Genomic DNA, 57,671 nt, shown 5'->3' with positions numbered 1-57,671 from the left:
CATTCGTCATAGGTCCCAAATGGAGGGTAGGCGCCGACAACCAGAAAATCGTCGGACGCCGAAAGGCATTGGTGCCCGGTACCGGCCGGAAGAACCGCGACGTCGCCGGCCTTCAGTGACAGGGTTCGTCCCTTTTTGCCTCCAAACTGGACTTTGGCCGTACCGGCCGCAACCCCGAGCACCTCATGTATTCGTGAATGGTAGTGAACGTAGTCGTAGATGGCATTCCGCCAGCTATCCCCCCATCCATTGGCCTCAAAAAGCTCCTCCAAGACGGCTGCGGGATCAAATTCTTCGGGCAGCCTCACTGCGCTGCGATAGACGACAAGCGGCCAAAACGGATGATTGGGGACCAGGCCATCATCCTTGAACCAAAACTCATTCGCTTTTCGCCGCCTTACGAGATCGGTTACTCCTTGCTTGCCCGGTCTTGCGACACCGGTAACCTGCTCGACAGCTTTCTTGGTACTCTGCAGAATGCTCATGATGTAGCCTGCATTGCTGGTTGTCAGAGGACGACTCTTCATGCCGATTCAACCGGCTGCATGCCGGGTCGGTTCCGCTACCTTTTGGCCCACGGCAATCCAGCCGGATTTGTTCGATGATCGCAGGAGATAGTCGGCATGAGTAACGTGGTAACGCTGCATGGTGACAAGCGCTGGAAAGCGGTTCTTGTCTACGGCCACCAGAACGGCCCGATTACGATCGAACATTATCTTGAAGAGATTTCCGAGCTTCATAACATCATTGAACACGGCCCGGACTGGAACACCCTGATTGCGTGCACGGTGACAATCAACCGTCCCGACGGTGGTGAGGAGCAGAACAGCGAGGAAAAGGAGGCACGCCGTGAACATCGGTGAGATCCGCGGGAAGCTATATTGAGTGCTGCCCACGCAAGCAGCACTCAAGCATCTGAAATCCGGTATCGATTCCTACGGATGTAACCGTCAGACCCGAGGTCCCGAGCAAGTGCACAATGTGCTTGCAAATCCCTGGCGAGGGCAGGGCCAGCAATCGAGCGTTCTCGCCTCATCATGAAACCCAAGGCCTTATCGGCTCTCTGTGGGGGTCATTTTTCGGTGCTGATTCATGACAAACCATTCATGACAAACCATTCATGACAAACCATTCGTAGGCAATCTCATGAGCTTCGATGACCTCGACCTGAATTTGCTGCGCGTGTTCGACGTCATGATGCGCGAAAGAAGCGTTACGCGCACGGCATGCGAATTGGGAAGAACGCAATCTGCGATCAGCCACTCCTTGTCCAGGCTGCGGCACCTTTTCGGCGATAAGCTGTTCACGCGCGATGGAGGCGTTATGAGGCCAACCCCGCGCGCGGTCGAACTTCTGCCAGACATTTCGGCCGGATTGGCAACGATTCGAGCCTCGATTGATCGCCATCAAACTTTCGATCCCGCAACCACTCGGCGGAACTTTCGTGTCGGACTCACCGACTACCATGCGATGATAATCATACCACGTCTTCTGCGGGAGTTTTCCAGGCAGGCGCCCGGTGCCACGTTGAATATTATTCCAGCGAACGGGCTCGATATCCCGTCCTCGGTTCATCTTCGACAGATCGACTGTGCATTGACTGGAGCAGTGATCAAGGATGACCCAAGCCTCCTGAAGATCGAACTGGGCCAGGATCGTCTCTTCTGCGCAGTTTGGAGCGGCAGCCAAATCGCAAGTTCGGCGATGTCATTGGAGACATACCTGTCAGCGTCTCACTTGCAGGTTTCCGCCGATGGTGTTTCCAGCGGACTTGCGGATGCCGCGCTCAAGGATCTTGGTTTGCGGCGGAACGTGGTCGCGACGATATCGAATTATCTGGCACTTCCGTGGGTCTTGCGAGGCACCGAACTTGTTGCTCATTGTGGTGACGGAATCCTCCAAATCCTTGATAAAGCGAGTGAAGTGACTCTCCTTTCGCCGCCCCTGCCGATCCCAAATGTGAGCGCGTGGTTGCTCCTTCATCCGCAGATGGCCACGGACCCAGGGACGATCTGGCTCAAAGAAGTTCTCTCAAACATCTACTCTGAGTCACAGATTAAAAAGAGAGAAATTGTTTCTGAGAGAGAACAGAAGAAATAAACAGGAGACACACGGCTGAAACCATTACGAGTGCAGCATTGTATGAGCAGACCTCATAGTCATCATGACGAGAATGAATTTGACCAATAATGAGGCCTGCGCAACCTTGGTGCTCCACAAAAAAATAAGGGGAACCAAGATGCAAGCAATTCTCAAGGGTCTGGTCGGAGCAGCGGTAGGGCTCGTTGTATCCAACGCGTCCGCCGCGACGATCGAAAATGTCAAGAAGAACGGAGTTCTGACCTGCGGAACCAACTCAGCGACGGCCGGATTTAGCCTTCCAGACAATGAGGGCAAATGGACCGGGTTCGTGGTCGACTATTGTCGCGCTGTTGCAGCAGCGGTTTTGGGCGATGCGCAGAAGGTAAGGTTCATTCCGCTTACGCCGAAGGACCGGTTCACCGCGCTTCAGTCGGGCGAGATCGATATACTCGCACATAACGCAACCTGGACGTCATCCCGCGACACGTCTCTCGGAATACTTTTTGCGGGCACGTATTTCTACGATGGCCAGGGCTTCATGGTCCGCAAAGCGGAGAACATCGGTTCGGCCAAAGATCTGGATGGCGCGTCCATCTGCGTCACTCAGGGCACGACGACCGAGTTGAATCTCGCCGATTACTTCCGGTCGCATTCGATGACATACTCGACCGTCGGGTTTGCCGATGAAGAAGCCGTGGTAAAGGCCTACGACGAAGGTCGCTGCGACGTCCTCTCGGCCGACACGTCCACCTTGAATGCGTCGCGCCAGCGCATGGCGAAGGCCGACGACAGCGTCGTGCTTCCGGAACTTATCTCCAAGGAGCCACTCGGGCCTGCCGTGCGGCAGGGCGATGATCATTGGCTCAACGTGGCCAAATGGGCGCTCCTTGTCATGGTCGCTGCCGAAGAATTGGGAGTAACCTCGCAGAATGTCGATGAAATGAAGTCGTCGGACAACCCGAACATTCGCCGGCTGCTTGGAGCGGAGGGCAGCCTCGGAAAGGATCTCGGGCTTGGCGATAGCTGGTCCGTGGACGTTATCAAGCAGGTCGGCAACTATGGCGAAGTGTTCGATCGCAATATCGGCAAGGCCTCGCCGCTCAAGATGGAGCGCGGCCTGAACGCTCTCTGGAATCAGGGCGGTCTCCAGTACGCCCCGCCGATCCGCTAGGCCGGGTCGGTCACAAGCCGCCGGCGATTGCGCCGGCGTCTTAAAGCGCGTCGCGGTTGAATGGAGTCATGCGACACGCTTTAAGTTCTTGTTTATGCATGTCGTTATCGCAAAACCGCTGCGCACTTTTGCGCGACATGCATTAGTTCTGCACCAACACAGGAACAGGGTCATGTCCGATGTGCTGCTCGCCGCGCCCTCGCGCAGGAGCCTGTCTCTGCACGACGCCAAGGTCCGGGGCATCATCTATCAACTTTTGCTAGCGGGCAGCCTGCTGGCATTGGCCGTGGGTATTGCCGTTCAGACTGCGTCGAACATGAGGGCACGCGGGATTCCGCTGTCTTTCGGCTTCTGGAACGAGGCCGCCGGCTTCGACATCAATCAGACGCTGATCCCCTACGACACGCTCTCCACCTACGGCCAAGCGTTCTGGGTGGGTGTGGTCAATACCCTCTATGTGAGCTTGCTTGGAATCGTGTTGGCCACAGTCTTGGGCTTTGTCGTCGGCATTGCCCGCCTGTCACCGAACTGGATCGTTTCAAAGGTCGCGGCTTCGTATGTCGAAATCATACGCAACATCCCGTTATTGCTGCAGCTTTTGTTCTGGTACAATGCAGTCCTGAAAGCGCTGCCTGCGCCGAGGGCGTCGATCGAACTCCCCGGCGGCATCTATCTGAACAATCGCGGTCTCATCATTCCGGAAATCCAGCTCTACGCAGGAGCAGGTACCGTGGGACTCGCGTTCCTGGCGGCCAGCATCTTCTGCGTCGCTTTTTGGTCCTACGCCAGGCGCGCACAGAACCGCACCGGAAAGCAGTTGCCCGGGCTATGGGTCAGCCTCGCTGCCTTGATTGGACTGCCTCTGACCGTCTTCCTCCTGGCCGGCTCGCCGGTGTCGTTCGTGACGCCAGAGTTGAAAGGGTTCAATTACCGGGGTGGGCACCAGCTTTATCCGGAGTTCGCCGCTCTTCTGATCGGTCTGTCCGTCTATACCGCTTCCTTTATCGCGGAAATTGTCCGCAGCGGAATCCAGGCTGTGCCGAAAGGCCAAACCGAAGCTGCCCATGCGCTCGGGCTTGCGCCGGGCAAAACGCTTCGCCTGGTCATCGTTCCGCAGGCACTGCGCATCATCATACCGCCCCTGACCAGCCAGTACCTGAATCTCACGAAGAATTCCTCACTCGCCGTGTTTATCGGCTACCCCGACCTCGTCCAGATTTTCGCGGGAACGGTGCTCAACCAGACCGGCGCCGCCGTCCAGGTGATGGCGATCACGCTGTCGGTCTATCTCGCGATCTCCCTCGTCATGTCGATGGCCATGAACGCTTTCAATCAACGTTTCGCGATCGTCGAGAGGTGATGCATGAGCGGCCAGTCCCTGCATCCGCCCCTCGTTGGCGCTCCGCTTCTGCCTCCTATGGCGCCGCCTTCTGGAATCCGGCCGAGCCCGGCGACCTGGATCAGAAAGAACCTGTTCTCGACACCGTTCTCCGGCGTGCTCACGATCTGCTTCACAGTTCTCGCCGCATGGCTTTTGCATCAATTCGTGAGTTTTGCAGTCCTGGACGCAGTCTGGGCCGGCGGACGGGAAGAATGCCGCGCCAACCCTGACGGCGCCTGTTGGCCGTTCATCGTGGAGAAATTCGACTATCTCCGGTACGGAGCCTACCCGTTGCCCGAGCGCTGGCGGGTGGACCTGACGCTGGCAATCGGCGCCGTGCTGATCGTCTGGCTGCTATGGAAACGGGCGCCGCGGCGCAACGTGGCGGCGTTGCTGTTCTTTGTTGCCTACCCGGTCGTCGCCTTCGCGTTGTTGCGCGGTGTCGCGTCGCTCGATCTGCCGGTCATCGATACCGTCTTGTGGGGTGGTCTGCTCATCACGCTGCTCATGTCGATCGTGGGCATCGTCTTCTCGCTGCCGCTCGGTGTGCTTCTCGCGCTTGGCCGACGATCGGAGCTTCCCTTCGTCAGAGCAGTGTGTGTGATCTTCATCGAGGTCGTCAGGGGTGTGCCGTTCATCACGGTGCTGTTCATGGCGAATTTCATGATGCCGCTCTTCGTCCCCGACTATCTGACGCCCGATCGGCTGCTGCGTCCGCTGATTGCGATAGCGCTGTTCTCGTCCGCCTACATGGCCGAGGTGGTGCGCGCCGGCCTTCAGGCGATCCCCAAGGGGCAATATGAGGCGGCAAAGGCGCTCGGCGTCAGCTACTTCACCATGATGCGTCTGATCATCCTGCCGCAGGCGCTCACTATCGTTATCCCGGGCATCGTCTCTACCTTCATCGGGCTGTTCAAGGACACGACGCTGGTAGCGATCGTCGGCATTGCGGACTTCCTGAGAGCCGTCGAAACGGCGCGAGTCGATCCGAACTGGGCCGGGCCGACGATCTCCTCGACCGGCTATCTCTTCGCCGGGCTGGTCTACTGGATCTTCTGCTTCGGAATGTCCCGGTACTCGCACTCGATGGAGCGCGCGTTGGTGCGCGGCCACAAGAGCTAGGAAGCGGAATATGCGACAGGCAGTTTCAGCAGCGAGGCACGTGGCGCAAATCCTCAAATAGCCCGCCAAAAGTTCGAGCAGCCGCGAGCGGCAAAAACCACACCGGAAACCAGGCAATGGCTTGTGCAGATGCATCGCAACCGACGGTTGCGGAAAGAAATGCTGGAATGATCGACTTTGACAGGATCTATGATCGCCACCAGTTTGGGTCAGTCAAATGGGCCAATCAGTGGGACGAATTCTCGCCTCGGGTCGAGGGCGAAGATCTGCTTTCGCTGTGGACCGCGGACATGGATTTTCGCGCGCCTGAAACCGTCATCGCGCGGCTGCGGGAAGCGGCGGACCATGGAATCTATGGCTATACCCGCCGCGACCCCCGTCACTACGAGATTGTGCAATCATGGTTCGCGCGTCGGCACGACTGGTCGCCGGCACTGGAATCCCTGCTGCCGGCGCCTGCCATCATGCCGTCGGTAGCCGCGATGCTTCGGAGCTTCACGAAGCCTGGGGACGGGGTGATCGTGCAGTCTCCCATCTACTCGCCCTATTTCGAAGTGATTCAGGGGAACGGAAGGAAGCTGCTGGTCAACCGGCTAAGGTTGCAAGATAACCGATACGAGCTCGATCTTGAGGACTTCGCGAAACTGGCAGCCGGCGCCAAGGCCTTCCTGTTGTGTAATCCGCACAATCCAGCTGGAAAGGCGTGGACGCGCCAGGAACTGACGGCGCTGAACGAAATCTGCGAGCGCTACGGCATCCTTGTCATATCTGATGACATCCATTGCGATATCAGATTGTCGGATCGCCCGCACATCGTCTTCTCGTCCCTCTCGGAGGATGCCGCGGAAAAGTCATTCATCTGCACGGCTCCAACCAAGACCTTCAATCTGGCCGGCGTGCCCTCCGCAACCGTGTCGGTGGCCAACAAGCAGCGGCGCGAGGCGCTTCTGGCCACCATGCAGGCGTCGTTCATGGTCAATGCCAACTTCTTTGGACGGCTGGCGCTAGAGGTCGCCTACAGCACCGGCGGGCCGTGGCTGGATCAGCTGACGCGCTATATCAGCGGTAATGTCGATCTCGTCCTCAAGTTCGCCGAGGATCGCCTGCCGGGCATCACACCGATGCGGCCGGACGCTTCCTTTCTGGTGTGGCTGGATGCGCGCGGGCTCGATCGGAGGGTCGGAGGCGTTCAACGCTTTTTCGTCGACCGAGCCGGGGTCAATTTGTACGACGGGCGCGTCTATGGACCCGGCGGTGAAGGCTTCATTCGCCTCAATGTCGGTTGCCCTCGTCCGCTGTTGCGGAGAGGGCTCGAACGCATGTCCAGGGCGCTGGAGTCGTTGTGAGAGCGTTGACGGGACCGGCGACAGCGTGCTTGCATTCAGCTCCAGGCGTGGCTGGCCAAACCATAGACCCAGGGCCCGTTGCTTTCGCGGTTCAGAAAGCGGCGGCCTTTGGACATTGTCGTCACGGTCTCGGCAATGCCGAGGCCGCTCTGCTGCAGAAACTCGGCAAACACGCCATCCTTCTCGCGCGTATCGACGCGGGCGAATCGACCTGCCAGCTTCTTCAGATGGACGGCTGTGAGGTGGACCGCGTCCTGGTCGTTTCGGGCTATTGTGGGACCAATCACATGGCCGCGCCCGAACTCGCGACACATGGAATAGCCAACGACCTCGCCGCCGCGACTCAAAGTGGTGATCGAGGCATCCTCCGAGAGCAACGCAAGCAGCCTTGCACGGTTTGTCCCGAATGCGCGCGCGTCCAGCTCGGTGATCTCGCGAAGCCTGCCGCTGGGCAGATCACTTAATTCACCATCCAGAGCTGGCATTGGCGGGAGTTTTTGTGGGATCTCGCCCTGGCGCATGTAGACGATCGCCTCGCTGGTGAAGCCGAGTGAAATATACAGAGGATAGGCGGGATGGGTTGCATTCAGCGCCAGATTGCGATCCCCGCACTGCTCGAGGACCTGTTCCATGAGCCATCGGCCACCTCCCTGCGCCTGCGCGCGAGGCGTCGTGATCACCAGGCCGATGGTGGCAAAATCGTCCCCTTGGGGAAACCACATCGCGCTTCCGAAGACGCGCCCAATTCCGTCAACGGCGGCGATGCCATGGCCGGCGCGGCGCAACAGATCCCAGTCTTTTGGGCGATGCGGCCAGCGGACCGAAATCGACAGTGCATGCAGCAGATCGACATCGACATCATTGATGTCGCGCGCAACCAGCTCAAAGGATTTCAGGCGTACTGATCTCTGCATCTCAGTCGATCCGCTCCTTCAACGAATGCCCCAAGTCCTTTAACGAATGAACCAGGGCACGCGGTGTTAATCCTGGCGCCGATAGCCATGTTTGCGACAGCCATGTTTGCGACAGGCCTCATTTGCCGCAGCATTACATGGGAAAGCCAGCAGGTTTCGCTGGTTCGAGGCGTTTTTTCGCAATCTTCAGCCAAAGCACGACGAGATTCGGCAGGGAACGCTGCTGCGCAGGGATAGGCTGGTCGCACCCGGTGATAGTGTGCAAGCAGAGCGGACCGCCATGAACGTGGAAGAAATCCTCGCGACCCTGATTGCATTTCCCTCCGTTGTGGGCACGCCAAACGGTGAGATCGTCGATTGGATCCGCGACTACTGTCAGGCAGCCGGAGCCGAGGTGACGGTTCTGCCCGGTCCCGAGGGCGATCGGTCCAACCTGTTCGTCACGGTCGGCCCGCGTGCCGGTCGGGGCTATATCATCTCCGGACATATGGATGTCGTGCCGGCCGGCGAGCCGGAATGGAGCTCGGATCCGTTCGTCCTGCGTCGCGAGGGCGGCAGGCTTTTCGGCCGTGGCACCACCGACATGAAGGGCTTTCTCGCCTGCGCATTGGCCGCGCTGCCAGGGCTTGCGGCGATGAACCTGCGGCAGCCAGTCCATCTCGCATTCTCCTACGACGAAGAGGCGGGGTGCCGTGGTGTGCCGCATCTCTTAGCTGCGTTGCCGGGCCTATGCGAGAGGCCGCTCGGCGCGATCGTCGGCGAGCCGAGCCGGATGCAGCCTGTGCGCGCGCACAAGGGGAAGGCCGCCGCGCGGCTCGAGGTGATCGGTCGATCCGGCCATTCGTCACGCCCCGATCTCGGACTCAATGCCGTGCACGCCATGGCCGGCGTCATCTCGCACGCCGTGGCCTACGGCCAATCGCTCGCCGGCGGCCCGCTCGATCATAATTTCGAGCCCCCATATTCTTCCTTGCAGGTGGGCGTCATCGCCGGTGGACAAGCGGTCAACATCATCGCTGGCCACTGCACAGCCGATATCGAGGTGCGTGCCGTCCCGGGCGTTTCCCCAGCATCCCTGCTTGAGCCGGTCAAAGCCCGGCTTTTCGATCTACGCGACAGCGGCTTCGAGGTGGCTTGGCACGAGTTGAGTTCCTATCCCGCCCTTTCGCCTGCCGATGGGAGTAAGCTGGCGGCCGTTCTGACCGAGCTGACGGGGCAGGAGCCGCTCACAGCGGTGAGTTACGGCACGGAAGCCGGGCTTTATCAGCAGGCCGGTATCGATGCGATCATTTGCGGCCCCGGCGAAATTTCCCGCGCGCATCGTCCCAATGAATACATCGAGATCGGTGAACTTGCTGCCTGCCAGAGCATGATCGAGGATCTCGGCGCGCGTCTCGCGGCCTGAGGGAAGGCAGGTTCCATGGCATTCCTTTTCAATTCCGATGCGGCGCGTGCCGCGGTGTTCCGCGAGATCTTCGCGCGCGAACTCCCGGATATGGAATTCTTCCATTCCGGCGAGGAGATCGAGCCCGAGAAGGTGCGCTATCTCATCACCTGGACGGTGCCGGACGACATCTCCCGCTATCGCAATCTGGAAGTGCTGTTTTCGATCGGCGCCGGCGTCGACCAGTTCAAGCAGGACGTGGTGCCAAGCCATGTGAAGCTTGTGCGCATGGTCGAGGACGGCATCATACGCATGATGCAGGAATACGTCGCGCTTGGCGTGTTGGCGCTCCACCGGGAGATGCCCGCCTATCTCGAGCAGCAGAAAAGGCGCCTCTGGCAACCGATTGCCGCTCGACCGGCGGCCGAGCGCCGGGTCGGTTTTCTTGGTCTTGGCATGCTGGCGCAGGCGGCTATCGAGCGCTTGACGCCGTTCCAGTTTCCGCTTGCCGGGTGGAGCCGCAGCGAAAAGCGGATAGAGGGCGTTGCCTGTTTTCACGGCACCGATCAGTTGCCCCGCTTTCTGAAGCAGACGGACATTCTCGTCTGCCTGCTACCGCTGACGCAGGAAACGAGCGGCATTCTTAATGCCGGGCTCTTCTCCTTGCTACCAGTTGGGGCGCGGCTGCTGCATGTCGGCAGGGGTCCGCAACTCGACCAGGCCGCGTTGATCGACGCGCTCGACACCGGTCACCTTTCTGCGGCGATGCTTGATGTCACTGATCCAGAACCGCTCCCGGAAGACCATCCGCTGTGGTCGCATCCGAAGGTGATGATAACGCCGCACATTGCCTCGGTGACACAACCGCATACGGCGGCGCAAGCCGCCGTGGACAACGTCCGGCGCCACCGCGCCGGCGAAGAACTGATCGGCCTCGTCGATCGGACACTCGGCTATTAACCAGGAAACCCCACATGTCACTGCTGACCACGATTGACACAAATCCCGCCTTCACGCCCAGGGAGGCATTGCCGCTGCCGGAGCGGCTCATTTCCGGCACTCCATCCTTCAAGACCTGGGCGCAGGATGCCTCGAAAGGTGAGAAGGTTCTGACCGGCGTCTGGGAGGCGACCCCCGGCGAGACGCATTCGATCAAAGGCACTACCTACGAGTTCTGCCACATCATTTCGGGTCTCGTCGAAATCGAGGAGAAGGGCGGTGAGACCAAGACTTACCGCGCCGGCGACAGTTTCGTGATGAAGCCCGGTTTCGTCGGCGTTTGGCGCACGATCGAGACCGTGCGCAAGATCTACGTCTGCGTTTATGACTGAGTTCAGTGCTCAAGCTCCGGCCGAATAGCGCGCGCGGCGGTTCCAGAACAATCGACTTTTCAAGTTCGGCCCGACGCGATTCGACGCTGTCGGGCCGCTCATCCTCGACGAAAAATGCGGCGCGCCATCCACTATTGTTCCGCTAGTGCCAATGAGGACCTCGATCAATGAAGACCTACAACATAGCGCTCATCCCCGGCGACGGCATCGGCAAGGACGTGACCGGGGCGGCATGGCAGGTGATGCAGGCCGCGGCCAAACGGGGCGGTTTCGCCCTTGATGGCACACGTTTCCCATGGTCCTGCGCCTACTATCTGGAAACCGGCGCAATGATGCCGCCAGACGGCATCGAGACACTTCGAAAATTCGATGCGATCTATCTCGGCGCTGTCGGCTGGTCCGCGGAAGTGCCCGACTCAGTATCGCTTCACGGACTGCTCCTGCCGATCCGGAAAGGGTTCACGCAGTACGCCAACATACGGCCGCACCGGCTGTTGCCAGGCGTTCAGGGCCCCCTCCGCTCTGACGGTTTCGACATCCTGTGCATCCGCGAGAATACGGAAGGCGAATATTCCGGCGCCGGTGGGCGCATTCATTCCGGCACGGCCAATGAGGTCGCGGTTGAGACAGCAATCTTCACGCGCGCGGGTGTGGAACGGATCATCCGGTTCGGTTTCGAAAAAGCGCGGGCGCGCCGCAAGAAGCTCGCATCCGTTACCAAATCCAACGCACAGAAGCATTCCATGGTTTTTTGGGATGAGGTCACGCGCGAGGTGGCGAAGGACTATGCCGATGTCGAGGTCTCGCACTACCACATCGACGCCATTGCTGCCCGCATGGTGCTTGCGCCGGAAAGCCTCGACGTGATCGTCGCCTCGAACCTGTTTGGCGACATCCTCACGGATATTGGAGCGGCCATTCAGGGCGGGCTGGGTTACGCCGCCTCAGCCAATATCAATCCCGATCGCAGCGCGCCTTCCATGTTCGAGCCGGTCCATGGATCGGCGCCCGACATCGCGCATCTCGGCGTCGCCAATCCGATCGCCGCGATCTGGTCCGGTGCGATGATGCTTGAGCATCTGGGCGAGGGGCATGCTGCGGCAGAAGTGATGTCGGCAACCGAGTCCATAACCGCGCGGGGCATAGGCACGATCGCAGGCAAGGACCGGACTGAAACAATCACGCAAGCCGTGCTTGCGGCATTGAGCTGAAAGGGCAGAGGAAAGATCATGAATGCGATAACGAAGATTGGCACGTTTGACGATGCGGACCTGTTCCGCCAGCAGGCGTTGATTGGCGGTGTGTGGCGGGAAGCGGATACAAAGGTCGTTGTCGATGTCACCAACCCTGCCACCTTGGCCGTTCTTGGCAGCGTTCCCGATATGGGCGGCGACGACACCAGGGCCGCGATCGGTGCTGCGGCCGAGGCATTCAAAAGCTGGAAGAAGACGACCCATGCCGAGCGTGCGAGACTGCTGGAGCGATGGCACGACCTCATTCGCCAGCACGAACAGGATTTGGCGCTTCTGCTGACGCTGGAGCAGGGTAAGCCGCTTGCCGAGGCGTCGGCGGAAATCCGCTACGGCGCATCTTTCGTGAAATGGTTTGCGGAGGAGGCGCGCCGCATCGGTGGCTCGACCATTCCGTCACCCACCGCCGATCGACGCATTCTGGTTCTCAAGGAAGCAGTCGGCGTCTGTGCCATCATCACGCCGTGGAATTTCCCCAACGCGATGATCACGCGCAAAGTAGCACCGGCGCTGGCCGCAGGTTGTACGGTTGTCATCAAGCCGTCGGAATTTACGCCATTCTCGGCGCTGGCGCTCGGCGTGCTGGCGGAGCGGGCGGGCATCCCGGCCGGCGTTATCAACATCGTGACCGGCATGCCGGGAGAGATCGGCAAAGAGCTCATGGCCAACGAGACGGTGCGCAAGATCTCGTTCACCGGTTCGACCCGCGTCGGTGCGCTGCTCATGCGTGGCGCGGCCGATAGCATCAAGCGGCTGAGCCTGGAGCTTGGCGGCAACGCGCCCTTTATCGTCTTTGACGACGCCGATCTTGATAACGCAGTTGAAGGGGTGATCGGATCCAAGTTCCGCAACGGCGGTCAGACCTGCGTTTGCGCGAACCGGATTCTCGTGCAGGAAGGCGTTTACGACGCTTTCGCCGAAAAGCTGAGCCAGCGCGTCACCCGGATGAAGGTTGGCGCGGGGACCGACGAGGGCACTGAGATCGGCCCGATGATCAACACGGCCGCGATCGACAAGATCGAGCGTCACATTGCGGATGCGAAGAAGAAAGGCGCGCAGATCCTCGCCCAAAGCGAGGCAGTGCCCGACGGCAGGCAATATGCGCGGCCCGTCGTCCTGGGAGGGGCTACTACCGAGATGCTCCTGGCATCGGAAGAGACCTTCGGTCCGGTGGCGCCGCTTTTTCGCTTCGAGACGGAGGAAGAGGCCATCACGATCGCGAACGCTACGCCGTTCGGCCTTGCCGCCTACTTCTACACCGACGACCTCAAGCGGTCATGGCGTGTCGCCGAGGCGCTGGAGTTCGGCATGGTCGGGCTCAACACAGGCCTGATCTCGACCGAGGTTGCGCCTTTCGGCGGTGTCAAGCAGTCAGGCGTGGGGCGAGAAGGGTCGCAGCTCGGCATCGAGGAATACCTCGAGGTCAAGACGCTTCATGTTGGCGGGTTGAACCAGTAGGCTTTACCGGAGTCACAACAGCGAATTAAAGCGCGTCGCGTTTTGACCGGCCTCATGCGACGCGCTTTAGGTTGTTGTTAATGCTGTCGCTATCGTAAAACCGCTGCACACCCTCGGTCAGGCCCGAGGGCATCCCTTTGCGCGACATGCATTGGAACACAGTCCCCTTTTCAGCGGCCGATTTTCAGTGACAATCGCAAACCTCCGGGATTGGCCGAAGCATCCCTCCACTTCGGTCGAGTAGAGGCGATGGTCGCCCATCGCCTCTACTCGACCGAAGTCGTGTGGCTTATGCCAATCGCCAGCCTTGGAGATTTGGCTGCCGGACCGTCAGGCAGCGAAGGTCCACCGCCGTATGGATGCCAGGGTCTACGCCGCGTCGCTTCGCTCCTTGCTCCGCCCTGGGACGACGAGCGAGGGGTGGTTCGATCAATCCCAGGCCCGAGGGCATGCTTTTGCGCGACATGCATCAGCAATGAGAAAGGGGCGGTCGAACCGCCCCTTTCTCATCTCGATACTTCGGATGCCGCGATGCCGGAGGCCCGCCAGCCTCAAGCAACTTTCCGGACGGGCTCCAGGCCGACCGCGGCGGCCAGCCCGCCGATATCCTTGATCTCGGTATATTCGTAGAAGGGGTTCGCAGGCTCGTGGCCGCGGTTCACCCACACCTTGCTCTTGATGCCGAGATCGTAGGCGGTCATCAAATCGTAGCGGAAGGAGGAGGAGACGTGGGTAATGTCCTCCGGGCCGCAGCCGAGCTTGTCGAGCATGTATTCAAAGCCCTTCATCAGCGGCTTATAGGCGCCAACCTCTTCGGCGGTGATGACGGTGTGAAAGGGCGCGCCGAGCTTCTCCACATTCGACATGATCAGGCTGTTCATGGAGTTGGACAGGATCACCAGTGGGATTTCCTTGGCGACCTTGGCCAGTCCCGCCGGGACGTCGGGGTGCGGACCCCAGGTCGGCACTTCTTCATAGATGCGTTGGGCATCTTCGGGTTTGAACTGGATACCGATGCGCTTGCAGCTGCGTTCGATGGAATTCTGCACCACCTCGAGGAAGGGTTTCCATGGCCCCAGCACCTCGTCAAGGCGATAGCCTCTAAAAGCCTCCACGAAGCTGGCCATTGCCTCTGGGGAGAGGCGCTCGCCGTAGACGCGCCGCGCGGCACCGGCCATATCGAAATTGGTGAGCGTGCCGTAGCAATCGAAGGTGATGTATTTCGGTCTGAACGTCGACATGGCGACCATCCTCCTGGTTTTCTCGGCACAGCGTGCCTGTACCACAACCACCATAGTCGGAGATCTGGAAGACTAACGGCCGCATTCGCTGCGACCTGAAGCAGATCGTTTCGTATTGCATCGCCGGTTTGGCAGAGAGTTGCGCCAGGTGTCCTTTCGAGCTTTGGGAGCAGCGCGGCCTGTCGGCCATGCTTCGGCAGAAGATGCGGCGCGAGCAGCGAAGGATAGTGAAAACGCGTGGCGCATGGCTGCCGGTCGGGAGGAACTGCTGTCTTTGGTGGTCTACCGTCAGCACTGAAGACGAAGGCCGGAAATTCTTAATGACCACACAACAGATCATCCTTGAAGAGATGACACCGGGGCACCTGGAAGGTGCTGTCGAGTTGTCTCGCCAAGTCAAATGGCCGCATCGCCGCGAGGATTGGGAGCTGGCCCATTCGATCAGCCGGGGGATCGTCGCTCTGGAAGAAGAACGCGTGGTGGCGACCATCATGATGACCCCCTACGGCGACAAAGCCGCCGCCATCAACATGGTGATCGTCGATGCGGCCATGCGCGGCCGCGGACTCGGCCGAAAGATGATGGAAGAGGCGCTGGCCAAGGCGGGTGAGCGCACCTGTTGCCTGACGGCGACACAGGAAGGCCTGCCGCTCTATGAGAAGCTGGGCTTCGTCACGACTGGCGAGATCGTGCAGCATCAGGGCGAGGCGTTGGCAGTTTCGGCGCCGGCCCGTGTATCCTGGGCAGAGAGCGGCGATCTTGCCCGCCTCGAGGTGCTGGATCGCGAGGCATTTGGCCATGACCGTTCGGCGCTGATGAAGCGGCTTTTCGAGCGCGCGAAGTTCGCTGTCATTCGCGATGAAGGCGATACCCAGGCCTTTTCCGCCATCCGGCCATTCGGCCGGGGGCTGGTCATCGGGCCGGTGGTGGCGAGAAACGGTGCCGAGGCCAAAGCACTGATCGACTTTCTGCTCGCCCATCATCAGGGCAAGTTCGTGCGTGTCGACACCGACGTCTCAACGGATCTTGCTGAATGGCTCACCGGGCGCGGGCTGGCGCACGTCGGCGGTGGGATCACGATGCGACGCTCCATGGCCACGCACAAAGAAAGCAAGCCCGCGCATCACCGCACATATGCGTTGGTCAGTCAGGCACTCGGTTAAATCAGGCACAACGCTGAATCGGAGGAAGAAATGCTGGCAAATTCACTGATCGAACTCGATCGCGCGCATCTGGTTCACCCGTTTTCATGCTATCGGAGCCACGAGGAGACGGGCGTGCGGGTGCTCAAATCCGCCAAGGGCGCAACGGTGACCGATGCAAGCGGGAAAACCCTGCTGGACGGATTCGCCGGTCTATGGTGTGTAAACATCGGCTACGGCCAGGAAAGTGTCGTTGAAGCAGCCGCAAAGCAGCTAAGAGAACTTCCCTATGCGACGGGATATTTCGGGCTGGGATCCGAGCCTGCCATTCGCCTTGCTGCCAGGCTTGCCGAACTGGCGCCCGGTGATTTGAACCACGTCTATTTCACGCTTGGCGGCTCCGATGCAGTCGACAGCACGATCCGCTTCATTCGCTATTACTACCATGTCAGGGGCACGCCGCAAAAGGACCAGTTCATCTCGGTCGAGCATGGCTACCATGGATCCTCGACGGCAGGGTCTGGTCTGACCGCGATCCCGGCTTTCCATGCGGGTTTCGGCGTTCCATACGACTGGCAGCACAAAATTCCTTCGCACTACGCCTATCGCAATCCGGTTGGTTCCGACCCGCAGGCGATCATCGATGCATCGGTCGCGGCCCTGCGGGCCAAAATCGCGGAACTCGGCGCGGGCCGCGTTGCGGCCTTCTACGCCGAACCCATCCAGGGTTCGGGCGGTGTCCTCGTTCCACCGACAGGTTGGCTGAAGGCTCTGCACGCCGTGTGCAAGGAACACGATATTCTGTTCGTTGCCGACGAAGTTATCACTGCCTTTGGCCGTACCGGCCCCCTCTTCGCCTGTGAGGAAGACGAGGTCGTGCCGGATCTCATGACCACGGCGAAGGGACTGACCTCGGGCTACGTGCCGATGGGCGCCGTCTTCATCTCGGACCATGTGTACAATACGATCGCGGACGGAGCCGGCAAAGCGCCTGTCGGCCATGGCTATACTTATTCGGCCCATCCCGTGAGCGCGGCGGTCGGGCTCGAATGTCTGCGTCTCTACGAAGACAGCTTGCTCGAGAATGGGCGCAAGGCCGGCAAGCGCTTGATGGAAGGCCTTCGCTCGCTCGCCGACCACCCGCTGGTTGGCGACATTCGCGGTCGCGGCATGCTGGCAGCAATCGAGTTGGTCACCGACAAGGAGCGCAAAACGCCGCTCCCGGCGGCGGCCGATCCGGGGCGCCGCATCTTCGAGCGCGCGTGGGCGAACGGCCTTGTCATCCGCGCCTTCAACAACGGCATCCTCGGCTTTGCGCCGCCGCTCTGCTGCACCGAGGCCGATATTGATGGGATCCTCGAACGTACCCGGATGACCCTGGATCAAACCCTGGAGGACCAGGACGTGCGGTCGGCGATGAAGGGATGATCGTCCAGGCTGCCGCCGCATGCGCGCGGCAGCCTCTTTCTCATCTGTCGAATATCGCGTCGAGAGGCAAATGGGATTTGACGATCGGTGACTTCAGCACGACGAAGCTGAAATATTTGTCGATTCCGATATCCAGTTCGATCATGCGCTCCATGATCGTCTGGTACTCGCTGATGCCCGCTGTGACAAACTTCACAAGATAGTCGTAACCGCCTGAAACCAGGTGGCATTCGATAACAGAATCGACCTTCTGGATTGCGGTGAGAAATCTCGCGAAGTCGTTCTGCTGGTGGTGCTTGAGCGTGACTTCGGTGAAGATCGTCAGAGTCTGCCCGAGCTTGGACACATCGATCTGGGCGGAATAGCCGGTGATGAAGCCTTCCGCCTGAAGCTTCTTGACGCGCATCAGGCAAGGGCTCGGTGAAAGGTTCACCAGGTCGGCGAGCTCGACATTCGTGACCCGCCCGTTCTTCTGCAGTTGGGATAAGATCTTGATGTCGATCTTGTCGAGCTTCATTGGAAACCTGTCAAACGTTGGAACCGCGGATCGTCCGGCAGACGGCGTCCGTCACCTCCTGCGTGGTCGCTGTCCCTCCCACGTCCGGCGTCAGCACGCCCTCACTCGTCACCGATTCCACAGCGTTCATCAACCGGACGGCCGCTGCGCTCTCGCCCAGATGTTCGAGCATCTGGGCAGCGGTCCAGAAGGTGGCGACCGGGTTGGCAATACCCTTGCCGGCGATGTCGAATGCCGAGCCGTGAATTGGCTCGAACATCGAGGGATAGCGCCGCTCGGGATCAATGTTGGCGGTCGGTGCAACGCCGAGACTGCCCGCGAGCGCGCCCGCAAGGTCCGACAATATGTCGGCGTGAAGATTGGTGGCGACGATCGTATCAAGGCTCCGAGGTTTCAACGTCATACGCACTGTCATAGCATCGACCAGCATCTTGTCCCAGGCGACGTCCGGGAATTCCGGCGCCACCTCGGCTGCGATTTCGTCCCACATTACCATGCCGTGACGCTGCGCGTTGGATTTTGTAACGACTGTCAGGAGCTTTCGCGGCCGTGATTGCGCCAGCCGGAATGCATAGCGCATGATGCGGGTGACGCCGACGCGCGTGAAGATCGCGACCTCGGTTCCGACCTCCTCGGGGAGGCCGCGATGGGCTCGGCCGCCGTGGCCCGAATACTCGCCCTCGGAATTCTCCCGCACGATCACCCAATCCAGATCGCCAGGGCCAACGCCCGCCAGCGGCGAAACAATACCGGGCAATATCCTGGTCGGCCGCACGTTCGCGTATTGATCAAAGCCTTGGCAGATTGGCAGCCGGAGGCCCCAGAGCGTGATGTCGTCGGGCACATCGGGAGCGCCTACCGCGCCAAAGAAGATAGCGTCGAAGCGCTTCAGTTGCGCCACCCCATCTTCGGGCATCATCCGACCATGCGCCTTGTAGTAGTCTGAGCCCCAGTCGAAGTGCTGGACGCGCAGCTTGAAGTCGCCGCAGCGCCGCTGCAGCGCCTCAAGCGCCTGGAGTCCGGCGGCAATGACCTCTGGGCCGATCCCGTCGGCAGGAATGGCGGCAATCTCATATTCGCGCATCGTCACTTTCCCTTCAGTGCTGGCCGCCTCGCGGCCTCGATCTCGTGTGCGACCTGATGTAGCTTGGCAAACGGTCTTCTCAGAATTCAGCGACCTTGCCCCACGCAGCTGTCTTCAGACGCTCCGGCCTATAGGGACGCGGATCGACGATCGGCTCGCTGCCGGTGATGATATCGGCGATCATATGTCCAGCGCCGGGGCCGATCCCGAAGCCGTGGCCGCTAAATCCCGCGGCGAGAAGAAAGCCCGGAATCCCCTCCACTTCACCAATTGCCGGGACGCCATCGGGCGTGCTGTCGACATAGCCCGCCCAAGCATGAGAAATCGCGACGCGCTGGAACTCGGGCAGCAATTCGCAGGCTCTTTGATAGGTCAGGCGAATCTGCCTCATGTCAGGTTTGGGGTCGAGAATCCGATTCCGTTCTATTGGAGTCACGTCTTCAAGTACCCATTTCCTCAGGCTTTCATGACCTTGACGCCAGCCCTCGAACGCTCCCGGGGCCAGACTGCGCCAGCGGCGGGCGAACATGGGCACGAACTCGCGGCTGAACCTGAGCTGCTGCGGCGTTGGATCGACTCGCGCCCGCCCGCTGATCGCCAGCGCGTATCCACCGTTGCTGCGCCGCGTCAGCGAGACGCGCGCGGTATGCAGGGCATCCGGCAGGCCATTTGCGCCAGGCGCTACGGCTAGAATGGACTGCCGTACGGCAGCCTGCGGGAAACGAATACCAAGCTGGTTGCAGAAGGAAGACGCCCACGCGCCTCCGGCCATGACCACGGTTGTTGTCCGGATGGTTCCGGCTTCTGTAACGACGCCGCTGACCCGGCCGGCGCTCAGCTCCAGCCCGCGCGCCGCGCAATTCTGATGTACGGTGCCGCCGGCCGCCATGATGCCGCGCGCGGCAACCGGCACCGCCTTTGAAGGATCCGCCGTTCCGTCAGTTGGCGAGAACACGCCGCCTTTCCATTTCCGGCCGGTCGCCTTGCCCTGTTCGGTGGCTTCTTGCGCGCTCAGCACATGCGTCGTGACGCCAACCGTCCTTGCGAAATCGCGCCACTTTGCCCAGCCTGCCAACTCGTTTTCGTCCTGCGAGAGATAGAGCAGGCCGCAGCGGCGGAAGCCGGTGTCCTCGCCGGTCTCCTGCGCTACTTTTTCCCAGAGATCGAGGCTCTTGGTTGCCATCGGCAACTCGCGTGCGTCACGGTTCTGCTGACGGCACCAGCCCCAGTTGCGGCTGGACTGTTCGGCCGCAACGCGCCCCTTCTCCAGCAGGGCAACGCTGACGCCGCGGCGTGCGAGATAATAGGCCGTGAATACGCCGACCACGCCGCCGCCGATGACGACGACGTCCGCCTCGCGAGGCAGGGATGGGCTGGACTCGATGTGAATGAGCGGCGCGGGCATGGATGGGACTCCGGTAAATTTGAAACATCCTAGCCTGCGGCCCGCAGAGGCAGGCTGCGGAGTTCATGCCTGGACGGAATTTCCTGCGGTTTGCAGCCCTTGGAACAGGCAATTGTTGCCGAAAAGCGCTCGCTGGCCCCAACCTCGCAGGGGCAAGCAGGAGTACACTTCATCCAGTCGCGCGATCTGCGGCATGGGCTTTTCGGGACGCGGCGCGCAGTGACGCAAGGCCTGTCGCGCACAAATCAGCGGAAGAAGGACCTGGTTGTCTGATCCCGGTTTTCTGCGCCGGAACGGGAGCAGAGTGAAATGCCGAACCTGACGTTCTTTTCAGAAGTTCCTGCCGCCCGAGGGCCAAATTTCGACGACTATGCGGATACAGAACAGTCAAACTGGCTGAAAGAACGGAGCAAGCTTCCTTATAACGGGTAAGCTCCAGAGAACTTCCGATAGGCAGGGCTTACGCCTTCGGAGAGTTCTCCAACAAAAGGGAACAGTGTCCGGTCCACGGACCGAATTTCATCAAGGGAGCCGCCAGGATGAGCAGAATCAGTCTCTCGCAGCCTCAGCGCTCAAAGCGCCGAGATGACCAGACGACGGACGCTATGGTGAGGCGCTTCTGCTCAAAGCGCGATGATGTGGTCCGCAACAGCGTGGACCCGCTCGGTTCAAACGGGAGATGATCGCAATGGTCGCAAGCATCCAGCCTGTAGCCCCCCACGATGTGGCGCTTTCGGTGCGCGACCTCACGGTGAATTTGCCGAAAGGCATGGAACGGACCCATGCCGTCGAGAACATCTCGTTTGACCTGAGACGCGGCCAAATTCTGTGCGTCATTGGCGAGTCCGGATCCGGCAAGTCGGTCACCGCCAACGCCATCATGGGGTTGCTGCCCAACGTGATCCGCGTCTCCTCGGGCGCCATCCACCTCGATGGGATGAACATCATAGGCATGTCGCAGGACAAGCTGCGCAGCCTGCGCGGCCGAGTGGTGTCGATGATCTTCCAGGACCCGCTGTCGGCGCTCAATCCGTTGATGACCGTGGGCGCACAGATTGACGAGGTCATGGCGGCGCACGGCGTCGGAACTCCGAAATCGCGTCGCGGCCGCGCTGTCGGGCTGCTGACCGAGGTGGGACTGCCGGACCCGGAACTCATGTACCACCAGTATCCGTTCCGCCTCTCCGGCGGGCAGCGGCAGCGGGTGATGATCGCCATGGCGCTGGCGCTTGAACCCACGATCCTGATCGCGGATGAACCGACGACCGCGCTCGACGTGACCACACAGGCACAGATTCTGGAGCTGATCCGCGACATTCAGCGCCGGAAGGGAATGAGCGTCATGTTCATCACTCACGACTTCGGCGTGGTGGCCGAGATCGCAGACAGCGTCGTAGTGATGGAGAAGGGCCACATCGTCGAGCAGGGTAGCGCTCAACAGGTCCTGAAGTCGCCTGGCCATCCCTACACAAGGCGCCTTATCGCAGCCGTCCCGCACCTGACCGGCGAGAACCGCGTTCCTCTGGAGACGGCCGACAAAGCGCCGATCCTGAAGGTCGAAGGCCTGATGAAGACCTACCGAAGCGGCAGTTCCCTGTTCAGCGCGCAGCGCGTCGTGCCCGCGGTCAACGAGGTCTCGTTCGATCTGGCGCCCGGGCGCACGCTGGGCGTTGTGGGCGAAAGCGGTTCCGGCAAATCATCGCTTGGTCGGCTTTTGATCAAGCTGCTGGACAGCGACGGCGGCGGGATTCTGTTCGAGGGTCGCGACATCGCCAAGCTTTCCGAAGCCGAATTCCGTCCGCTGCGGCCGCGGGTCCAGATGATCTTCCAGGATCCGTTCGCCTCGCTCAACCCGCGCTCGACGATCGGCCACATCCTGACCGTTGGCCCAGTCGCGCACGGGACGCCCTATGCCCAGGCGCGCGAAGAGGCGAGGGCGCTCCTGGCCCATGTCGGCCTCGATGCCGGCGCCTTTGATCGCTTTCCGCATGAATTTTCCGGTGGGCAGCGCCAGCGCATCGGCATCGCTCGGGCACTGATGTTCAAGCCGAAGCTGCTGATCGCCGATGAGGCGGTGTCGGCGCTGGACGTGTCGATCCAGGCCCAGATCCTGCAGCTGCTCGACCAGATCCAGCGGGAGACCGGCGTGTCGATGATCTTCATCACCCACGACCTGCGCGTCGCCAGCCAGATCTGCGACGAGATCGCGGTGATGCAGAAAGGGCGGATCGTCGAACGGGGACCGCCATCGCAAATCTTCCTCGACCCGCAATCAGCCTACACACGTGAGCTGGTGGCGGCGATTCCTGGAGAGCAGCCGGGAACCACCCGCCCGGTTGCAGCAAACGGATAATAGCCACGGCGGACACCGCCAAAACAAGGGGAATTCCAATGACTGAACGCTCAAACACCAAATCAAACTACTCGCGACGCGATGCACTGCGATTGATGGCGATAGGCGGGGCTGCAGGCCTCATTGCGCCCAATCTGCTGGGCAAACCCGCCTTCGCCCAGAACCCTCCGGCGAGCCCAACCGGCCGCGTCGTGGTTGGACTTTCGCAGGAACCCACCGTCTTCAATCCGTTGATGCCGCATATCGAGGCCGACGAGGCTGTGCATTTCTCGGTGTTCGATGCACTCGTTCGCATGGACCCCAAGGGCGTTCTTCAGCCCAATCTCGCGGTCGAAGTGCCAAGCCAGAAGAACGGCGGCATTTCAGAGGACGGGCTTGTGTGGCGCATTCGCCTGCGTGACGATGTCCGCTGGCACGACGGCAAGCCGTTCACGGCCGAGGACGTGAAATTTACTCTTGAGCTCATCACCAATCCGAAATTCCGCGCGTGGCGCACGGCGGGCCATTCGCTGGTGCGCGATATCAAGGTGGTCTCGCCGACCGAGCTGACCTGGCGGATGGAGGAGGCTTTCGCCCCCTACCAGTCGTTTCTCGCCGAAACCTTCATGGTTCCCAAGCACATCCTCGAGAAAGAGGCCGACCCCAACGCTGCCGCCTTCAATCAGGCGCCTGTCGGCACTGGTGCATTCAAGTGGGCTCAGCGCGTTGCCGGCGATCATATCGAACTCGTCGCGAACGCGGATTATGCCGGGGAGGGCCCTTATCTGGAGCGGCTCGTCTTCAAATACATCCCCGACATGACGGTGCTCTACACCCAGTTCAAAAGCGGCGACATCGATCTTGTCGACCAGGCATTCATAACCGCCGACCACTACGCGGAAGCCAGCACACTATCGGATCGTTTGGTCAAGCTGGAGCCCGGGGCATCGGTCGAGTCGATCTATCTCAATCTTGAGAAGCCGCAATTCAAGGACCCGGCGGTCCGCCAGGCGCTCTACGCGGCAATCGACAGGAAAGCGATCCTCGAAGCACTTTACTACGGGGTTCACAAACCGACCGAGACGTTCATGCCGCAGAATTCCTACTACTACAATCCGAACCTGCCGGCACAGGAGTTCAACCTCGAGCGCGCGGGCCAGATCCTCGACGAGGCCGGCTGGGTACCCGGAGCCGATGGAATACGGGTGAAGGATGGGGTGCGTCTGTCGTTCGCCAACTCCACCACTTCCGGCAACCACCTGCGCGAGCAGACGCAGCAGTTCCTCCAGCAGACATTCGCCGAGATCGGGGTCGAGATGACCATCTCGAACCTGCCGGCCGCCGTCATGTGGGGGGATTTCTGGCTCAAATCGCAGTACGAGTCAGCCATCTCGGGTGTAACCAATGTCATCGCGGGCGACCCCGACGTTTCCAACCGCCTGCACACCAAGGCGATCGTCGCCAAGGGCGGAAAGGGCTCGAACACAGGCCAGTACTCCAACTCGGAGGTCGATGCGCTGCTCGAGAAGGGCGCCCGCACCTTCGATCGGGAACAGCGGCGCGCCATCTATCTGCGCGTGCAGGAAATCGTTCGGCAGGATCTGCCGTTCCTGCCTCTGTTTGCCTACACCAACGTGTTCGGCCGCAAGGAAGGGCTGGAGGGTTTCGAGGCAAATTCCAACACCCGCGTCGCATCCTGGCATGCCGCCGGATGGCATTGGAAGGCCTGACATCCATTACGCCACCGCCGCCTCGCGGCGGCGGCCAGTCTTCGGCACTGTCTTGAAAGAGGAGAGATGAATGCGCGGCTTCCTGCTCAACCGGCTCTCACAGAGCCTCATCCTGCTCCTGATCGTCTCGGTCATCGGGTTCCTCGTCCTGAACCTGCTGCCGGGCGGGCCGCTGGCGCAATTCGGGCTCGATCCCGGCATGACGCAGGACGATCTCGAGCGCCTGAAAGAGCAATTGGGGCTGAACCGTCCGCTTTTGGTGCAATATTTCGACTGGGCCTGGCGGCTTCTCCAGGGCGACTGGGGCCACTCCTTCCGCGACGGCGCGCCTGTGCTGGCAGTGATCGGCCGGCATGTCCCTGCGACGCTGCTGCTGATGGGGACGTCCACCGCGATTGCGATCGCCATCGGCACCTGGATCGGCATTCGTGGCGCCACGCACCGCTATTCGCTGTTCGACCATATGGCGACGATCGGAGCGATGGTCGCGCTGTCGATCCCGACCTTCTGGTTCGGGCTCGTCGGCATCTACGTCTTCTCCCTGCAGCTGGGCTGGCTGCCTGCAGGCAACATGTACACGATCGGCGACGGTTCGGTCCTGAACTACCTGCATCACCTGATCCTGCCAAGCATCGTGCTGTCGCTGGTGCATGTCGCGATCTGGAGCCGCTACATGCGCACGGCGACGCTCGACGCCATCAGCCAGGATTTCGTCAAGACCGCCCGCGCCAAAGGCCTGAGCGAGCGCCGAGTCATAATGAAGCACGTCGTCGGCAATGCGCTTTTGCCGATGATCACACTGGCCGGGGTCCAGCTTCCCAGCATCCTGACCGGCGCGCTGGTGACGGAGACCGTGTTTACCTGGCCGGGGATGGGTCGACTGTTCCTGGACAGCCTCGGCTACAGCGACTACCCGGTCGTGATGGGACTGCTGATGTTCTCGGCCATTCTCGTCATTCTGGGCAACTTGATCGCAGATATTGCCGTGGCGATCGTCGACCCGCGCATTCGTCTGGGTTGAGCGCGTAACCTCACGTCCAACAGGAGGCACCCGAAATGACCGCTCTCGCCGCAAATGCAGGACCAAGCCGCTGGTGGCGCAGCCGCACCGTGCGCCGTTTCACGAGCCATCATCTGGCGTTGCTGGGGGTGGCGATGATCACCCTTCTCACGCTGGCATGCGTCTTCGGCCCGCATCTCCTGCCCTATGATTCCCTCTACATCGATTTGCGCGCCCGCTTTTCACCGCCGCTGACCGGCGACCACTATCTCGGGACCGATCCTTTGGGGCGGGACGTGGCGGCACGACTGTTCATGGCGGGGAGGACTTCACTGCTGGTGGCTTTCTTTGCCATGCTGCTTTCGACGCTGATCGGAACGCTCGTCGGCGTGATCGCGGGCTACCGCGGCGGCTGGATCGGCGCAGCGCTGATGCGCACGGTCGACGGCTTCCTGTCATTCCCCTCCATCTTCCTGCTGCTGGCCTTGGCCGCGGCACTGAAGCCGAGCCCGGCTATGGTCACCGTCATCGTCGCTGTCACCAGCTGGATGGAGGTAGCCCGGATTGTCGAGGCCGAGGTGCGGTCATTGCGCGAGCGCGAGTTTGTGCTGGCCGGGCGCATGCTGGGGCTTAGCGGTGCGCATATCATGTTCCGCGAGATCCTGCCCAACGCCATGGGCCCGATCATCGTGGCCGCGACGCTGACAGTCGCGCACGCTATTCTCCTGGAAGCCTATATCAGTTTCCTGGGTTATGGCATTCAGCCGCCGCTGCCCAGCTGGGGCAACATGCTCGAGGGCGCCCAGCAGTATCTGGACAGTGCGCCCTGGCTGGCGATCATTCCCGGGGCCGCCATCACCATCGCCGTGACAAGCTTTAATTTCATCGGCGACGGGTTGCGCGATGCGCTCGACGTGCGGGACGACCGTGTCTGATCTCGTCGACAAAAGCGGCCCGCGCCTCACCCGAAAACCCAGCGAGAAGTGACTCTGATGCACGAGCCGAAAGTCGCCGACAAGAGCACCCCCTACTGGTGGGAAGCGGCGCCCGTCATGCCGCTGCCGCCGCAGCCCCTGGCCAGGACGGTTGATGTGGCGATTGTCGGCGCCGGCTATGCGGGGCTTTCGGCCGGGCTTGCGCTGGCGCGCGAGGGGCGCTCGGTTGCAGCTTTTGATGCGATGAATCCGGGCGAGGGGGCCTCGTCGCGCAATGGCGGAATTACCAGCGGGAGCATCCGGCTGGACTACGCCACGATCACCCGGCGCTTCGGCGAACAAAAAGCCATGGCGATCGAGGCCGAGGGCAAGGTCGCGCGCGAATTCCTTTACGATTTCATCAAGTCGGAAAAGCTCGACTGCGACTTTCAACTGGTTGGCCTGTTCAAGGGCGCCATCGGATATGAACAGTACGAGAAGATGGCCCGCGGCGCCGAGTCGTTGGCGAGGAAACTGGGGATCGAATCTTACGCTGTTCCATATGCAAAGCAGCGCACCTACGTCGGCACCGACTTCTATCGCGGCGGCATAGTCCGGATGGACATCGGTGGGCTGCACCCGGCCAAATTCCACGCCGAGCTCCTGCGGGTGGCGCTCGCTTCGGGACTGGCGGTGCATTCGAACACCCCCGTGACCTCGATTGAAAGGGATAGCTCCGGGTTCCGCGTCGCCACTTCGGCCGGAACGGTGCAGGCGCGGCAGGTGCTGGTCTGCACAAATGGCTATACGGATGGCGCCAGTCCCTTCCTGCGCCGTCGGCTGGTGCCGGTTCGCAGCCGGATCATTGCCACCGAGGAACTCGCGCCTGAGGTGATGGCGCGCCTGATGCCGAAGCGGATGATGATGGGCGAGGGCCGCGAGCTTGGCTTCTATTACCGCCCTTCGCCGGACGGCAGACGCATCCTGCTCGGCGGGCGCGACAGCTCGCGTGCAGGCGATCCGGCAGCCCCGACGCTCCGTCTGCGCAACGGGCTGGGCGAAATTTTCCCGGAACTGGAGAACGTTCGCCTTTCGCATAGCTGGTTCGGCAATGTGGCGATGCACCGCGACATGCTGCCCCGCATCTTCGAGAAGGATGGCGTGGTCTATGCCACCGGCTTCTGCGGTTCGGGCGTGGTCTGGGCGCCATGGGTCGGCACGCGTGCGGCTCACAAGCTGATGGGACATGGCGATCGGGCGCGCACCGCATTCGATTTCCGGCCGCCTGCAGCCATCCCGCTCTATCGCGGCAATCCGTGGTTCCTGCCGGCCGTTATCAAGGGCTACGCCCTGCAGGACCGTATCGCCTGGTGGCGCGCCAGCCGCTGACGGCGGATATACTTTCTGAGGGGCACTCCTCAACGAGACCGGGCAAGCACGAATGAAGACTCAAATAGTCGTCGTTGGCGGTGGGGCTGGAGGTCTTGAGCTCGTGCGGCGGCTCGGAGCACGGCTCGGCCGCAAGGATTTCGATATCATTCTTGTGGAGCGTAACCACACCCATGTCTGGAAGCCGCTCCTCCATGAAGTCGCGGCCGGATCACTCGACGCAAATCTTGACGAAGTGGGCTACCGCGGCCACGGGCACCGTTGGGGCTACCGCTTCTTCTACGGGTCGCTGGAGGCAATCGATCGCACAGCGCGGCAGGTCACAGTGGCGCCGATTTTCGACGATGACGGGTCGGAACTGGTTGGTCGACATCGGCTCCGATACGATTACCTGGTTATCGCAATCGGGTCGGTTTCAAACGACTTCGGTACTCCCGGAGTCAAGGACCATTGTCTTTTCCTCGAAGACCGTCATCAAGCGGATCGCTTTCGATTGAAGTTGTTGAATCATTGTCTTCGAGTTTCCAGGACAATGTCAGCTGATCCAACCGACGACGCCTTTGTTGACATAGCTATCGTAGGTGGCGGCGCGACAGGCGTCGAACTCGCTGCTGAACTCTACAACGCTGCATCATCTCTCAGACACTATGGCCTGGAAGTCTTCGACGAGACCCGGTTGAGGGTCACTTTGATAGAGGCCGGGCCGCGGATTCTTCCGGCTCTCCCAGATGCTTTAGCAAAGGCTGCGCATCAGGAACTTGAGGCCCTCGGCGTCCGGGTGCTCGCAAACACAGCTGTATCCGAAGCAACGGAAAAGGGATTGAGGTGCGCTACCGGGGAGCAGATAGACGCCAATATTTGCGTGTGGGCTGCAGGAGTGCAGGGGGCAAGTATTCTAGGAGAGCTCGACGGACTCGAGATGGCGCGTAGCAGGCAACTTGTCGTCCTTCCCACCCTCCAAACGAGCCGGGACGAGCGCATCTTCGCTATCGGCGATTGCTGCTTTTTCAAGCCGGAAGGGGCGGGCGGCCCGGTGCCGCCACGAGCTCAGGCTGCCCACCAGATGGCATCGACCGCTTATCGCAACATTCTTCAATTGATTGCCGGGAAAACGCCGGAGGCATTTGTCTATCGGGACAACGGCTCGCTAGTGTCGTTAAGCCGGTTTTCCACCGTCGGTAGCTTGATGGGAAACCTCGTCGGAGGGCGGATGGCGATCGAGGGGCGGCTGGCCAGGATGATCTACGTGTCTTTGTACCGCATGCACCTGGTGGCCATACATGGCTGGATCAAGGGCCTGGCTCTTATCTTGGTCGGCCATGTCAACCGCGTCGTCCGTCCGCGTCTCAAATTGCATTGACGTCGGTCAGGCGCGTGGCAGACTGCGACCGAACGATGTCGCTGAGGTCTGCATTGCACCTCACCTGAGCGGCGCCCGAGTGGTCTTGCCGCATTCCTCGCCCGATTTGCGCCATATGGCATGCCGACGGACAGCTCAAAACGAATGATCCCGCTGAATTGAAGGGGCAAAACAGCAGTCAAATCTGTCCGCCGGCCGCCACTCTAAGGTCCGACTTCAATCTGACTTTGGATCAAGCGACAGCGTTGCACTTATGGCCGTTGATCACGACAGGGATATCGTCAGCGCCCCGACCGAGCTGATGAAATTCGAGACCCGCCATGTGCCGGGCGCGCTGAAGCTGTCGCAGGAGATGGGCTGGCCGTATCGCCAGGAGGACTGGGAATTTGCCGTGACGGTCGGCAATGGCCTGGTCCTCGAGCGGGCAGGGCAGGTGATCGGCACTGCCATGTCCTGGAATTACGGACAGGCCTATGCCACTGCCGGGATGATCATAGTCACTGGCTCGGCGCAAGGCGGTGGCAACGGCTCCCGGCTTTTTGACGGGTTGCTTCAGGCCACGGACGGGCGCAACGTGCTGCTCAATTCGACGGAAGAGGGTCTCGCGCTCTACAAGCGACGCGGCTTCACTGCCTGGGGCGCGGTGCTTCAGCACCAGGGCCCGCTGACCGTCGCCGTGACGCAGAGTACCGGCGACGACATCCGTCAGGCGACGGTCTCCGACCTCGCGGCAATCCAGGACTTCGACGAACGGGCGACAGGCATGCCCCGGCCCTCGATGGTGGCTGGCGTCGCTGATGCGGGCAATGTTTTGGTCATCGAACGCGCGGGGCGTATTGCAGGCTACGCCATCGCCAGGCGGTTCGGCCGCGGCTATGTCCTGGGCCCTGTTGCCGCCGAGAGCGGCCAAGACGCGCGGCTTCTGATCCTGGCCCAGCTTTCGAAGCTTCACGGCCAATTCGTGCGCATCGACGTCTATGCCGAACACGGATTGGGCGACTGGCTGGATAGCCTGGGGCTCGCGCGTGTCGGTGCTGTGATCGCGATGGTCAAGGGGCGACGGCCCGTCTCCGACGGGACGGCCCGCATGTATGCCTTGGCAAATCAGTCGTTCGGTTAAGGAATGAGGTAGGGGAGCGATGGATACGAACGAAAAGATGCGTGAGGCGGCCCAAACGATCGATGCCCTCATCACCCCGTCGCTGCTTCTGGACCGGGGGCGGCTTGAGCGCAACATCCAGCGTCTGGCCGAGCATGCCAGAAAGCTTGGCGTGGTGCTGCGCCCGCATATGAAGACGGCCAAAAGCATCGACGTCGCCCGACACGTGTTCCCCGGCGAACCCGGTCCGATCACGGTCTCGACCGTCGCCGAGGCGGAGTATTTCGCCGGCCACGGCTTTCGAGACATCACCTATGCAGTCGGCATGTCGCCGGCTTCGGCCGTCCGCGCCATGGAGCTTTGTCGCCGTACCGGCGCTGATGTGAAGCTGTTGCTCGATTCCGTCGAGCAGGCCGACGCCCTGGCCGGTGTACGCGAAGCCACCGGCGTGACGCCGTCCGTCTTCATCGAACTGGACTGCGATGACCATCGCGGTGGATTGAAGCCGGACGATCCCAAGCTGATCGAGGTGGCCAACAGGATCGTCGCAGCGGGCGCCAACCTGGTCGGCGTCCTCGCCCATGCCGGCGAGTCCTATGGCTTGAGCACGCCCGATGCGCTGGTCAAGGCAGCCGAGGACGAGCGTTTGGCCACCGTGCGCGCCGCCGACACTTTGCGCGCCCACGGCCATGCCTGCCCGATCGTCAGCCTAGGCTCGACGCCGACGGCGCACTTCGCCGAGAACCTCGAAGGCGTCACGGAGCTGCGCGCCGGGGTCTACATGTTCTTTGACCTCGTCCAGCACGGGGTAGGGGTCTGCGGTCTCGACGATATCGCAATTTCCGTGTTGGCCACGGTGATCGGGTCCAAGCCGGAAAAGGGATGGGTGCTGGTCGACGCCGGGTGGATGGCGCTTTCACGCGACCGGGGAACCGCAAACCAGCAGATCGACCAGGGTTACGGCGTGGTCTGCGACGAAAAGGGGCGGGTGCTCGAAGATGTGATCGTGGCGCAGGCCAGCCAGGAACACGGTATCCTCGCCATTCGCGCCGGTTCTGGAAAGTCCATGCCCGATTTGCCGCTCGGGGCTCGGGTCCGGATTCTGCCCAACCATGCCTGCGCGATGGCCGCCCAGCATCACCTCTACGCCGTCGTCAACGGGGACAGTCCCAGGATCGAAGCGCGTTGGGAGCGGATCCGCGGATGGTAGGGGCTCCAATCGCAACGCTTTGCATGGCGCCCATGCAAACTGACGCACTGGTGGTGCAATCATGAAGCTTACATCTTATTGGCTGGACACCTCTCAGCCGTTCAATGAGGGCACGTCCAAACCGCTCGAAGGCCACTACGATGTAGCGGTTGTGGGCGGCGGCCTGACCGGATCTTCCGCGGCACTGGCCCTTGCCAAGAAGGGCGCCAGGGTTGCACTGTTGGAGGCCGAAACCATAGGCAACGCCGCATCCGGCCGCAATGGCGGCATGTGCAACAACGGTTTTGCCCAGAACTATGCAATCATGGCCGGCAAGCACGGCAAGCCGGCCGCAAACGCGCTCTACAAGGCTTTCGACGCCGGCGTCGATATGGTCGAGCGGTTGGTGCAGGAAGAAAAGATCGACTGCAGCTTCTCCCGCGTCGGCAAGCTCAAGCTTGCCGCCAAGCTCGAGCACTACGACGTGCTGGCGCGCAGCCAGGAACTGCTCGCCGCCAATGTCGATCCCGGAACGAGGATGATCGCGCGCGCCGACCTGCGTGACGAAGTCGGCACCAGCCGCTACTATGGCGGGCTGCTCTTTCCCAAGAGTGCCGGCATGCATGTCGGCCGGTTCGTCCGGGGGCTGGCGACCGCCGCCGCACGACGTGGCGCGGAGGTCTATGAACGCGCCCCCGTCATGGCTTTGCGCAAGATCGCCGACGGGCATGAGGTCGAGACCCCAAGGGGCAAGATCGTCGCGCGGCAGGTTCTGCTGGCGAGCGGCATTTCCCAGGTCGGTCCGCTCGGATGGATCCGCCGCCGGATCGTGCCGGTCGGCGCCTTTCTGGTCGTGACGGAACCGCTGTCGCCTGGGCAGCTTCAGCGCCTCATGCCGACCCGCCGCAATGTCGTCGACACGCGCAACCTCGTCGTCTACTGGCGGCTGACCCCGGACAATCGCATGCTGTTCGGCGGGCGGGCCCGGTTTGCGGTGTCCAATCCGCAATCCGACGAAAAGAGCGGCCGGATCCTGAAAGCGGCGATGGTCGAGGTCTATCCGGAACTGGCCGACACCCCGATCGACTACTGCTGGGGCGGCATGGTCGACATGACGCGCGACCGGCTGCCGCGCGCCGGAGAGCGCAACGGAATCTACTACTCGATGGGCTATAGCGGCCACGGCACCCAGATGTCGACGCTGATGGGCAGCATCATGGCCGATGTCATGGACGGGCGTCCCGACCTGAACCCCTGGAAGGATTTCGATTGGCCGGCGATCCCTGGTTATTTCGGGCGACCCTGGTTCCTGCCGATCCTCGGCGCTTATTACCGCATGAAGGACCTTGTCACATGATTTCGCCCCTCGAACACCTGTCCCGCAATGGCCGCCTGGACAAGTTCTTCATCGACGGTCAATGGGTCGAGCCGAAGGGCACCGCCGAGGGCGTCGTCGTGAATCCCGCCACCGAAGAGGTCGTGACACGGTTTCCGCTCGGAAACAGCTGGGATGTGGACGCGGCCGTTTCAGCGGCCCGCCGGGCGTTCGCCACCTGGAGCCGTACCCGGCCGGAATACCGCGCGGGTCTGCTTGATCGCCTGCAGGCGCTGCTCGAAGCGCGCAATGAACTGCTTGCGCAATGCTTGAGCCTCGAAATGGGCGCGGCGATCGGATATGCGCGCACCGCGCAGGTGCCGCTGGCGATCGCCCATGTGCAAGTCGCTCGCGATGTCCTGAAAACTTTCCCCTTCGTCGAGCAGCGCGGCCACACCGCCGTCACCCACGAGCCGATCGGTGTCTGCGCCCTGATCACGCCCTGGAACTGGCCACTCTACCAGATCACCGCCAAGGTTGCGCCGGCGCTCGCCGCAGGCTGCACGGTCGTGCTGAAGCCAAGCGAGCTCTCTCCTTTGGACGCGCTGCTGTTTGCCGAGTCGATTGAGGAAGCCGGCTTCCCTGCCGGTGTCTTCAACCTCGTCAATGGTGACGGCCCGGGCGTGGGTATGGGTCTCGCCTCGCACACGGATGTCGACATGATCTCCATCACCGGCTCGACCCGTGCCGGCATTGCGGTGGCCCAGGCCGCCGCGCCGACGGTCAAGCGCGTCGGACAGGAGCTCGGCGGCAAGTCGCCGAACGTGATTTTGCCCGACGCCGATCTCGATCGCGCCGTTTCGCTGGGCGTAGCCGCCGCCTTCCGCAATCTCGGCCAGTCATGCAGCGCGCCGACGCGCATGATCGTGCCGCGCGAGCGGCTGTCCGAGATCGAGGCGGTCGCCAGGAGGGCCGCGGCCCAGATCATCGTCGGCGATCCGCTTTCAGAAGCCACCACGCACGGTGCAATCGCCAACCGTTCCCAATTCGACCGCATCCAAACCATGATCGGCGTCGGCATTTCGGAGGGCGCCAGGCTCCTCACCGGCGGGTCGGGTCGCGCGGACGAAATGAGCGTCGGGTTCTATGTGAAGCCGACTATCTTTTCCGACGTGCTTACGAACATGCGCATTGCCCAGGAAGAGGTCTTCGGACCAGTTCTGTGCATCATCCCCTACGACACAGTCGAGGAGGCCATCACTATCGCCAACGATACGGTCTACGGCCTGGGGGCCCATGTGCAGGGCGAGGATATGGGCGCCGTCAGGGACGTCGCCTCGCGGATCCGCGCCGGTCAGGTTCATCTCAACTACCCGGCCTGGGACCCGCACGCCCCGTTTGGCGGTTTCAAGCAGTCCGGAAACGGACGCGAATATGGCATCGAAGGCATGTTGGAGTACCTCGAGGTCAAATCCATCCTCGGCTATTTCTAGGCGACATTTTTGCCAAGCGCGGAGGCGCGGCTGGCGCCGTCTACGCCCATAGGCCGGGCGGATCGCTATTCAGTTATGGATTGATAACTGAATCGGATTTGGTGACGTCTGCGTCGGTTTGACTCATCAGGTTGCGATTCTGTTCGGTCGCTTTGTGGTTTCCGATCGGGCATGATCGACCGACGCAGAATCGAGCAGCGGTCGTGCTGCGGGTTGGGGTGGCTTGCGGTGGTGTCTGAGATCACCGGTCTGGCCCGTTCGACGATCGGGCGTGGCATCAATGACCTCGATGTTGCGGCGCCGCGCGGGCGGGTGCGTCGCCAGGGCGTTTGTCTTGCTGTCTATGCGATCGAATGTAGTGGCAGAGAACTCTGGCCTGGAGCTTCCTCGATCGTTCGAAGCTCCGCCGTGCTGAATTCATTTGTGATTATTTTGACCAGGACTGATCTCCCACGCTCTCTTGATGTCCTTCGAGGCACGCCGAGATCGCCTGCAGCTGGAATTCCAGTGCGGGGCCCTCTGCAGGGAACCGGCCGTCCAGCGCCGAGGTGCCGACGGTAAACCCCGCTGCGCCACTGTTGCGAATGGTGTTGATCTGATCCGGCCGGTCCACCGATCCCGCGACGATAACGGGCTTGGGCACGGCCCGGCACACAGCGTCGATCAGAGATGGCACATTGCCTGCCGAACGGTAGGCGAGAAGGTCGAGACCGGCGACACCGGGATGGCTGGCGAGCGCGACCGCGCTTTTGACGATCTCGGCCTGCGATCCTTCCAAAATGCTCGGATGCCCGACGATGCGACCCGGAAACGGATAGTAGCGGATGGGCGTCCCTTCCAGCAGCGGCAGCACGTCTTCGGCATGGGTGCCACCGAGAAGATAGTCGACGCCGAGGTCGATCGCCGCCTTGACCGAGGCGATCTCGCTGTCGCGGTCGAGCGATACAACTTCAAGATAAGTGCTGGCTCCGCCCCCGCGAATCTGGCGGGCGAGGGCGGCGAGCGCGTCGAGCGGCAGGCCGATGTCCTTGAAGCCGATGTGGCGGATTCCGGCCCGGAGCGCCGTTTTGGCGTGGACGGCGGCGTCGGTCACGGTGCGGTCGTTGCGTGTCAGCATGAAGATGTAGTCGAATTGGGTCATGGGGTGACGGCTTTCTGGTTCGGGAGGGAGGCCTTCAGCCTAAGGGCGTAGTCGAAGGCGGTCTCCAGGCTGGAGGGGTCGGCGACGCCAGACCCCGCGATGTCGAAGGCGGTGCCGTGGTCGGGGCTGGTACGCACGAATGGCAGGCCCAGCGTGACGTTCACGCCATGGTCGAGGCCCATATATTTGACCGGGATGAGACCCTGATCGTGATACTGCGCGACCACGATGTCGAACCGGCCCTTGCGGGCCTGCATGAACACAGTGTCGCCTGGCCATGGGCCGGAGGCGTCGATACCTTCGGCACGGGCCGCCTCGATCGCCGGCCGGATGATGCGGATTTCCTCGTCTCCGAAGAGACCGCCTTCGCCGGCATGCGGATTGAGGCCCGCGACGGCGACGCGCGGATGGGTGATGCCGAGCGCCTGCGCACCGGCATGGGCCAACCGGATCGCGTCCATCTGCGACGCGAAATCGCCTTTGCGGATCGCCTCGGACAACGAACAATGGATGGTGACGAGGACCGTGCGAATGTCCTCGTTCGCCAGCATCATGGCGACCTTGGGAGCCCCGCCATGATCGGCCAGGATTTCGGTGTGGCCGGGATAGTGCAGACCGGCTGCTGCCAACGCCTCCTTGTGAATCGGCGCCGTTACGATGCCGCCCACCCAACCGTCCCGCGCCAGTCCGATCGCGACAACGATGGCGTCGAACGCCGCGCGTCCACTGACGGCCGAAACTTGGCTGACCGGTGGCAGGGCGGAAAGCTGCGAGGAGCAAAGCACGTTGAGGGTTCCGTCATCGAGCACGGTCTCATCGACTGAAGCGATCGGCCGGACCCGCACTTCAGCATCGAGCGCGCAAAGGGCGCGGGTCATCACCAGCGGATCACCGACGACGATCCAGTGCCGCTTGTCCGGGCAACGGAGATACATTTTTGCGATGATCTCGGGGCCGATGCCGGAGGGATCACCCATGGTCACGGCGAGAGGAGCGTCATGGGCGGTCATGAATCAGCCTTTCGTGAAAGCGGTTTGGCCAGCAGGTCGCGGGCGGCATCAAGGAGTGTCGAGGGTGAGCCGAAGCCTCCCGCCTTCATGGCGATGGTAAGCGGCGTTCCGTCCGCCCGTTCGGCGCGGCCGACCGGAAAGCCGGGCTCCAACTCGCGGGTGAGAAGGAACCCGTTGATGCCGAGGCGGTCGAGGATCGCCGCCATCGTCTCGCCGCCGGTGGCGATCACCGCGTCATAGTCATGCCGGGCGACCGCTGCGGCTGCTTGTCCGGCGAGGTTCGTCGTCACCGCGCTGGCATTCTCCTGCCGTTGCAGCGGTGCCCGAAGGCAAATCACACGGGCGTCGCCGGGAGCGTCGGCCAGGTCGCCGACGACGGGAACGCCTCGTACACGCAAGGTCTCGCATTGGACGCGCGTTACCGGATTGGTGCTTCCTGCGACAATCACCACCCGCCCGGCGGCTTTGCCCGTTAATGGGTGTCCATCCGGCACGGCAGGGACCAGCAATGCCAGCGCGATGGCGAGACCAGGCGAGCCCACCCACAGGACAGTCTCGGGATCGGGAATGTCGGCGACCTGCCGGTTCAGTTTGTCCTGGCTGTTGGCGTCGAGGATCAGAATGAACCCTTTCGTCGCCGCATCGCCGGAACTGTCTGGGGCGATAATGATCGGTTTACCCAGGGACGGATCGACCAGTTCGGCAATGTCCGAGGTGCCTGCGGGATGGAGTGGATCACGGCCGTAGACGCTTTGACTCACGGGAATGCCGTTCACCGTCTGGATCCCGCCGACGGTGAGCCGCCCCGCTGCGGGAAAGGCTGGAGCGATGACAAGCCTGCTCCGGCCGCTGGCGCGAAAGGCGGCGGCGACTTCCACGCGGATATGGCCGCGCAGGGTCGAATCGATCGTTTTGAAGAGAAGGCGGGCATTCGAGAGGGCAGACACGGCGTCGGCCGTAGCCTTTCTTGCCTGCGAGATGTCGGAGGTGCGGCTGTTAGTATCGATCGAAGTGACAGCTCCATTCTCCGCGCCGTCGACTTGTCGCTTGATCACAGGTGCATAGCCTCTCGCGAGAAAGGCCGCCGCGCCGTCGGTAGCACTGGTCAGGTCGTCGGCGACTATCCCGATCAGGAGAGATGTGGTCTGCTTCATGTTGGTGAGAATAGCAGAACGATCGGCATCGATTATCCATATGATCTGACGATTTATGGTGATATGAAATCACCAATGAAGCGCTCTGAAGTACCTTCGCTCGACGACCTGCGCGCCTTCCAAACAGTGGCGCGTCTGGGGTCTGTGCGTGCTGCGGCTGCCGAACTCGCTCTGACGCATGGTGCAGTCAGCCGCCGCGTCTCCAAACTGGCCACCGATCTTGGTCTGCGGTTGCTCGAAGCGGACGGGCGCGGGGTGCGTCTGACCTCCGATGGCGCGAAGCTGGCGGAGGCAACCGGCAAGGCGTTCCATTTAATCACTGATGCCTTGGCAGAAATCAGATCCAGCTCGACGCCCATTCCGATCATCCTGTCCTGCGGGCGCTCGCTGGCAATGCGCTGGCTGATCCCCCGCTTGTCTGGGTTTCAGGATCGATACCCGGATGTCGAGGTGCACCTGTCGACCGGCGGCGGTGGGCTCGACTTCGCGCGCGACCGGGTGACGCTTGCGATCCGCCGACTCGATTTTCTGGTCGACCCGGAATGGACCATCATCAGGCTGATGCCGGAACGGGTTGGTCCGGTCATGCTGCCATCCCTGCACAAGCGGTTCGAGAGTGGCGACTATGTGGCGCTCGGAGCACGGACGCGACCGGATGCTTGGGAAGCGTGGCTCGACGCGCACATGGATGCGCCGCGTCCTCGAACGACCCGATTGCTGGATCATCATTTCCTGATGGCAGAAGCGGCCCTGGGTGGTCTTGGCGTTGCTCTTGCCCCCCAGGCGATTGCAGCGGATGACGTAGCGAATGGACGATTGGAAGCACCACTCGGCTTTGATCGCGACGGGACGGACTACGGCCTGATCCATCCGAAGTCGATCATTGTTTCAAGCGGCCTCTCCGCATTGCGCGATTGGCTGACCGCAGAGTCCGAGGGATCGTTCAAGCGGCAGGTGCTTGAGAACAGCTAAACTAAGAAAATAAGGTCGCCTTTGCGCCCGTATCGGCTCAGGCGGGGCGAAAGAGACAGCGCTGCGAAAGGGCGTGCTGGTTTGGCGGTCGACCTGAGGGCCTTGTGCTGAATGACCATGCATTGCCGCACATTCTGCCAAGCGCCTGCGATTATGCTCGGCCAATAGGGCAGATTGACAGGAACCAACGACATGGATCGCTTCCGGCCGAAATACGTGACTTTTGATTGCCACGGCACGCTCATCAATTTCCAAATGGCGGAAGCCGCCAAGGATCTGTTCGGTCATCTTCTTGATGGGCCGCGCATGGATGAATTCATCAGAAACTTCCAGGGCTACCGCCTCGATGAGGTGCTGCAGGACTGGAAGCCTTATGCAGATGTCGTTCACAACGCACTGGAACGCACCTGCCGCCGCAACAGCGTCGCGTTCGGTGCCGAAGACGCCGAAACGATCTACAACCGCATCCCCACCTGGGGGCCGCATCCGGACGTCCCCGAGGGATTGGCCAAACTGGCCAAGGAAATTCCGTTGGTCACCCTGACGAACTCCATGGTGGCCCAGATTCCGTCGAACGTGGCAAAGCTCGGTGCGCCCTTTCATGCCGTCTTGACCGCTGAAGAGGCGGGTGCCTACAAGCCGCACTTCAAGGCGTTCGAATACATGTTCGACATGCTGGGTTGCGGCCCCGAGGATATCACGCATGTGTCCTCGTCTTTCCGCCACGACCTGATGTCCGCCTATGATCTGGGAATCAAGAGCAAGGTCTGGTCAATCGCGGCCACGAGCCGGCCAATCCCTTTTACGAATACACCGAAATCCGCGATGTGACGCAGCTACCGGGTGTCTTCGGACTCTGAGGATGGGCCGGGTCTTGCCGGGCACGGGGCAGTTTTTTGCGAGGGCGGCCAGCGGCGCCGTCCCCGAGAAATAGACCTGCGGGGCGCCATCGCTGGAGCGCTCCATCTGTCGAAGCATGAAGAACAACGGTTCCCCAACAGGCGAGGATCTTTCGAATTGGGCGCTTATGGTGATCTGGTCCCCGATGAAGAAGCTGGTCAGCTCGATGGCTCTATGGCGGCAGGACGCGATCATCTGCCTTTCGCGGCAGCTTCAACCGAAGCCTATTTTCGGGCTGCCGCCGCAAGCCTGGCGATGCGGCCGGGCGCTTCCGAACCGGACATGTCGGCGGCACTGCTGAAGCGCCACTACGGATTGACGGGATCGGTCGCGACATTGTCCTCCGAGGTTGAGCGCACCGTTGAGGTCAACCTGTCGGACGGCCGCCGGTTGATCCTGAAGACGTCGGCAACAGCGGAGGCGGTCGACAGCTTTCGTTTTCAAACCGCCGCCATGGCCGGATTGCAAGGGTTCACGGGCTTCGTTGCACCCGAAGTGCTCCGCACGACCAGCGGCGCGTTGATGTTTGAGCAAGAGGGGACATGCGGGTACTTGCAGACCCGGATCGAGGGCATTCCGCTGCACCAGGCGACGCCAACCCCCGACCTGCTTTTTCGAACCGGCAGTGCTCTCGCCCGGCTGGACCGAGCTCTTGAGCTGGTCAGTGTGCCCGCGGCTCACCGTCCCGTTCTTTGGCATGTCGGTTGCTGGTCGAGGTTGATGGAACTGGAGCATTACCTGCCATCCGGGAGCATTGCCGAGAGCGCACGCGTCGCGATGGCGGAGTATGCGGAGTTCGTTGAGCCGCAACTCTCTGATGTGGCGTGGCAGGTAACGCATAATGATCCCAGCCCATTCAACATGATGGTGACCGGCCAGGGAATGGGTTTCATCGATTTCGGCGATGGCTGCTGGAGCCCCAGGATCCAGGACCTGGCGATCGCAGCAAGTCACGTCGTAAGGGATCCGGCACTTCCTTTGGGTGGAGCCGAGCATCTTATTGCCGGCTACGCCTCGGTCATTGCACTTTCGGCACTGGAAGCAAAACTGCTCGTCGGACTGATGCGGGCGCGACAAAGCGCATTGATCCTGGTCAACTACTGGCGGTCCCACCTTTTTCCGGCCGATGCCCAGTACATCAAAAAGAATGTCGCGCGTGCCGAGCACGGACTTTCCATCCTGGCGCCTCTTGGTGTCGCATCGGGCGAGATGGCCGTCCTGGCGGCAATATCGTCGTTTCAGCCCTAACGCATTTCGGTTTGCTCGACCGGCACGCTAACCCAAAGACGAACCGCGAAATGATCAAGGTAACTCTTTCAGATAGGCAGCAGCACATGTCCACAAATCTCATGCCTAATCGCTACAGGCCCGGCGAATCCGACCTTCCGAGGCGCGAGTCCGACCTAATTGCTCGCCGTGACGAAGTACTTGGGGCCTCCTATCGGCTCCAGTACCGCCGGCCCGTGCACTTCGTCCGCGGCGAAGGCATGTGGCTCTACGACCCCGACGGGCGTGCCTATCTTGATTTCTACAATAACGTGCCGTCGCTCGGCCATTGCCACCCCGAAGTAAACGCCGCAATGGCTGAGCAGGCGGGCCGGATAAGCGCCAACACGCGCTATCTCGAGCCAAAACTTATCGACTATGCCGAGCGACTGGTCGACACTTTCCCAATCGAGCTCGACCGGGTGGTTTTTACGTGCACGGGAAGTGAGTCCAACGATCTGGCCCTGCGTATCGCGCGATTTGCGAGCGGCAATGAAGGCGTGATCGTCTCGAGCTACGCCTATCACGGCACCAGCGCGGCTGTCGCCGCCGTTTCCCCGAACCTGGGCGACGCCGTCAAGCTCAGCCCATTCGTGCGCATGGTCTCCCTACCGGGGCCGGCGGGTGTGCCGGAATCACAAGCTGCGGACTTTTTCGAGGCGCAAGTACGCGCGGCCATTGTAGATCTGAACCGTCGTGGCATCGGCGTTGCGGCCCTGCTCATCGACAGTATTTTTTCCAGCGATGGCGTATGGGTCGATCCTCCTGGCTTCATTGCAAGGGGAGTTGCGGCGGTGCGAGAGGCAGGTGGTCTCGTCATCGCCGACGAAGTTCAGCCCGGTTTTGGGCGAACCGGCGCTCATATGTGGGGCTTTGAACGGCACGGGATCGTTCCCGATCTTGTTACCCTCGGCAAGCCGATGGGCAACGGATTTCCAATTGGCGCGGTCGTTGGTCGCAAAGCACCGATGGAGCAATTTGGCGCCACCGCTCGCTACTCGAACACGTTCGCAGGAAATACGGTTGGCATAGCGACCGCGGACGCCGTGCTGGCGATCCTGCAGCGCGACCAGATCCCCCAGAAAGCGCTTGCCATGAGCCAGCGCCTCCGAGCCGGGCTGGAGAAAATCGCGCAGCAGCCATATGGAGTTCGCGCCATCCGAAACGCCGGTCTGTTCTTTGGCGTCGACATCGGGCCTGAAGGCGCCGCGGCGGCAAGCCGGCGGGCAATGGCGCTGGATGTGGTGAACGCAATGCGCGACGACGGCGTCCTTGTCAGCACGACAGGGGCCAACGAGGATTCGCTTAAAGTGCGCCCGCCGCTCGTTTGCCAGGCCGAGCATGTCGACCTCTTCCTTGCAGCCATGGAGCGGGCGCTCATCAAGGTCGCGGGCTAAACCGCATAGCTGCGACCGGGTGGCCAGGCCCTGGTTCCCAGGTCCTGGTTCAATGCGTGCCGAGATTGGCGGTGTCGGTCGGCCCATTTGGGGCCTGTCGGCGGGATCAGGCCAGCATATCCTTCAACCGATAATAGGTGCCCACCATTGGCAGGAACCACGGCTTGCCGGTATGCAGCGGGACGGCATTCCAGTCCATGCCGCCGATTGGATTGGTATCCGTGCGGCCCATTGCAAGGTCCGCCAAGACATTTCCGATCAGCGTCGAGAGCTGCGCGCCATGTCCTGAATAGCCCATGCCGTAGATCAGGCCATCGGCGGTGCCGGCGCGCGGATAGCGGTCTTGCGTGCAGCCGACGAGACCGCCCCAGCAATAGTCGATTTCGACATCGGCCAGTTGCGGGAACACATCAAGCATCTGCTTGCGCAAAAGCTCGCCTGAACGCGCGTCTGTCTTCTGGTTCGATGCAGCCGAGAACTTCGCACGCCCGCCGAACAGTCGGTTGTCCGGGGTGAGCCGGAAGTAATTGGCGATGTTGAGCGAGTTCGTGTAGTTCCGATTGCCGGGCAGAGTTGCCGCGACCTCCTCGGCGGTAAGCGGGCGCGTCACGACGATGAAAGATGCAATCGGCATCATCCGTCGCCGATAGTAGTCAAAATTCTCTGACGTATAGGCGTCGGTCGCAAGGATGACCTGGCGGGCAGCGAGCGAGCCGGTCGGCGAAGTGATCCGCCAGCCATCTGACACCCGGATGCAGGACTGGACAGGATTGTGCTCCCAGATCGCCGCACCATGGCGAGCGGCGGCTTCCGCCATGCCATTGGCATACCGGCCCATATGCATCATCGCCGACTTGGGTGACAGCACCGCGCCGTGAAAGGCCTCCGAACCCAGTTCCTTGCGGACATCGCCACGTGAGAGCCACTCCACCGAGGGGTCCACTTCGCGGCGAAGCTCCTCGCACATGGCCTGCAGCTGCTTGACATGCGATGGCTTGGACGCAAGCTTGAGCTTGCCTCCTCTGCGGAAGCTGCAGTCGATGCGCTCTTCCGCAATAATGGCTTCGATCATGTCAATCGAGTCATCGTAGGAGCGCCAGAACCGACGAGCCTTCGCCTCTCCAAAGTGGGCCTTGGCCGCACCAAAACTGGCGAAGTGACCACTGTTGAGGTGCCCGCCATTGCGCCCCGATGCACCGTATCCGACATGCTCGGCCTCGATGAGCGCGACCTTCACGCCAGACTTGGCCAGTTTGCGCGCGGCATTGAGACCGGTGAAGCCCGCCCCGATTACGGCGACTTCGAAATCCCCAGCGAGGGGTTCGCGGGTCGCCCCAGCAAAGGCTTTCGACGTATCATGCCAATAGGAGGTAAACTTCATTTTGAACACCTCTCGCGCTCGTCTCGCGCTCCGGGGGGCGCCGACAGGACGAAGTGTAGCTCCGCCCCCGCGCCGGGAGGAGCGGCCCTTGCCATGGGCCTGCAACAATCAGTCGTCCTGCGCGGCGGAAACCGCAGGAAATGCGGCAGCGCTGACTCCGCAGGACGCCTCGGCGATTGCTAAATCCCCTTGATAGCGGGCCGCGCTGGGTGGTCAGCTTTCGGATGACCTGGCCTTCATCGCTTTCGTGCACATTCAGGTGACCAATCCGGGCTCAAGCGCCGCTTCAATCAGATCGTCAGGCAACACAAGGATGTCTTTCTGCCACACGTTGGCTTATCTCCATTTGTTCAGCCAGGTCGCTTCTGACACGTCTTCGCAGTGTCGATATGACAGGGCCAGCCACTCGCACTTGAGGTCAAGCCTGGCATTTCCAACGGGCCCCGATCGTGCCAGGAATGCGCATTCATCGTCATGGCGACTGCAGATCGGCCGCAGCTGAAACACCAGCCTCCGCAAGCGTCAGCGGGATGCTTTAGAAGTCATCTGCTTCCTTTCGTAGATCCTTGGGCAACAGGGGTCTGCCGGACATTGCCTCGTGGTTGAGCGAGGGTTTTGTGTTGTCGAGAGAGGGCCGGGAAACACGACCGAAGACCGATGGCAGGATAAAAGGGAGCACATTGCGCTGCGGTCGGGCGTCTGTTTTTCAATGGGTTACGGGTGATTTCGCAATGTGTGGATGTTTACTGCACCTTGCCAGAATCTCGATTTCTCAGCTATTTCCGCCGCTTAGTGCAATGTGCAAAGGGCTCTGCCGGCGCTTTGAGGAGGGTGAGGCCGGGAAGGGATGCGTGGTAAGATATGGCCCTGAGATAGCCTCTCGTCGACAGATAGCGACCTGTTGGATAGTCAACGTCAGAACCTCGTCGACCTGCCCTGCGGCGACTCGCGATCGCGCTCGGCACGGCTGCGGCGCAGTCTTCACCGGCTGCCCCGAGAGCCGACGTCGCCAGCGTCGGCCGTAGGATATCCTAGCTGGCAACTGCCAGACTGGCATTGGAAAGCGCCTCAAATATCGGTTGAATGATGCTCGTTGTGCGTTTGGTCGGGCGACAGCGAAGCCGGTAGGCCCAGATTGAATTGGAAAAATAATATTCCTTTTCCGACTCAAATCGGTGGGAAGTCGCAGAAGAGGTTCCGCGGTACGTGTAATTTGCTATATAAAGGCTGGAGGGGGACAGCCATGCACATCGAGTTTGTTGAGATTTCAAATTTCCGGAAGTTGATTTCAACACGAATTGGTCTATCGAAGAAAACAACAGTCTTTGTAGGAGCCAATAACAGCGGGAAAATTTCGGCCATTACGGCGCTTCGGTACTTTCTCGTTCAGCGAGAAACATTCAACGACTTCACTCTGAGCCATTGGCCCGCCATCAATACGATGGGCTTGGCTTGGGAGCAGCACAGAGGAACCGATGCCTGACCCGGATTGGGGCGCGGTGCTGCCATCAGTGGATATCTGGCTCGATGTCCCCGAGACTGAGCTGCACTACGTGCAACCACTCCTGCCCACGCTCGAATGGGTCGCTGGCCGTTTGGGCGTTCGCGTTCGTTATGAGCCGAGCGATGCCAAGCAGCTGCAGATGGATTACGTGTCTGCTCGCGGGGAAGTGCTATCGCTCCAAAAGGCGGGAGCGGCACTTGCCGGGGAAGAGGGGGCGGGCGCGCCCGCTTTCGAGGTCAAGCTGTGGCCTGAAAACCTGGTCGATTTTCTCCAGCGGCGGCTTACAAGCTATTTCACCCATAGATATTACGTGCTGGACCCGGAGGCCATCGCAGATCCGGTGCATGGGGTAGCCCAGCCTCAGCAGCTAGACGGCAATGAGCCAATCGAAGGAGATCCCTTCAAGGGGCTCATTCGAATCGACGAGATCAGCGCCCAGAGGGGCTTCGGATACGGTGACGACGGTTTTGAGGATGACAAGGCTGCTACGGCTTCCGGTTCTCGGAAGCTGTCCACCCAGCTGCGCCAGTACTACGCCCACCATCTTGATCCATATGAAAAACCGGATGCGAAAGACCTGCACGCATTAAGGGCGATCGAGCAGGCCCAACAGGCTTTTGACAGTCGCCTGACAGACGGCTTTGAAAGCCCGCTCAAGGAAATGCATACGCTAGGATATCCGGGTGTAACTGATCCAAGGTTGAATATCTCCACACGATTGCGACCGGTGGAGGGGCTTAATCATGAGGCCGCAGTGCGTTTCGAGATCGCGGTCCATGATGGAGAGAAACACGTTAATCTCCATCTGCCGGAAGAATCTAACGGTCTCGGATATCAAAATCTCATATCGATGGTTTTTCGCTTAATGGCATTTCGCGACAGCTGGATGAAAGTCGGCAAGGCGAAGGCAAAGGCGGGGGAACCCGAGGTGCACCTCCATACGCAGGTCCAGCAGGTCTTCATCCGCCAGGCGTACAAGATTCTCCGCAATCACGACGAGCTCGGAGCCAAAGAACCCTTCCGCACCCAGATGGTGGTAAGTACACATTCAAGCCACATCGCGCACGAATGCGAGTTCGACTCGCTCCAGTATTTCCGGCGTCTACCGGGCAATGCAACGAGTATTCCGACCTCATGCGTCCTGAACCTCAACGATGCGTTCGGCGGCGATCCAGAGACAAAGCGTTTCGTCACCCGCTACCTTAAGGTGACGCACTGCGATCTCCTCTTTGCCGATGCGGCCATTTTCATCGAGGGGCCAGCCGAACGTATTCTCGTCCCTCATTTTGTGAACGAGCATGCTGAATTCGCCAAGTTGTCTGAGAGCTACATCACTTGGCTAGAAATCGGTGGAAGCCACGCCCACCGCATGAAGGCACTGGTCGAGCGAATTGGCCTGACAACCCTTATCATCACCGATCTCGACTCTTGCGATGCTGACGGAAAGGTCGCAGTACCGGTTAGGGGCCAGAACTATACCTCCCGCAATCAGACCCTTCGAACCTGGTGTCCGGCTGCCACTCTCCTCGATGAGCTTTTGGACAAGCCTGACGCGGACAAGATTCTGACCTACACCGATGAGCGCTTCGCGATTTGCGTGGCTTACCAAAGTCCGGTGCAAGTTACTTTCAAAGGCACAGCGGCAGAGGCGCTGGCCTACACGCTTGAAGATTCGATCGTCTATGCGAACTTGCCCCTCTTCGCTGGCCTCGATGGCACAGGTCTCATTGCAAAATTCCGCACAGCCATCACCGACAGCGCAGATAGTGCTGCATTGGCGGTAGCCCTGAAAGAGCATCTGAAGGAAGGGAACAAGGCGGAGTTCGCATTAGACCTGCTTGAGATTGAAAACCCAATCGCACTCGCTCCACCACCTTACATCCGTGTTGGGCTTCTATGGCTGGCCGAACAGCTCGAACACAAGCAGCTTGAACTCGGCATCGTGAAAGTGATCGAAAATCCCCTTCCAGCAGTAGTAAGTGAACTTGCCGGAGTGGCGGCATGACAGAGTTGGTACAATCCAACTCCAACATGAGCATGGACGATCATGTTGATGGGACGATTGCCGATGCCCTTCGGCTGGACGATCCCAAGAGCTTTTTCCTGTTTGCCGGGGCTGGTTCCGGCAAAACCCGGACGCTGGTGAAAGCGCTCCAACACATTCGCGAAAAGTTTCGCGAAAAGCTTCGCCTGCGTGGCCGCCAGGTCGCGGTCATCACATACACGAACGCTGCCTGTGACGAGATCATCCGGCGAACCGAATATGACCCTCTTTTGGTTGTCCGGACCATCCACAGTTTTGCCTGGCAGCAGATCCAAGGCCTTAACACCGATATACGAACATGGCTGCGCGACGCGCTCCAGCGCCAAATCCTTGAACTTCAGGAAGAGGAGGTCAAAGGCCAGCCTGGCACAAAGGCGTCTATATCCCGCCTCGCGCAGATTGAGTCCAAAGCACATCGCCTGGATCGTTTGGATCAGATCAAAACATTTACCTACAACCCCAACGGCGACAATCGGGAACGAAATGCGCTGAACCACAGCGAAGTGATCAAGATTTTCTCGTCATTCCTCCATACCAAACCACTTATGCAACGGCTTCTGGTCGAAAAATTCCCTTTCCTTTTCATCGACGAAAGCCAAGACACTCACGGCGCCCTCGTGGATGCATTACTCAGCGTTCAGCAGGCACATAAAGAGCGTTTCAGCCTTGGTTTGATCGGCGACACAATGCAGCGCATCTACGCTGACGCAAAAGACCGTATCGAGGATGAAATCCCCGCGGGCTGGGCAGTCCCCGCAAAAAAACTCAATCATCGCAGTCCAAAACGTGTCGTTCGTTTGATCAACCAGATCCGCTCGTCAGCGGACGTGCATACCCAAGAGCCCCGTGACGACGCGATCGAGGGGTGGGCCTCTTCGTATTCCCCACAGGCACCGACGATAAACCTGCGCTGGAGCAGAAGTCCGGGAATACATGGCGGAGATCACCAGCGATCCGCTTTGGAAAAGCATTGGTGATTGCAAAATCTTGACGCTCGAACACCACATGGCAGACCGGCGAGCCATCCTGCGGCCAAGTGCTGGAGAGCATAGCCGAGACGAAACTCTTTGACATACCCGAAAGGCTCAAAGCAGTGCTCGCGGTACGAATGACCTCAACGGAGAATGTGAAGGCGGAAGACGAGAAGGCCGACCCACCCAGCGAGGATACGGCGGCGCTGCTCGAGTTCCTTGAGTGTCCATTTTCAATGATCGAACCGTACGCTGCCTATGTTGCGCATGAAGCATCTTACGACACGCATCAAGGCGTGAAAGGGCTCGAGTTCGATCGGGTCCTGGTCCTGATGGACGACAGCGAAGCGCGTGGCTTCATGTTTGGCTATGACAAGCTACTCGGTGCCAAGGCCCCGACTCAGAGCGACTTAAAGAGCCAGCAAGAAGGTAAAGACAACTCCATTGAACGAACGAGACGCCTTTTTTATGTGACCTGCAGCCGCGCAAGAACCAGCCTCGCACTGGTAGCGTACACGGAGAATCCCGCTGCAGTGCAGGCGCATGTGATAGCTAACGGATGGTTTGATGCGCATGAGGTGTTACTTGCGCTTCCGAACTGACTCTCGTCCCGTACAATTTACAGGTAGTGCAAAGATTCCGCTGTTGAATGACTGGAAGCAAAGCATTCCGCGTCAATCCGACGGCGATGCCTTCAGCGTGATCTATACAGGCGCCGTTCGAGCCATAGAGAGGGGCAATGGCCGATGGCACATTGAGCCCTTGTTCGACGGCACGACGGCATGTGCAAAGGGATTCATGCCGAGGGAAGGCATAGAGGCTTTTCTATCCCGGGCGGGATTAAGGCCAATTGCCTTCCACCGGATTGGCTGGCATCGGGGAGTCTACAATTCAAGTTGGTCCCCCGTTGTCCCCGGCCAGACGAATCATCTCCAAGGACCTGCGGATGATTGGAGCCAGATTGCCGGAAACCTGTCGAAGGACAGGACTGGCAGTGCGCTCGAGCAGATGATTGCCCCCACCGACGAGAAGATTAGCAGCCTCCTCGACAACCGGGACGAGGCAGAGCGTCTTGCTCAATCGATCAGTCTGAGCCTCCGAAGCATGGATATCAGCATCGAGAACATTTCCGAATTCTATAACGAACAGCTCGTCAACCTGATGGCTGCCGGAATGCTTGATGGCAGACGGTCTGCAACCACGTCTGATCAGATGCTGTACGCATACGTGCATTCGTTCTTCATGCATCTGGGCGCTGCGCGCGATTATCTCGGGGCTCTGATAGCTGTGCGACTCGGCCGGGATCCAAGCAAGACTGACTCAATGGCTAGGCTGGTGGATGGCATCAGGGCGGAGAACGTTGGTGCAGATGCCCTGCTAGGGCTGCTAAAGTCGGAAGGGTACATACAGCCCAAACCGACGAGCGAAAATAAGTTTGAAATCTGCGGCTGGCTCATGGACGTCACCCAGTTGCGCAATGAATTCATGCATCGGCGTCCCTATGGCGATAAGTTCGTAGAACGATGGGGACATGCCAAGCCAATAGACGTTCGGGATGGTCTCTTCAGGTACGTCCGTCCAATGTTGCTGTCCGATGGCAGGGAGAGGGATGTGCTCGATCTGATCGCCCATCACTACGGACGTGTGTGCCATCTTTTTAAAGGCTGTGCCGACAGATCGGGGTACAACGCAGCCGTTCTTACGTTGACGGACAAGGATATCGTGTCGGTGACATTTCCTGAAAGATGACGGGTGACCTGGTGACCCCTCGTGCGACGCAATCGTAAATGACGGCTACCCGCAAACTGTAGAAACCGTCCGTGACGTAGGCTCGTTCATGCCGGATGTTGGGGCAGAGTCCGATGTTCTTTACGCTCCCACGTCTCGATAAGGAACAGGGCGATGGAGCTGCCGGCGTTGATAGCGAAATGGGCGATGCGCGGGTCAATGGGCTTGAAGCCCTTCTCGCGGCCGTGAGCGTCGCCGGCGTGGGTGCGCAATGCTCCGATGCCACAGAGGTCAGGCCGCCCAGAATCTGTCCTAATGTCAGCCTCGACTTCGGCCGGCAGGTCAGACGGCCTGGCGAAAGCCCGAGCGGCTCCTGAACCGCGCGGATCAATCCGTCGACGTCTCTTTTCGGGGGAAGCGGGAGCCCGAGTTCGATAAGAATGGACCGGCACACGGCCTCAACCAGGGAACAGGCTGCGGTGACCGCATCCTCCGGGTCGTCTTTGGCATTCGGCAACGCGCCGGCAATCTCGGCCTGCACGGTGTCGAAGTTGAAGACGGTGATCTTGATGATAAAGGGCTGGATGATCATGCCCGAGGCACCACGAACGGTCAGATGCGCTTTTCCGCCCACGACCGTTACAGCCAGCCCGTCAGGCTCAAGGGCACGGTTCAGGTGCTCTCGAACGGCCGCCGCCTTGTCGGTCCGGCACCTTGAGCGGCCCACTCGCGACCAAAACGAATGAGCCGTTCGCGATCGAGAGCCGCGATGTTGCACTTCCCTAGATGTCTTTGGAGCATATCGAGGGCTGCGGCCTTGGAGCGGCGAGGGGACTTGCCTACATCGCACATGTCGTCGATATGAAGGTCGATGAGTTCGCGGAAAGTTTTCAGGCGCGCTATACGGGACTTAATCGGCGTCTCACCGCGATCGACTTGACGCCCGGTTTCAGTTGCCCAGCGCCGTGCGTCGTCTCGGCGCAGGAAGGTCTCGCTGATGGACTTGGACACGCCAGGAACCGGACGAGAGCTTTGTGTAGGTGGCCATTTTTTCGTGTGCGCTCCGTGTGCACTGAGAGATCGAAACGTGGCGAAAAGGGTCGTATTCTGGCGTAAATTCGTGTGCACTCGGCAGGTTCTAACGATTTGATGTTGAAGAAAAAATGCTGAAAAATCAAGGTCATAGAGTGGCCGTGGCGCCCATGATGGACTGGACGGACCGGCATTGCCGGTTCCTGCATCGCCAGTTGACGCGCCGGGCCTTGCTCTACACCGAGATGGTCGTCGCCGACGCGGTCATCCACGGCGAGCGCGAGCGCTTGCTCGGCTTCGATGATACGGAACATCCGGTCGCGTTGCAGCTCGGCGGCTCCGATCCGCAGAAGCTTGCCGAGGCGGCCCGCATCGGCGAAGCCTTCGGCTATGACGAGATCAACCTCAATGTCGGCTGCCCGTCCGACCGCGTCCAGTCGGGTACGTTCGGCGCCTGCCTGATGAAAGCACCGGACTTGGTCACCGATTGCGTCGCGCCGATGAAGGCGTCTGTCAGCATTCCGGTTACCGTCAAATGCCGCATCGGCGTCGACGAGCAGGATCCTGAGCCGGCGCTCGATACGCTGGCGGACGGGGTTTTCGCGGCCGGCGCCGACGCGCTGTGGGTGCATGCCCGCAAGGCGTGGCTGGAAGGGCTGAGCCCGAAGGAAAACCGCGACATCCCGCCGCTCGACTACAACAGGGTGTATCGGCTGAAGGCCAAAAATCCAAACAAATTCATCGGCATCAACGGCGGCATTCAATCCCTTGAAGAGGCGCTTGACCACATTGATCATGTCGACGGCGCCATGCTCGGCCGCGCCGCCTATCATACGCCGGGCATTCTGGCAGGCGTCGACGCGGCGTTTTACGACGACACACCCAAAACGTTCGATTTTGCCGCGCTGATCGATGCGATGGCGGATTATGCTGCACGCCATATCGAGCGGGGCGGGCGGCTTGGCCATGTCACTCGTCACATGGTTGGCCTGTTCCACGGCCTGCCTGGTGCGCGCCGCTACCGGCAAATCCTTTCGACCGATGCGACAAGGCCCGGCGCCGGACCCGATGTGCTGAAGGCGGCCTTTGCCGCAGTCGATTTTAGCGGGACGGACGCCGAAGCAGCCTGAATGTCCAATCGCACAAGATCATGTGGAGGGCATCGCGTTGACGGTACGCCAAACAACGCTAAGCGAGAACAAATGATGATTCTGTTGGGCGTTCGTTTCGAAAGGCTGCCCAGGGTCGCTTGCAATCAACAGTAGCGGCCACCCGAACGGGCAAGTAGCGCCAGAAACGGACATTAGCGAAGCGATTCCAGGGCAGCTTTGGAAGAGCGGACATTCGACATCCTCATATCAATTCATCAGCTTCGGCTCCGAGAATACCATGTGCGATCTAAAATTTGCGTGCGCGGGTGATAGAGGCGGACCCAGTAACTCCAGCCAGGTGTAATCGAAATACAGTTGGCAATCTTTCCGTCGCAGCTAACGAACTGGATATCGACCGATCCATCCGCCCCGGGCGAGGCCCAGTCCGCGCGGGAGCAAGCGAGATGACACGAGTCCGACCGGGCGCTGCCGAGGTTCCTCGTTAGCTCGGGAATGCCTGTTGTGCTATCGTCCTAAAGTCTCTCGGGCCGCCAAGGGTCACGCATGATCTTCCGTTCGAGGGAGAGAGGATCTGTGACGGAATTTGAAACGAAACTGAAGTTGGCCGCCAAGCTTGCCGCGAAAGGCAGGGTTTCGCGTCGCGACTTTGTTCAGCTGGCGCTCGCCGCCGGCCTTGCCGCCACGGCCGCCAATGCGATGTTCGTCCAGGCGGTGCACGCCGAGCCCAAGAAGGGCGGCACCTTGAAGATCGGCATCGGCGATGCCGCCGCCACCGATACACTGGAACCGGGTAGTACCAACGTCAACCCGTTCATCGCCACCGCGCTATTCGGAACCTTGTCGAACGGCCTGACCGAAATCGATTCCAAGGGCAATGTGGTCCCCGACCTCGCAGAGAGCTTTGAGCCGTCAGACGGCGCCAAGAAGTGGGTGTTCAAACTGAGGAAAGGAGCCACCTTTCACAATGGCAAGACGGTTACCGCCGACGATGTCGTGGCCTCTGTCAGGCATCACAGCATCGAGGGCACGAAATCGGTGATGAAATCGCTCTTGGCTTCGGTCAAGAATGTCGTCGCCGACGGTGCCGAGACGGTGGTGTTCGAACTCGACGGCGGCAATGCCGACTTCCCTTACATCATGTCGGACATCCCGGTCATGCCGGCGAAAGAGGGCGGCGTCGACTGGGAGTCGGGCATCCGCACCGGGCCCTACATGCTCGAGAAATTCGAGCCCGGCGTCATCGCCACCTTCAACAAGAACCCGAGCTACTTCAAATCCGACAAGGGCTGGTTCGACCGTGTCGAATGCCTGGCGATCAACGATGTGAAGGCGCGCACCAACGCGCTCAACACTGGCGAGGTCCACTACATGGATCGCTGCGATCTGAAGACGCTCGACATTCTGAGACAGAACCCCGATCTCGTGATCTCGGAGACGACGGGCTACGGCCACTACGTTTATGTCATGAACGTCCAGAAGGCGCCCTTCGACAATCCCGATGTGCGCAATGCGATCAAGTACTCGCTCAATCGCGACGAGATCGTGCGGAAGGTGTTTCTCGGCCACGGCGCCGTCGGCAACGACAATCCGATCGCACCGACCGTCAAGTTCGCGATCGATCCACAGCCGAAGCACGTCTACGACCCGGACATAGTCAAGCGCCTTCTCAAGAAGGCGGGGGCCGAGAACACCCAGTTCGACCTGTCGGTCGCGGATGCCGGGTTCACGGGTGCGACCGACTCGGCTCTCCTGTGGCAGGAGCATGCCCGGGCGGCCGGGCTCAACCTGAATGTGATCAGGGAGCCCAATGAAGGCTACTGGGACAATGTCTGGCTCAAGAAGCCGTTCTACGCCTCTTACTGGGCCGGCCGGCCGACGTGCGACTGGATGTTCACCACCGCCTATGCGGCGGAAGCGGTGTGGAACGAAACGTTGTGGAAAAATCCGCGCTTTAATGAGCTGCTCGTCGCCGCCCGCTCGGAGACCGACGATACCAAGCGTGCCGGCATGTATGCCGAAATGCAGCAATTGCTGCATGACGACGGCGGGCTCATTAATGTCGTCTTCAACTCCTATGTCGATGCCCACACCAAGGCTCTCGCCCATGGCGAGGTGGCGTCGAACTGGCCGATGGACGGGCTTAAGATCGCCGAACGCTGGTGGTTCGCCTAGGCCGTCTGCTCATAAACTGGGATGGCGGACTGGACGCGTCTAATGTCTCCTTGCCCCCACCAGCGGCTCCCGAGCGGACATCGCAGCAGGTCCGCGTTGAACCACAAGCGGAAATCCCGGGTGCGCGTCCAGGGTCGATCAATTGCCTCTGATTTTGGACAGCGCGTCCTTTGCGTGAATGCCAGTTAGAGCTTCATTCTGGAGTGCCACGAGCGCAGGTATCGCAGCTCGTGCCGGAGGCCCGATCTTTCCCAGCGCCTCGATGGCATCCCGGCGGAGATATTCAACCTTAAGCGCTTCAACCAGAGCCGGAACGGCTTGTGCTGCCGCTGGTCCAAACCAGCCCAGTCGCTCTGCCGCATATTGCTGGGAAAAGGGATTGCCGGTCTCAAGCTCTGCTTCCAGGCTCGTAACGGTGATGGCCAGCGGCAGCGCAGCGATACGGAGACCATCATACAGGCGCTCCCGCACGCCTGCGTGTTCATAATCCCATTGGAACGAGAAGATATAGGTGTCGGGAAGATTTTCGAGCCCTTTCTGGTCTGCACCCGGTCGGAACTTCAGGAGCATTTGCCCGGCTTCTTCCCGGCGCCCGAGCTGCGCCAGCACGGAACTGAGTGGTAGAAAGAGCGCAGTTGCGTCTGGGTTTCGCCTAACGCCGTCTCCGAACACCTCAGCCGCTTGTTTCAGATCGCCCATTGCAAAAAGCGCCAATCCACGAGCGAGAACGTAGTGGCTTGGATAGGTCGGGTTGAGCCGCATGGCGGACGCAACGAAATTCAGCGCCTCGGCAGGTTCGCCTGAGATCGTCAGCGCCCAAGCCGTTGCGATGTGTGCTTCGGGGTCGTTGGGATCCAATGCAATCGCTCGACCGGCATTCCTGCGTGCATCTTCGGCCAGACCTTGATAAACGTTCCGCAATGCCTCGACCGTGTAAGACAGTGACGTTGGATATTTCTTGGCCAGCTCTACGTAATCGTGAGCTCCCCACCAGAAATATGGTTCGTCCCTACCGAGTTCTTTACCCCAGAGTGAGTCAACGACGCGGAAGAAGGCCAGCGCCAGGGCGGCATAAGCTCGCCCATATTCGGGATCAAGTTCGGTTGCTTTTTTCAAGGAAGTGATGGCGGCAGCTGTGTCCTTTGCGTTGTAACGGAGATAAAGGCTCCAACCCTCTTCGAAAGCTTCCTTGGCTGCGATATTGTCCGGCTTGGCGCGGGCAATTTCCGTTTTTTCGGTGGTGGTGAGATTGACCTTCAACGCTTCGACGATCTTTGCGACAAAAACGTCCTGGACCGCAAAAATATCGGCGACTTTTCCATCGAACCTGTCCGCCCACACATGCCCGCCGGTGAGGGCATCGATGAGCTGGGCGTTGACTCGCACCTGCTCGCCGGCTCGCCGTACGCTTCCCTCGAGAACGTAACGCACGCCAAGTTCTTCGGCGACCTGGCTGATTTTTACCGGCTTGCCGCGGTAAATGAATGTCGAGTTTCGCGCGATCACGAAGAGGCCGGAAAGCTTGGAAAGGTCGGTGATCAAGTCATCGGTCATGCCGTCGGCGAAGTGCTCCTGGCCGGCGTCGCTCGAGATGTTGGTGAATGGCAATACAGCGATCGATGGCTTGTCAGGTAGCGGGAGCGCCATTCTTTCCCTGGAGGCCACCTCGACCGGCGGTCCTGAACCGTCCCCGACGACCTTCCAAAGTGCTACACCTCCGGCGATCAGGATCAGCGCTGTCGCCGCGACCGCCGGCCGGCGCCATTCGATATAGCGCTTGCGTTTTGTTGGAACTGTTCCGGATGCGGCGCGTGCCCGCGGGCCTACCCGATACAGACGAACAGGTTTTTCGATGTTCTTGAGCTTTTGTTCACCCAAGAATTCGAACTCAAAATCCAGCTTTCTCTCGACCTGATCGAATGCCGTTCCTGAAATAAGGACGCCCCCGGGTTCGGCCAATCCTTCCAATCTCGCTGCGACATTCACGCCGTCGCCATAGATATCCTTCCCTTCGACAATCACATCGCCAAGGTTTACGCCAATGCGAAATTCGAGTTGTTTTTCCTTCGGCAGTTCGGCGTTGCACTCCGCCATCGTCCGCTGGATTTCGACGGCGCAACCGACCGCGTCGACCACGCTGGAGAATTCTATCAGCGCGCCGTCGCCCATGAGCTTCACGATGCGCCCCTTATGAGCGGCGATCTTAGGATCGATCAGGTTCTCGCGGGTGCTCTTCAGGCGCGCGAGGGTATCCGCCTCATCGGCTTCCATAAGGCGGCTGTAGCCAACGATGTCAGCGGCAACTATCGCCGCAAGCCTGCGCTCCATGGTAGTTTCCGGCGCTGGGCAACTGTACCATGATAAAAGAGTATCGCTTCGGAGCCTAGTCCTGCTCTCGTCGGCTTTGGGTCACGATTTGCCCTTGAAGTTCCCAGATCGAGAGTTTGCAAAGTGTCGGAGATGCTCGCTACGCTGACCGACTGTCCCAACGAGGGCGCACTATTGGCAGCTCACTGAGCGGCGCAGCCGCCTGACAGTTCAATCGCGCAAGATCATGCGGTCGCCGCGCACGTCGAAACCGGACAGTGAGCCGATGAAATTCATGCCGAGCAGGCTCTGGCCGAGCATGCCGGGCGCGGCGATCATGACCGGCATGTCCTTGCGCACGATCCCGCCGATCGCCAATTCGTCGGTTCTCACGACGGCGGCGCGCGCCACGCCGTTGGCGGTGGAAACCGGTATGGTGAAATTGAGAGCGGCTGGGTTGAAGCCGGCCGCTTGCGCGTCCTGCGCGGTCAAGACGGTGCTGGTTGCGCCGGTATCGACCACAGCCCGGACCGGCGTGCCGTTGACCAGGATGCGCGCTTCGAAATGGCCATTGCCGGCCTTGTCCAGGGTCACCGTGGCATGGCCGTCGTCGAGGCCCAACGCCAGTGGACTGCCGGGAACAAGGCCGGCCGTCACCCGGCTGGCGAAATCCTGCAATTCATAACGGTACTGGTAGCCGGCGATCAGTGCCAGCACGATGACGGCCCAGGTGCCCAGGCTGCGGGCCATCGTGCCCAAGGGCCTGCCTGATCTGAGCAGGCCGGCGCCGATGAGCGCGACCAGGGCGGCAAGCCAGATCAGCCGGCTGAAATCGTCATTCTCGACGCCGAATGTGCTGCCGGCGGAATCGTTGAGCATGAGCAGGACAACGCCTACCCCGATCAGGATCATCAAAACCCAGAAAACCCGGTTCATATGTGGCTCACGAGAGAGCGTCGCGTTCGCGCGCCAGGCGGGTGCGGCGGGTTTCGCGGCGCGGTCTGCGCTCAACCGTTTCCAGCCGGGCCGGCAGCTCGGCCATGACGCTGCGGCGGATTTCAGGGGTCATCTCGATCCAGGCGCCGATTTCCTCGCGCGTACGGCCGCAACCGAAGCAGAAGCCGGTTTTCATATCGATCGAACAGACCAGGACGCATGGGGATTCGATGGCCGTCATGTTTATTCTCTCAGGGTTCCGTCAGGAATCCCTCGTCTCGCCTCCACATGGTGTAACGGCAACGCCAATGCAAGCCCTCCGGAATGCGCCGCCGGCAGCCGCTTTCGCGTCAGTGCAGGCAGTTGTGCCGGCCGAGCAAGGCGGCTATGCCGGTCACCAACTCCGGGAACGATCATCAACGACATGACCAGCGCGCTGCCCTTCGACGATTTTCGCAATCTTCTGGCGACCGTGCCACGGGCCGACACGGCGGCCGAAGCCCGCGTCCGTGCGCTGTTTGCCAAGGCCGACAAACCCAAGGGTTCGCTCGGCCGCATCGAGGACAT

Annotated in this window: 49 protein-coding genes and 1 pseudogene (2 of these 50 running past the window's edge); 35 read left to right on the top strand and 15 right to left on the bottom strand. The window is 60.7% G+C overall.

Translation table 11 applies throughout. From position 1 onward, the window contains the following. A protein-coding gene (locus M727_RS0105400; RefSeq protein ID WP_027151811.1) for a cupin domain-containing protein crosses the window boundary here: on the bottom strand, positions 1 to 485 show its 5' portion. The gene continues 118 nt to the left of window position 1, outside the view; 485 of the gene's 603 nt are visible here — the first part of the coding sequence; the start codon lies at positions 483 to 485; its stop codon lies beyond the left edge, outside the window. A 138-nt stretch (positions 486 to 623) separates the two neighbouring features. Between M727_RS0105400 and M727_RS0105395 the strand changes: the two genes are divergently transcribed. The 6 genes from M727_RS0105395 to M727_RS0105370 all read left to right on the top strand — a co-directional run bounded on the left by M727_RS0105395 (position 624) and on the right by M727_RS0105370 (position 7,102). After that, positions 624 to 863 carry a hypothetical protein gene (locus M727_RS0105395; protein ID WP_027151810.1) on the top strand — a complete coding sequence of 80 codons (240 nt, stop codon included), beginning with the start codon at positions 624 to 626 and terminating at the stop codon, positions 861 to 863. A gap of 283 nt (positions 864 to 1,146) precedes the next feature. Next, complete coding sequence (locus tag M727_RS0105390) at positions 1,147 to 2,100, top strand: LysR family transcriptional regulator (RefSeq protein WP_027151809.1); 954 nt, start codon at positions 1,147 to 1,149, stop codon at positions 2,098 to 2,100. Positions 2,101 to 2,239: 139 nt separating this feature from the next. Next, positions 2,240 to 3,253, top strand: coding sequence for an amino acid ABC transporter substrate-binding protein (locus M727_RS0105385; protein WP_027151808.1), 1,014 nt, complete (start codon positions 2,240 to 2,242; stop codon positions 3,251 to 3,253). Between the two features lie 172 nt (positions 3,254 to 3,425). After that, the gene (locus tag M727_RS0105380) at positions 3,426 to 4,613 is read left to right on the top strand and encodes an amino acid ABC transporter permease (protein WP_027151807.1); all 1,188 of its coding nucleotides are present in this window, start codon (positions 3,426 to 3,428) and stop codon (positions 4,611 to 4,613) included. A 3-nt stretch (positions 4,614 to 4,616) separates the two neighbouring features. Further along, complete coding sequence (locus tag M727_RS0105375; protein ID WP_036261563.1) at positions 4,617 to 5,756, top strand: amino acid ABC transporter permease; 1,140 nt, start codon at positions 4,617 to 4,619, stop codon at positions 5,754 to 5,756. A 116-nt stretch (positions 5,757 to 5,872) separates the two neighbouring features. After that, on the top strand, positions 5,873 to 7,102 hold the full coding sequence (locus tag M727_RS0105370; protein ID WP_051505528.1) for a MalY/PatB family protein: 1,230 nt from the start codon (positions 5,873 to 5,875) through the stop codon (positions 7,100 to 7,102). 35 nt (positions 7,103 to 7,137) lie between these two features. Here M727_RS0105370 and M727_RS0105365 read toward each other — a convergent pair whose 3' ends face one another. Beyond that, positions 7,138 to 8,016 carry a GNAT family N-acetyltransferase gene (locus tag M727_RS0105365; protein WP_027151804.1) on the bottom strand — a complete coding sequence of 293 codons (879 nt, stop codon included), beginning with the start codon at positions 8,014 to 8,016 and terminating at the stop codon, positions 7,138 to 7,140. A 280-nt stretch (positions 8,017 to 8,296) separates the two neighbouring features. Between M727_RS0105365 and argE the strand changes: the two genes are divergently transcribed. The 5 genes from argE (at position 8,297) to M727_RS0105340 (ending at position 13,439) form a co-directional block, all read left to right on the top strand. Continuing rightward, the gene (gene argE / locus M727_RS0105360; protein WP_027151803.1) at positions 8,297 to 9,421 is read left to right on the top strand and encodes an acetylornithine deacetylase; all 1,125 of its coding nucleotides are present in this window, start codon (positions 8,297 to 8,299) and stop codon (positions 9,419 to 9,421) included. A 15-nt stretch (positions 9,422 to 9,436) separates the two neighbouring features. Beyond that, positions 9,437 to 10,360: a glyoxylate/hydroxypyruvate reductase A gene (locus tag M727_RS0105355; protein ID WP_027151802.1), complete on the top strand. Its 924-nt coding sequence runs from the start codon at positions 9,437 to 9,439 to the stop codon at positions 10,358 to 10,360. A gap of 14 nt (positions 10,361 to 10,374) precedes the next feature. Beyond that, the gene (locus M727_RS0105350) at positions 10,375 to 10,731 is read left to right on the top strand and encodes a cupin domain-containing protein (RefSeq protein ID WP_027151801.1); all 357 of its coding nucleotides are present in this window, start codon (positions 10,375 to 10,377) and stop codon (positions 10,729 to 10,731) included. Positions 10,732 to 10,898: 167 nt separating this feature from the next. Next, positions 10,899 to 11,942 carry a tartrate dehydrogenase gene (locus M727_RS0105345; protein ID WP_027151800.1) on the top strand — a complete coding sequence of 348 codons (1,044 nt, stop codon included), beginning with the start codon at positions 10,899 to 10,901 and terminating at the stop codon, positions 11,940 to 11,942. 18 nt (positions 11,943 to 11,960) lie between these two features. Beyond that, positions 11,961 to 13,439: an NAD-dependent succinate-semialdehyde dehydrogenase gene (locus M727_RS0105340; RefSeq protein WP_027151799.1), complete on the top strand. Its 1,479-nt coding sequence runs from the start codon at positions 11,961 to 11,963 to the stop codon at positions 13,437 to 13,439. A 551-nt stretch (positions 13,440 to 13,990) separates the two neighbouring features. Here M727_RS0105340 and M727_RS0105335 read toward each other — a convergent pair. Beyond that, positions 13,991 to 14,680 (bottom strand): haloacid dehalogenase type II, encoded by a 690-nt coding sequence (locus M727_RS0105335; RefSeq protein ID WP_027151798.1) that lies wholly within the window; start codon positions 14,678 to 14,680, stop codon positions 13,991 to 13,993. Between the two features lie 320 nt (positions 14,681 to 15,000). Between M727_RS0105335 and M727_RS0105330 the strand changes: the two genes are divergently transcribed. Beyond that, positions 15,001 to 15,843, top strand: coding sequence for a GNAT family N-acetyltransferase (locus M727_RS0105330; RefSeq protein WP_027151797.1), 843 nt, complete (start codon positions 15,001 to 15,003; stop codon positions 15,841 to 15,843). A gap of 30 nt (positions 15,844 to 15,873) precedes the next feature. After that, entirely contained in the window at positions 15,874 to 17,250 is a 1,377-nt protein-coding gene (locus M727_RS0105325) for an aspartate aminotransferase family protein (RefSeq protein ID WP_027151796.1), read from the top strand. A gap of 40 nt (positions 17,251 to 17,290) precedes the next feature. Here the strand turns inward: M727_RS0105325 and M727_RS0105320 are convergent, their stop codons facing one another. The 3 genes from M727_RS0105320 to M727_RS0105310 form a co-directional block, all read right to left on the bottom strand. After that, positions 17,291 to 17,767 carry an Lrp/AsnC family transcriptional regulator gene (locus tag M727_RS0105320; protein ID WP_027151795.1) on the bottom strand — a complete coding sequence of 159 codons (477 nt, stop codon included), beginning with the start codon at positions 17,765 to 17,767 and terminating at the stop codon, positions 17,291 to 17,293. Between the two features lie 10 nt (positions 17,768 to 17,777). Then, positions 17,778 to 18,851 carry a tartrate dehydrogenase gene (locus tag M727_RS0105315; protein ID WP_027151794.1) on the bottom strand — a complete coding sequence of 358 codons (1,074 nt, stop codon included), beginning with the start codon at positions 18,849 to 18,851 and terminating at the stop codon, positions 17,778 to 17,780. Positions 18,852 to 18,930: 79 nt separating this feature from the next. Continuing rightward, the gene (locus tag M727_RS0105310) at positions 18,931 to 20,256 is read right to left on the bottom strand and encodes an FAD-binding oxidoreductase (protein WP_027151793.1); all 1,326 of its coding nucleotides are present in this window, start codon (positions 20,254 to 20,256) and stop codon (positions 18,931 to 18,933) included. Positions 20,257 to 20,944: 688 nt separating this feature from the next. Between M727_RS0105310 and M727_RS0105300 the strand changes: the two genes are divergently transcribed. The 10 genes from M727_RS0105300 (at position 20,945) to M727_RS0105255 (ending at position 34,077) form a co-directional block, all read left to right on the top strand. Then, positions 20,945 to 22,609 (top strand): ABC transporter ATP-binding protein, encoded by a 1,665-nt coding sequence (locus tag M727_RS0105300; protein ID WP_027151792.1) that lies wholly within the window; start codon positions 20,945 to 20,947, stop codon positions 22,607 to 22,609. 38 nt (positions 22,610 to 22,647) lie between these two features. After that, entirely contained in the window at positions 22,648 to 24,318 is a 1,671-nt protein-coding gene (locus M727_RS0105295; RefSeq protein ID WP_027151791.1) for a peptide ABC transporter substrate-binding protein, read from the top strand. 70 nt (positions 24,319 to 24,388) lie between these two features. Further along, the gene (locus tag M727_RS0105290; RefSeq protein ID WP_027151790.1) at positions 24,389 to 25,339 is read left to right on the top strand and encodes an ABC transporter permease; all 951 of its coding nucleotides are present in this window, start codon (positions 24,389 to 24,391) and stop codon (positions 25,337 to 25,339) included. Between the two features lie 35 nt (positions 25,340 to 25,374). Next, the gene (locus M727_RS0105285) at positions 25,375 to 26,253 is read left to right on the top strand and encodes an ABC transporter permease (protein WP_027151789.1); all 879 of its coding nucleotides are present in this window, start codon (positions 25,375 to 25,377) and stop codon (positions 26,251 to 26,253) included. A 57-nt stretch (positions 26,254 to 26,310) separates the two neighbouring features. Further along, positions 26,311 to 27,621 (top strand): FAD-binding oxidoreductase, encoded by a 1,311-nt coding sequence (locus M727_RS0105280; RefSeq protein WP_027151788.1) that lies wholly within the window; start codon positions 26,311 to 26,313, stop codon positions 27,619 to 27,621. A 52-nt stretch (positions 27,622 to 27,673) separates the two neighbouring features. Continuing rightward, entirely contained in the window at positions 27,674 to 28,981 is a 1,308-nt protein-coding gene (locus M727_RS0105275) for an NAD(P)/FAD-dependent oxidoreductase (RefSeq protein ID WP_027151787.1), read from the top strand. 253 nt (positions 28,982 to 29,234) lie between these two features. Beyond that, positions 29,235 to 30,101 carry a GNAT family N-acetyltransferase gene (locus M727_RS0105270; protein ID WP_027151786.1) on the top strand — a complete coding sequence of 289 codons (867 nt, stop codon included), beginning with the start codon at positions 29,235 to 29,237 and terminating at the stop codon, positions 30,099 to 30,101. Positions 30,102 to 30,120: 19 nt separating this feature from the next. Next, positions 30,121 to 31,290, top strand: coding sequence for an alanine racemase (locus tag M727_RS0105265; RefSeq protein WP_027151785.1), 1,170 nt, complete (start codon positions 30,121 to 30,123; stop codon positions 31,288 to 31,290). Between the two features lie 61 nt (positions 31,291 to 31,351). Next, the gene (locus M727_RS0105260; protein WP_027151784.1) at positions 31,352 to 32,626 is read left to right on the top strand and encodes an FAD-binding oxidoreductase; all 1,275 of its coding nucleotides are present in this window, start codon (positions 31,352 to 31,354) and stop codon (positions 32,624 to 32,626) included. Continuing rightward, entirely contained in the window at positions 32,623 to 34,077 is a 1,455-nt protein-coding gene (locus tag M727_RS0105255; RefSeq protein ID WP_027151783.1) for an aldehyde dehydrogenase family protein, read from the top strand. Before M727_RS0105260 ends, M727_RS0105255 begins: the two co-directional genes overlap by 4 nt. A gap of 427 nt (positions 34,078 to 34,504) precedes the next feature. On the opposite strand, the gene M727_RS0105250 is transcribed toward M727_RS0105255, so the two are convergent. From M727_RS0105250 to M727_RS0105240, 3 genes are read right to left on the bottom strand one after another with little or no spacing between them, the layout of a single operon-like run. After that, complete coding sequence (locus M727_RS0105250) at positions 34,505 to 35,194, bottom strand: 4-hydroxythreonine-4-phosphate dehydrogenase (protein ID WP_245268459.1); 690 nt, start codon at positions 35,192 to 35,194, stop codon at positions 34,505 to 34,507. 20 nt (positions 35,195 to 35,214) lie between these two features. Next, on the bottom strand, positions 35,215 to 36,228 hold the full coding sequence (pdxA, locus tag M727_RS0105245; RefSeq protein WP_027151781.1) for a 4-hydroxythreonine-4-phosphate dehydrogenase PdxA: 1,014 nt from the start codon (positions 36,226 to 36,228) through the stop codon (positions 35,215 to 35,217). Beyond that, a complete protein-coding gene (locus M727_RS0105240; protein ID WP_027151780.1) occupies positions 36,225 to 37,382 on the bottom strand; it encodes a four-carbon acid sugar kinase family protein in 1,158 nt (385 codons plus the stop codon). The genes pdxA and M727_RS0105240 overlap by 4 nt, the downstream gene beginning before the upstream one ends. On the opposite strand from M727_RS0105240, the gene M727_RS35885 reads away from it, so the two are divergent. The 4 genes and pseudogenes from M727_RS35885 (at position 37,269) to M727_RS0105220 (ending at position 41,917) form a co-directional block, all read left to right on the top strand. Next, positions 37,269 to 38,354, top strand: coding sequence for a LysR family transcriptional regulator (locus tag M727_RS35885; protein ID WP_245268457.1), 1,086 nt, complete (start codon positions 37,269 to 37,271; stop codon positions 38,352 to 38,354). The two genes, M727_RS0105240 and M727_RS35885, sit on opposite strands and share 114 nt — an antisense overlap. Before the next feature lie 192 nt (positions 38,355 to 38,546). Next, positions 38,547 to 39,214, top strand: a pseudogene (locus tag M727_RS35880) (haloacid dehalogenase type II). A gap of 157 nt (positions 39,215 to 39,371) precedes the next feature. Then, positions 39,372 to 40,502 carry a phosphotransferase gene (locus M727_RS0105225; protein WP_051505526.1) on the top strand — a complete coding sequence of 377 codons (1,131 nt, stop codon included), beginning with the start codon at positions 39,372 to 39,374 and terminating at the stop codon, positions 40,500 to 40,502. Between the two features lie 86 nt (positions 40,503 to 40,588). Continuing rightward, positions 40,589 to 41,917 carry an aspartate aminotransferase family protein gene (locus M727_RS0105220; protein ID WP_027151778.1) on the top strand — a complete coding sequence of 443 codons (1,329 nt, stop codon included), beginning with the start codon at positions 40,589 to 40,591 and terminating at the stop codon, positions 41,915 to 41,917. 106 nt (positions 41,918 to 42,023) lie between these two features. Here the strand turns inward: M727_RS0105220 and M727_RS0105215 are convergent, their stop codons facing one another. After that, positions 42,024 to 43,298, bottom strand: a complete 1,275-nt coding sequence (locus M727_RS0105215; protein ID WP_027151777.1) for an FAD-binding oxidoreductase — start codon at positions 43,296 to 43,298, stop codon at positions 42,024 to 42,026. Positions 43,299 to 44,541: 1,243 nt separating this feature from the next. Here M727_RS0105215 and M727_RS42930 point away from each other — a divergent pair. From M727_RS42930 to M727_RS0105200, 5 genes are all read left to right on the top strand, one after another. After that, positions 44,542 to 44,781, top strand: a complete 240-nt coding sequence (locus M727_RS42930) for an AAA family ATPase (RefSeq protein WP_245268455.1) — start codon at positions 44,542 to 44,544, stop codon at positions 44,779 to 44,781. Then, a complete protein-coding gene (locus tag M727_RS35875) occupies positions 44,774 to 46,807 on the top strand; it encodes an AAA family ATPase (RefSeq protein WP_245268453.1) in 2,034 nt (677 codons plus the stop codon). The genes M727_RS42930 and M727_RS35875 overlap by 8 nt, the downstream gene beginning before the upstream one ends. Then, positions 46,804 to 47,823, top strand: a complete 1,020-nt coding sequence (locus M727_RS42925) for a UvrD-helicase domain-containing protein (RefSeq protein WP_051505525.1) — start codon at positions 46,804 to 46,806, stop codon at positions 47,821 to 47,823. Before M727_RS35875 ends, M727_RS42925 begins: the two co-directional genes overlap by 4 nt. A 131-nt stretch (positions 47,824 to 47,954) precedes the next feature. Continuing rightward, positions 47,955 to 48,419, top strand: coding sequence for a hypothetical protein (locus M727_RS42920; RefSeq protein ID WP_245268450.1), 465 nt, complete (start codon positions 47,955 to 47,957; stop codon positions 48,417 to 48,419). Between the two features lie 43 nt (positions 48,420 to 48,462). Further along, positions 48,463 to 49,566 (top strand): hypothetical protein, encoded by a 1,104-nt coding sequence (locus M727_RS0105200; protein WP_027151776.1) that lies wholly within the window; start codon positions 48,463 to 48,465, stop codon positions 49,564 to 49,566. 86 nt (positions 49,567 to 49,652) lie between these two features. Here the strand turns inward: M727_RS0105200 and M727_RS43750 are convergent, their stop codons facing one another. Next, positions 49,653 to 49,997, bottom strand: a complete 345-nt coding sequence (locus M727_RS43750) for an abortive infection family protein (protein WP_280944139.1) — start codon at positions 49,995 to 49,997, stop codon at positions 49,653 to 49,655. A 220-nt stretch (positions 49,998 to 50,217) separates the two neighbouring features. Continuing rightward, positions 50,218 to 50,556 (bottom strand): hypothetical protein, encoded by a 339-nt coding sequence (locus tag M727_RS39690; RefSeq protein WP_027151775.1) that lies wholly within the window; start codon positions 50,554 to 50,556, stop codon positions 50,218 to 50,220. Positions 50,557 to 50,708: 152 nt separating this feature from the next. Between M727_RS39690 and dusA the strand changes: the two genes are divergently transcribed. Next, a complete protein-coding gene (dusA, locus tag M727_RS0105185) occupies positions 50,709 to 51,707 on the top strand; it encodes a tRNA dihydrouridine(20/20a) synthase DusA (protein WP_027151774.1) in 999 nt (332 codons plus the stop codon). Positions 51,708 to 52,262: 555 nt separating this feature from the next. Then, entirely contained in the window at positions 52,263 to 53,861 is a 1,599-nt protein-coding gene (locus M727_RS0105180) for an ABC transporter substrate-binding protein (protein ID WP_051505523.1), read from the top strand. A 138-nt stretch (positions 53,862 to 53,999) separates the two neighbouring features. Here M727_RS0105180 and M727_RS0105175 read toward each other — a convergent pair whose 3' ends face one another. The 3 genes from M727_RS0105175 to M727_RS0105165 all read right to left on the bottom strand — a co-directional run bounded on the left by M727_RS0105175 (position 54,000) and on the right by M727_RS0105165 (position 57,345). Further along, entirely contained in the window at positions 54,000 to 56,189 is a 2,190-nt protein-coding gene (locus M727_RS0105175) for an adenylate/guanylate cyclase domain-containing protein (protein ID WP_027151772.1), read from the bottom strand. Positions 56,190 to 56,399: 210 nt separating this feature from the next. Next, positions 56,400 to 57,104 (bottom strand): TIGR02281 family clan AA aspartic protease, encoded by a 705-nt coding sequence (locus tag M727_RS0105170; protein WP_027151771.1) that lies wholly within the window; start codon positions 57,102 to 57,104, stop codon positions 56,400 to 56,402. A gap of 7 nt (positions 57,105 to 57,111) precedes the next feature. Beyond that, a complete protein-coding gene (locus tag M727_RS0105165; protein ID WP_027151770.1) occupies positions 57,112 to 57,345 on the bottom strand; it encodes a DUF1289 domain-containing protein in 234 nt (77 codons plus the stop codon). A 183-nt stretch (positions 57,346 to 57,528) separates the two neighbouring features. On the opposite strand from M727_RS0105165, the gene M727_RS0105160 reads away from it, so the two are divergent. Then, positions 57,529 to 57,671, top strand: partial view of a nicotinate-nucleotide--dimethylbenzimidazole phosphoribosyltransferase gene (locus M727_RS0105160; RefSeq protein WP_027151769.1) — the beginning only. It continues 853 nt past the right edge of the window; 143 of the gene's 996 nt are visible here — the first part of the coding sequence; its start codon is at positions 57,529 to 57,531; the stop codon falls past the right edge of the window.

The sequence above is a fragment of the Mesorhizobium sp. WSM2561 genome, from assembly GCF_000513915.1.
GTDB classification, from domain to species: Bacteria; Pseudomonadota; Alphaproteobacteria; order Rhizobiales; family Rhizobiaceae; genus Mesorhizobium; species Mesorhizobium muleiense.
The sequence above is the reverse complement of the archived record's forward strand: the minus strand, read 5'-3'. Positions and strand labels throughout refer to the sequence as shown.

Excerpts from the sequence above, each read along its gene's own strand:
- M727_RS0105395 (WP_027151810.1), top strand. The coding sequence starts at position 624 with ATGAGTAACGTGGTAACGCTGCATGGTGACAAGCGCTGGAAAGCGGTT.
- M727_RS0105390 (WP_027151809.1), top strand. The coding sequence starts at position 1,147 with ATGAGCTTCGATGACCTCGACCTGAATTTGCTGCGCGTGTTCGACGTC.
- M727_RS0105385 (WP_027151808.1), top strand. The coding sequence starts at position 2,240 with ATGCAAGCAATTCTCAAGGGTCTGGTCGGAGCAGCGGTAGGGCTCGTT.
- M727_RS0105380 (WP_027151807.1), top strand. The coding sequence starts at position 3,426 with ATGTCCGATGTGCTGCTCGCCGCGCCCTCGCGCAGGAGCCTGTCTCTG.
- M727_RS0105375 (WP_036261563.1), top strand. The coding sequence starts at position 4,617 with ATGAGCGGCCAGTCCCTGCATCCGCCCCTCGTTGGCGCTCCGCTTCTG.
- M727_RS0105370 (WP_051505528.1), top strand. The coding sequence starts at position 5,873 with ATGGCTTGTGCAGATGCATCGCAACCGACGGTTGCGGAAAGAAATGCT.
- M727_RS0105365 (WP_027151804.1), bottom strand. The coding sequence starts at position 8,016 with ATGCAGAGATCAGTACGCCTGAAATCCTTTGAGCTGGTTGCGCGCGAC.
- argE (WP_027151803.1), top strand. The coding sequence starts at position 8,297 with ATGAACGTGGAAGAAATCCTCGCGACCCTGATTGCATTTCCCTCCGTT.
- M727_RS0105355 (WP_027151802.1), top strand. The coding sequence starts at position 9,437 with ATGGCATTCCTTTTCAATTCCGATGCGGCGCGTGCCGCGGTGTTCCGC.
- M727_RS0105350 (WP_027151801.1), top strand. The coding sequence starts at position 10,375 with ATGTCACTGCTGACCACGATTGACACAAATCCCGCCTTCACGCCCAGG.
- M727_RS0105345 (WP_027151800.1), top strand. The coding sequence starts at position 10,899 with ATGAAGACCTACAACATAGCGCTCATCCCCGGCGACGGCATCGGCAAG.
- M727_RS0105340 (WP_027151799.1), top strand. The coding sequence starts at position 11,961 with ATGAATGCGATAACGAAGATTGGCACGTTTGACGATGCGGACCTGTTC.
- M727_RS0105335 (WP_027151798.1), bottom strand. The coding sequence starts at position 14,680 with ATGTCGACGTTCAGACCGAAATACATCACCTTCGATTGCTACGGCACG.
- M727_RS0105330 (WP_027151797.1), top strand. The coding sequence starts at position 15,001 with ATGACCACACAACAGATCATCCTTGAAGAGATGACACCGGGGCACCTG.
- M727_RS0105325 (WP_027151796.1), top strand. The coding sequence starts at position 15,874 with ATGCTGGCAAATTCACTGATCGAACTCGATCGCGCGCATCTGGTTCAC.
- M727_RS0105320 (WP_027151795.1), bottom strand. The coding sequence starts at position 17,767 with ATGAAGCTCGACAAGATCGACATCAAGATCTTATCCCAACTGCAGAAG.
- M727_RS0105315 (WP_027151794.1), bottom strand. The coding sequence starts at position 18,851 with ATGCGCGAATATGAGATTGCCGCCATTCCTGCCGACGGGATCGGCCCA.
- M727_RS0105310 (WP_027151793.1), bottom strand. The coding sequence starts at position 20,256 with ATGCCCGCGCCGCTCATTCACATCGAGTCCAGCCCATCCCTGCCTCGC.
- M727_RS0105300 (WP_027151792.1), top strand. The coding sequence starts at position 20,945 with ATGGTCGCAAGCATCCAGCCTGTAGCCCCCCACGATGTGGCGCTTTCG.
- M727_RS0105295 (WP_027151791.1), top strand. The coding sequence starts at position 22,648 with ATGACTGAACGCTCAAACACCAAATCAAACTACTCGCGACGCGATGCA.
- M727_RS0105290 (WP_027151790.1), top strand. The coding sequence starts at position 24,389 with ATGCGCGGCTTCCTGCTCAACCGGCTCTCACAGAGCCTCATCCTGCTC.
- M727_RS0105285 (WP_027151789.1), top strand. The coding sequence starts at position 25,375 with ATGACCGCTCTCGCCGCAAATGCAGGACCAAGCCGCTGGTGGCGCAGC.
- M727_RS0105280 (WP_027151788.1), top strand. The coding sequence starts at position 26,311 with ATGCACGAGCCGAAAGTCGCCGACAAGAGCACCCCCTACTGGTGGGAA.
- M727_RS0105275 (WP_027151787.1), top strand. The coding sequence starts at position 27,674 with ATGAAGACTCAAATAGTCGTCGTTGGCGGTGGGGCTGGAGGTCTTGAG.
- M727_RS0105270 (WP_027151786.1), top strand. The coding sequence starts at position 29,235 with ATGGCCGTTGATCACGACAGGGATATCGTCAGCGCCCCGACCGAGCTG.
- M727_RS0105265 (WP_027151785.1), top strand. The coding sequence starts at position 30,121 with ATGGATACGAACGAAAAGATGCGTGAGGCGGCCCAAACGATCGATGCC.
- M727_RS0105260 (WP_027151784.1), top strand. The coding sequence starts at position 31,352 with ATGAAGCTTACATCTTATTGGCTGGACACCTCTCAGCCGTTCAATGAG.
- M727_RS0105255 (WP_027151783.1), top strand. The coding sequence starts at position 32,623 with ATGATTTCGCCCCTCGAACACCTGTCCCGCAATGGCCGCCTGGACAAG.
- M727_RS0105250 (WP_245268459.1), bottom strand. The coding sequence starts at position 35,194 with ATGCTGACACGCAACGACCGCACCGTGACCGACGCCGCCGTCCACGCC.
- pdxA (WP_027151781.1), bottom strand. The coding sequence starts at position 36,228 with ATGACCGCCCATGACGCTCCTCTCGCCGTGACCATGGGTGATCCCTCC.
- M727_RS0105240 (WP_027151780.1), bottom strand. The coding sequence starts at position 37,382 with ATGAAGCAGACCACATCTCTCCTGATCGGGATAGTCGCCGACGACCTG.
- M727_RS0105220 (WP_027151778.1), top strand. The coding sequence starts at position 40,589 with ATGTCCACAAATCTCATGCCTAATCGCTACAGGCCCGGCGAATCCGAC.
- M727_RS0105215 (WP_027151777.1), bottom strand. The coding sequence starts at position 43,298 with ATGAAGTTTACCTCCTATTGGCATGATACGTCGAAAGCCTTTGCTGGG.
- M727_RS42930 (WP_245268455.1), top strand. The coding sequence starts at position 44,542 with ATGCACATCGAGTTTGTTGAGATTTCAAATTTCCGGAAGTTGATTTCA.
- M727_RS35875 (WP_245268453.1), top strand. The coding sequence starts at position 44,774 with ATGCCTGACCCGGATTGGGGCGCGGTGCTGCCATCAGTGGATATCTGG.
- M727_RS42925 (WP_051505525.1), top strand. The coding sequence starts at position 46,804 with ATGACAGAGTTGGTACAATCCAACTCCAACATGAGCATGGACGATCAT.
- M727_RS42920 (WP_245268450.1), top strand. The coding sequence starts at position 47,955 with ATGACCTCAACGGAGAATGTGAAGGCGGAAGACGAGAAGGCCGACCCA.
- dusA (WP_027151774.1), top strand. The coding sequence starts at position 50,709 with ATGCTGAAAAATCAAGGTCATAGAGTGGCCGTGGCGCCCATGATGGAC.
- M727_RS0105175 (WP_027151772.1), bottom strand. The coding sequence starts at position 56,189 with ATGGAGCGCAGGCTTGCGGCGATAGTTGCCGCTGACATCGTTGGCTAC.
- M727_RS0105170 (WP_027151771.1), bottom strand. The coding sequence starts at position 57,104 with ATGAACCGGGTTTTCTGGGTTTTGATGATCCTGATCGGGGTAGGCGTT.
- M727_RS0105165 (WP_027151770.1), bottom strand. The coding sequence starts at position 57,345 with ATGACGGCCATCGAATCCCCATGCGTCCTGGTCTGTTCGATCGATATG.